Origin of the sequence: Litoribaculum gwangyangense (genome assembly GCF_039543505.1) — a bacterium.
GTDB classification, from domain to species: domain Bacteria; phylum Bacteroidota; class Bacteroidia; order Flavobacteriales; family Flavobacteriaceae; genus Litoribaculum; species Litoribaculum gwangyangense.
On the sequence record NZ_BAABJW010000005.1, the window covers coordinates 115343 to 173013 of the forward strand.

At 33.8% G+C, this 57671-nt stretch carries 46 protein-coding genes and 2 tRNA genes (1 of these 48 cut by a window edge); 36 read left to right on the plus strand and 12 right to left on the minus strand.

Features of this window, described 5'->3' with window-relative positions:
- Positions 1-8: 8 nt before the first annotated feature.
- The 4 genes from cysS to ABD963_RS14220 form a co-directional block, all read right to left on the minus strand.
- Positions 9-1490 (minus strand): cysteine--tRNA ligase, encoded by a 1482-nt coding sequence (gene cysS / locus ABD963_RS14205; protein WP_345277936.1) that lies wholly within the window; start codon positions 1488-1490, stop codon positions 9-11.
- 28 nt (positions 1491-1518) lie between these two features.
- On the minus strand, positions 1519-2196 hold the full coding sequence (folE, locus tag ABD963_RS14210) for a GTP cyclohydrolase I FolE (protein ID WP_345277938.1): 678 nt from the start codon (positions 2194-2196) through the stop codon (positions 1519-1521).
- Positions 2197-2372: 176 nt separating this feature from the next.
- On the minus strand, positions 2373-3899 hold the full coding sequence (locus ABD963_RS14215; RefSeq protein ID WP_345277940.1) for an OmpP1/FadL family transporter: 1527 nt from the start codon (positions 3897-3899) through the stop codon (positions 2373-2375).
- A 28-nt stretch (positions 3900-3927) separates the two neighbouring features.
- Positions 3928-5040: a hypothetical protein gene (locus tag ABD963_RS14220; RefSeq protein WP_345277942.1), complete on the minus strand. Its 1113-nt coding sequence runs from the start codon at positions 5038-5040 to the stop codon at positions 3928-3930.
- A gap of 99 nt (positions 5041-5139) precedes the next feature.
- On the opposite strand from ABD963_RS14220, the gene proS reads away from it, so the two are divergent.
- The 6 genes from proS (at position 5140) to ABD963_RS14250 (ending at position 10004) form a co-directional block, all read left to right on the plus strand.
- Positions 5140-6618: a proline--tRNA ligase gene (gene proS, locus ABD963_RS14225; RefSeq protein WP_345277944.1), complete on the plus strand. Its 1479-nt coding sequence runs from the start codon at positions 5140-5142 to the stop codon at positions 6616-6618.
- Positions 6619-6761: 143 nt separating this feature from the next.
- Positions 6762-6833: transfer RNA gene (locus ABD963_RS14230), tRNA-Glu, on the plus strand.
- Between the two features lie 26 nt (positions 6834-6859).
- Positions 6860-7111, plus strand: coding sequence for a 30S ribosomal protein S20 (gene rpsT / locus ABD963_RS14235; protein WP_345277946.1), 252 nt, complete (start codon positions 6860-6862; stop codon positions 7109-7111).
- 355 nt (positions 7112-7466) lie between these two features.
- On the plus strand, positions 7467-8009 hold the full coding sequence (locus tag ABD963_RS14240; RefSeq protein ID WP_345277948.1) for a YceI family protein: 543 nt from the start codon (positions 7467-7469) through the stop codon (positions 8007-8009).
- Between the two features lie 29 nt (positions 8010-8038).
- Complete coding sequence (locus ABD963_RS14245; protein ID WP_345277950.1) at positions 8039-9304, plus strand: hypothetical protein; 1266 nt, start codon at positions 8039-8041, stop codon at positions 9302-9304.
- A 112-nt stretch (positions 9305-9416) separates the two neighbouring features.
- On the plus strand, positions 9417-10004 hold the full coding sequence (locus ABD963_RS14250) for a YceI family protein (protein WP_345277952.1): 588 nt from the start codon (positions 9417-9419) through the stop codon (positions 10002-10004).
- A gap of 81 nt (positions 10005-10085) precedes the next feature.
- On the opposite strand, the gene rho is transcribed toward ABD963_RS14250, so the two are convergent.
- Positions 10086-11681 (minus strand): transcription termination factor Rho, encoded by a 1596-nt coding sequence (gene rho, locus ABD963_RS14255; RefSeq protein ID WP_345277954.1) that lies wholly within the window; start codon positions 11679-11681, stop codon positions 10086-10088.
- Between the two features lie 186 nt (positions 11682-11867).
- Here rho and ABD963_RS14260 point away from each other — a divergent pair, with 186 nt between their 5' ends.
- On the plus strand, positions 11868-12278 hold the full coding sequence (locus tag ABD963_RS14260) for a DUF4293 domain-containing protein (protein WP_345277956.1): 411 nt from the start codon (positions 11868-11870) through the stop codon (positions 12276-12278).
- Between the two features lie 57 nt (positions 12279-12335).
- On the opposite strand, the gene ABD963_RS14265 is transcribed toward ABD963_RS14260, so the two are convergent.
- Positions 12336-12833, minus strand: coding sequence for a metallophosphoesterase family protein (locus ABD963_RS14265; RefSeq protein WP_345277958.1), 498 nt, complete (start codon positions 12831-12833; stop codon positions 12336-12338).
- Positions 12834-12923: 90 nt separating this feature from the next.
- Between ABD963_RS14265 and truA the strand changes: the two genes are divergently transcribed.
- Complete coding sequence (gene truA / locus ABD963_RS14270) at positions 12924-13673, plus strand: tRNA pseudouridine(38-40) synthase TruA (protein ID WP_345277960.1); 750 nt, start codon at positions 12924-12926, stop codon at positions 13671-13673.
- Positions 13666-15435, plus strand: a complete 1770-nt coding sequence (locus tag ABD963_RS14275) for an ABC transporter ATP-binding protein (protein ID WP_345277962.1) — start codon at positions 13666-13668, stop codon at positions 15433-15435. Before truA ends, ABD963_RS14275 begins: the two co-directional genes overlap by 8 nt.
- A gap of 4 nt (positions 15436-15439) precedes the next feature.
- Here ABD963_RS14275 and ABD963_RS14280 read toward each other — a convergent pair whose 3' ends face one another.
- The 4 genes from ABD963_RS14280 to folP are packed head-to-tail and all read right to left on the minus strand — an operon-like array spanning position 15440 to position 18568.
- Entirely contained in the window at positions 15440-16240 is an 801-nt protein-coding gene (locus ABD963_RS14280; protein ID WP_345277964.1) for a DUF3667 domain-containing protein, read from the minus strand.
- Positions 16240-17025, minus strand: coding sequence for a diadenylate cyclase (locus ABD963_RS14285; RefSeq protein ID WP_345277966.1), 786 nt, complete (start codon positions 17023-17025; stop codon positions 16240-16242). The genes ABD963_RS14280 and ABD963_RS14285 overlap by 1 nt, the downstream gene beginning before the upstream one ends.
- Before the next feature lie 35 nt (positions 17026-17060).
- Positions 17061-17747, minus strand: a complete 687-nt coding sequence (locus tag ABD963_RS14290) for a hypothetical protein (protein ID WP_345277968.1) — start codon at positions 17745-17747, stop codon at positions 17061-17063.
- Positions 17744-18568, minus strand: a complete 825-nt coding sequence (gene folP, locus ABD963_RS14295) for a dihydropteroate synthase (RefSeq protein WP_345277970.1) — start codon at positions 18566-18568, stop codon at positions 17744-17746. Before folP ends, ABD963_RS14290 begins: the two co-directional genes overlap by 4 nt.
- A gap of 104 nt (positions 18569-18672) precedes the next feature.
- On the opposite strand from folP, the gene ABD963_RS14300 reads away from it, so the two are divergent.
- The 7 genes from ABD963_RS14300 to ABD963_RS14330 are packed head-to-tail and all read left to right on the plus strand — an operon-like array spanning position 18673 to position 24040.
- On the plus strand, positions 18673-19209 hold the full coding sequence (locus ABD963_RS14300) for a DUF1599 domain-containing protein (protein ID WP_345277972.1): 537 nt from the start codon (positions 18673-18675) through the stop codon (positions 19207-19209).
- A 1-nt stretch (position 19210) separates the two neighbouring features.
- Entirely contained in the window at positions 19211-20527 is a 1317-nt protein-coding gene (locus ABD963_RS14305; protein WP_345277974.1) for a BT_3928 family protein, read from the plus strand.
- The gene (locus ABD963_RS14310) at positions 20524-21600 is read left to right on the plus strand and encodes an ABC transporter permease (protein ID WP_345278260.1); all 1077 of its coding nucleotides are present in this window, start codon (positions 20524-20526) and stop codon (positions 21598-21600) included. Before ABD963_RS14305 ends, ABD963_RS14310 begins: the two co-directional genes overlap by 4 nt.
- A 15-nt stretch (positions 21601-21615) precedes the next feature.
- Positions 21616-22107 (plus strand): TlpA family protein disulfide reductase, encoded by a 492-nt coding sequence (locus tag ABD963_RS14315; protein WP_345277976.1) that lies wholly within the window; start codon positions 21616-21618, stop codon positions 22105-22107.
- Between the two features lie 35 nt (positions 22108-22142).
- The gene (tpiA, locus tag ABD963_RS14320) at positions 22143-22892 is read left to right on the plus strand and encodes a triose-phosphate isomerase (protein WP_345277978.1); all 750 of its coding nucleotides are present in this window, start codon (positions 22143-22145) and stop codon (positions 22890-22892) included.
- A gap of 6 nt (positions 22893-22898) precedes the next feature.
- On the plus strand, positions 22899-23735 hold the full coding sequence (gene prmA / locus ABD963_RS14325) for a 50S ribosomal protein L11 methyltransferase (protein WP_345277980.1): 837 nt from the start codon (positions 22899-22901) through the stop codon (positions 23733-23735).
- Between the two features lie 29 nt (positions 23736-23764).
- The gene (locus ABD963_RS14330; protein WP_345278262.1) at positions 23765-24040 is read left to right on the plus strand and encodes an ATP-dependent Clp protease adaptor ClpS; all 276 of its coding nucleotides are present in this window, start codon (positions 23765-23767) and stop codon (positions 24038-24040) included.
- A 4-nt stretch (positions 24041-24044) separates the two neighbouring features.
- Here the strand turns inward: ABD963_RS14330 and ABD963_RS14335 are convergent, their stop codons facing one another.
- Positions 24045-24836: a sulfite exporter TauE/SafE family protein gene (locus ABD963_RS14335; RefSeq protein ID WP_345277982.1), complete on the minus strand. Its 792-nt coding sequence runs from the start codon at positions 24834-24836 to the stop codon at positions 24045-24047.
- A gap of 131 nt (positions 24837-24967) precedes the next feature.
- Here ABD963_RS14335 and ABD963_RS14340 point away from each other — a divergent pair.
- The 13 genes from ABD963_RS14340 (at position 24968) to ABD963_RS14400 (ending at position 42771) form a co-directional block, all read left to right on the plus strand.
- Positions 24968-25041 (plus strand) — tRNA-Arg (locus ABD963_RS14340).
- 274 nt (positions 25042-25315) lie between these two features.
- Positions 25316-25855 carry an RNA polymerase sigma-70 factor gene (locus ABD963_RS14345; RefSeq protein ID WP_345277984.1) on the plus strand — a complete coding sequence of 180 codons (540 nt, stop codon included), beginning with the start codon at positions 25316-25318 and terminating at the stop codon, positions 25853-25855.
- A gap of 197 nt (positions 25856-26052) precedes the next feature.
- Complete coding sequence (locus ABD963_RS14350) at positions 26053-27228, plus strand: FecR family protein (RefSeq protein ID WP_345277986.1); 1176 nt, start codon at positions 26053-26055, stop codon at positions 27226-27228.
- Between the two features lie 165 nt (positions 27229-27393).
- Positions 27394-30747 (plus strand): SusC/RagA family TonB-linked outer membrane protein, encoded by a 3354-nt coding sequence (locus ABD963_RS14355; RefSeq protein WP_345277988.1) that lies wholly within the window; start codon positions 27394-27396, stop codon positions 30745-30747.
- 18 nt (positions 30748-30765) lie between these two features.
- Positions 30766-32559, plus strand: coding sequence for a RagB/SusD family nutrient uptake outer membrane protein (locus ABD963_RS14360; protein WP_345277990.1), 1794 nt, complete (start codon positions 30766-30768; stop codon positions 32557-32559).
- Positions 32560-32666: 107 nt separating this feature from the next.
- Positions 32667-33404 carry a DUF6250 domain-containing protein gene (locus ABD963_RS14365; protein ID WP_345277992.1) on the plus strand — a complete coding sequence of 246 codons (738 nt, stop codon included), beginning with the start codon at positions 32667-32669 and terminating at the stop codon, positions 33402-33404.
- Positions 33405-33406: 2 nt separating this feature from the next.
- Entirely contained in the window at positions 33407-34795 is a 1389-nt protein-coding gene (locus ABD963_RS14370; protein ID WP_345277994.1) for a 3-keto-disaccharide hydrolase, read from the plus strand.
- Positions 34795-36135, plus strand: coding sequence for a Gfo/Idh/MocA family protein (locus tag ABD963_RS14375; protein WP_345277996.1), 1341 nt, complete (start codon positions 34795-34797; stop codon positions 36133-36135). The genes ABD963_RS14370 and ABD963_RS14375 overlap by 1 nt, the downstream gene beginning before the upstream one ends.
- A gap of 3 nt (positions 36136-36138) precedes the next feature.
- Positions 36139-37332, plus strand: a complete 1194-nt coding sequence (locus ABD963_RS14380; RefSeq protein WP_345277998.1) for a Gfo/Idh/MocA family protein — start codon at positions 36139-36141, stop codon at positions 37330-37332.
- A gap of 15 nt (positions 37333-37347) precedes the next feature.
- Positions 37348-38193 (plus strand): alpha/beta hydrolase, encoded by an 846-nt coding sequence (locus ABD963_RS14385; RefSeq protein WP_345278000.1) that lies wholly within the window; start codon positions 37348-37350, stop codon positions 38191-38193.
- Between the two features lie 24 nt (positions 38194-38217).
- Positions 38218-39675, plus strand: coding sequence for a sulfatase (locus ABD963_RS14390; RefSeq protein WP_345278002.1), 1458 nt, complete (start codon positions 38218-38220; stop codon positions 39673-39675).
- A gap of 43 nt (positions 39676-39718) precedes the next feature.
- On the plus strand, positions 39719-41626 hold the full coding sequence (locus ABD963_RS14395) for a glycoside hydrolase family 88 protein (RefSeq protein ID WP_345278004.1): 1908 nt from the start codon (positions 39719-39721) through the stop codon (positions 41624-41626).
- A 128-nt stretch (positions 41627-41754) separates the two neighbouring features.
- Positions 41755-42771 (plus strand): peptidyl-alpha-hydroxyglycine alpha-amidating lyase family protein, encoded by a 1017-nt coding sequence (locus ABD963_RS14400; RefSeq protein ID WP_345278006.1) that lies wholly within the window; start codon positions 41755-41757, stop codon positions 42769-42771.
- A gap of 176 nt (positions 42772-42947) precedes the next feature.
- On the opposite strand, the gene ABD963_RS14405 is transcribed toward ABD963_RS14400, so the two are convergent.
- Positions 42948-44510, minus strand: coding sequence for a sulfatase family protein (locus tag ABD963_RS14405; RefSeq protein WP_345278008.1), 1563 nt, complete (start codon positions 44508-44510; stop codon positions 42948-42950).
- 294 nt (positions 44511-44804) lie between these two features.
- Here ABD963_RS14405 and ABD963_RS14410 point away from each other — a divergent pair, with 294 nt between their 5' ends.
- The 7 genes from ABD963_RS14410 to ABD963_RS14440 all read left to right on the plus strand — a co-directional run.
- Positions 44805-45830 carry a glycoside hydrolase family 130 protein gene (locus ABD963_RS14410; RefSeq protein WP_345278010.1) on the plus strand — a complete coding sequence of 342 codons (1026 nt, stop codon included), beginning with the start codon at positions 44805-44807 and terminating at the stop codon, positions 45828-45830.
- Positions 45831-45841: 11 nt separating this feature from the next.
- The gene (locus tag ABD963_RS14415) at positions 45842-47470 is read left to right on the plus strand and encodes a sodium:solute symporter (RefSeq protein ID WP_345278012.1); all 1629 of its coding nucleotides are present in this window, start codon (positions 45842-45844) and stop codon (positions 47468-47470) included.
- Positions 47471-47480: 10 nt separating this feature from the next.
- The gene (locus ABD963_RS14420; protein WP_345278014.1) at positions 47481-48965 is read left to right on the plus strand and encodes a sulfatase family protein; all 1485 of its coding nucleotides are present in this window, start codon (positions 47481-47483) and stop codon (positions 48963-48965) included.
- A 70-nt stretch (positions 48966-49035) separates the two neighbouring features.
- Complete coding sequence (locus ABD963_RS14425) at positions 49036-52854, plus strand: hybrid sensor histidine kinase/response regulator transcription factor (RefSeq protein ID WP_345278016.1); 3819 nt, start codon at positions 49036-49038, stop codon at positions 52852-52854.
- A gap of 146 nt (positions 52855-53000) precedes the next feature.
- The gene (locus ABD963_RS14430) at positions 53001-54290 is read left to right on the plus strand and encodes a hypothetical protein (protein ID WP_345278018.1); all 1290 of its coding nucleotides are present in this window, start codon (positions 53001-53003) and stop codon (positions 54288-54290) included.
- Between the two features lie 6 nt (positions 54291-54296).
- The gene (locus ABD963_RS14435; protein WP_345278020.1) at positions 54297-55535 is read left to right on the plus strand and encodes a hypothetical protein; all 1239 of its coding nucleotides are present in this window, start codon (positions 54297-54299) and stop codon (positions 55533-55535) included.
- 3 nt (positions 55536-55538) lie between these two features.
- Positions 55539-57671, plus strand: the 5' portion of a protein-coding gene (locus ABD963_RS14440; protein WP_345278022.1) for a T9SS type A sorting domain-containing protein. It continues 333 nt past the right edge of the window; the window shows 2133 of its 2466 coding nt (coding positions 1-2133); it begins with the start codon at positions 55539-55541; the stop codon falls past the right edge of the window.

Genomic DNA, 57671 nt, shown 5'->3' on the forward strand with positions numbered 1-57671 from the left:
ACTTCTTATTAATTCAAAGAAAATGTGGTGCCTTCCTTTCCATCTTTAAGTTGGATTCCAACTTCCGACAGTTCATCACGAATTTTATCTGATAACTCAAAATCTTTATTAGCTCTAGCTTCTTGACGTAATTTAATCAATAAATCTACGGCACCAGATAGTTTATCGGCTCCTGTTTCTTTTTTAGTAGAATTTTCTAAACCTAAAATATCAAAAACAAAGGCGTTGATAGTACTTTTTAAAGTTGCTAAATCTTGAGTATTTAATGTTTCGGTACCTTCTTTTAACTGGTTAATATATTTAACGGCTTCAAATAAGTGCGCTATGAGTATAGGCGTATTAAAATCATCATTCATCGCATCATAGCACTTTTGTTTCCAAATGCTGATGTCTATCGAAGATGTTTCAGAAGCGCGGATACCCTCCAAACTGTTAATGGCATCCATTAATCTGTAAAAGCCTTTTTCACTGGATAATAAGCCTTCATTGGTAAAATCTAAAACACTCCTGTAATGTGCTTGCAACATAAAAAAACGTGCAACACTGGGCTCAAACGATTTACTAATATTGGTATTGTTTCCTGTAAAAATTTCACCGGGTAAAATATAGTTACCTGTTGATTTAGCCATTTTCTTACCGTTCATAATTAACATATTGGCATGCATCCAATAGTTTACAGGTGTTTGCCCTTTGGCAGCTTCGTTCTGTGCAATTTCACATTCGTGGTGCGGAAATTTTAAATCCATTCCTCCACCATGAATATCAAAATGTTCACCTAAATATTTCGTGCTCATAGCGGTACATTCTAAGTGCCAACCAGGGAAACCATCACTCCATGGCGATGGCCAACGCATAATGTGTTGCGGTTCGGCGCGTTTCCAAAGTGCAAAATCTTGTGGATTTTTTTTATCACTTTGTCCGTCTAACTCACGAGTATTGTGTATTAAATCTTCTAGTTTACGTTTACTTAGTTTTCCGTAATCATGTGTTTCGTTAAACTTGTGAACATCAAAATATACCGAGCCATTTATTTCGTAGGCAAACCCATTATCAATAATGGTTTTTATGAGTTCAATTTGCTCTATGATATGACCTGTAGCTGTAGGCTCTATACTTGGTGGTAAAAAATTGAACGTGTTTAAAATATTATGAAAATCAACGGTGTAACGTTGTACCACCTCCATAGGTTCAATTTCTTCTAAACGGGCCTTTTTAGCAATGCGATCTTCACCTACATCAGCATCATTTTCGAGATGACCTGCATCGGTAATATTACGCACATAACGTACTTTATAGCCCAAATGCTTTAGATATCTAAAAATGACATCAAAGGACATGAAAGTTCTTACGTTACCCAAATGCACGTTGCTGTAAACCGTTGGTCCGCAAACATACATACCTACATAGCCATCATTTATAGGTTTGAAAGTTTCTTTATTACCACTAAGAGAATTGTATATTTGAATATGTTGATTTTGGTAAAGTTGCATTCGATTGGTTGATTATGGAATGATTGACTTAAAATTTGGTGTCTAATTTAATATAATCTAAAAACTCCCTTCTTACTGTTTTATCCTTAAATTTTCCTCCAAATTCTGAAGTGACTGTACTGCTTTCTATATCTCTAATACCTCTGGAATTCACACATAAATGTTTGGCGTCAATCACACACGCTACATCTTGAGTGTTCAACACATCTTGAAGTTCTTTTACTATCTGAATGGTTAAACGCTCTTGTACTTGCGGACGTTTAGCGTAATAATCAACAATACGATTCATTTTGGATAGACCTACCACGGTTCCATTTGAAATATAAGCAACATGCGCTTTACCCACTATTGGTAATAAATGATGTTCGCAAGTTGAGTACACTGTAATGTTTTTTTCAACTAACATTTCACCATACTTATATTTGTTTTCAAAAGTGGATGCACTTGGTTTTTTATTTGGGTCTAAACCACCAAAAATTTCTTTTACAAACATTTTTGCAACGCGATTTGGAGTCCCATTTAAACTATCATCAGTCAAATCAAGACCTAGGGTCTCCATAATATGGCGCACATCATCTTTAATAATTTCAATTTTTTCTTCATTTGAAAGTTTAAAGGCATCCAAACGAAGCGGTGTATTTGATGAAGTTCCAATATGGTCTTCTCCTAATGAGTCATATCCTTCTATATTATTGTCAATTTTCATCTGGTAAAAAGTGGTGTTATAGGTTTGCAAAGATAAACAATTCCGTTTTGTTATGTTTTATCTTAACAAACAATTATATGACAGTTTAGTCTTAATATCCAATGAATTATTACATAAAAAGCAAAAAAGCTTGAACTTTAAAAGTTCAAGCTTTTGTTGTAATGATTATGAATATTTTAAATATTGAAACTTAATGAAAGCGTGATATTTGAGTTTTTTCTATCTATTGTTGCTGAGTCAATTAATCCAACATTATAAAGTGGTGTGGCAAAAGAACGTTCAGAAGCATCATAAGTAACATCTAATTTGGTGTTTCCAAAACTGTAACCAAGACCCAATGAATACCCATTTAGATCACCAATTGTTACGCCATCGGCATAGGGGCTTTCTTCAAAACGGTAACCGCCTCTAAAACTCCACTGTTTTACTTTGTACTCACCACCAATTCTATAGGTTGAAGCATCTGTGAAAATATTGCTCATCACCTCATTTTGATCTGAAAAAAAGGCATCAGATGTTGGTCTAAACTCTGTTTTACTATAATCCTTTTTTGAGTAATCAAAACTGATTAAACCTTGTTTTGCAAAAACATAGGCTAAACTACCTGATATTTTTGATGGTGTTTTAAGCCTATATCTGGGGTAAATGTTAACGACATCGGGAAAAATCTCAATGAAGCCATTATCACCATCAGTAGCCAAATATTGGGTCGTTTCCTCATCAATAGAATACCAAGTAGGCGAATCGTAAGTCAACCCAACTCTAAATTCTGGACTCAATTTCATAATGCCGCCTAGTTGAAATGAAAAACCATTACCTCTAGTGGATAAACTATTTTCAAACTCAATAAAATTAACTGTTGAACCAGCATTAATATTATCTTCAAATAATAGATTGGTGCGCTGGTAATCAATAAAATGAGAGTTTAAGTTTAATCCTAAATATAAATTATCTTCATATTGAGCAGCAAAATTAAAGGTAACTTTACCATTATATCCCGTTGCGAAATAGGAGTAATCGTGCACAAAGTTTCCTGGTGAAACATTCGATGAATAGAAGGTATTGGCATCATCATTAATATCATCGGGTTCAAGAATAAAAGATTCAAAACCTAAAAAGGCTTGTTGATGCGCAAATCCGAAAACGGAGCCTATATCTCGATAAGCTTCAGATACAGATTCTCCTGGTAAAGTTGATATTTCATCTAGTCTTTTGCCGTCTGCAAAATCATAAAAATAACTTGCAATGGAATTACTAAATTGTCCGTCATCATTGGTATTGGTGCCTCTCGCCAACCAGTTATCCTCATGGTCCGCCGTTTTTTCATAGGCGATGGCAAGGGTGAATTTTTTCCAAGGCGAATTATTTTTACTTGCAAACACAAAAGCGGCACCACCTTGGTTGATATCAAAATTGGATTCATTAGAATTTACTAAACCGTTAAAATATCTGGTAGTATTATCCGTATCGATATTTGAAACAGTAAAAGATGCGTGACTTTGACTAAAAATGGCAGATCCTGCTGGATTTAGACTTACGGCACTCATATCGCCACCTAAAGCTCCAAAAGCACCGCTTAAGGCTCTGAAACGAGCGGTTCCTTGGATTTCACTTTGTGAATATCGTAACGCATCACTTATCTCCTGCGCTTGAATGGTATAACTAGATAGCATAACTATAAATAATAGATGTAGCTTTTTCATATCGATTTTTTATTTCTTAATAATTATGTTAACGTCTTCTTCCTCCACCTGATGAACCTGAACTACTTCTACCACCACCACCAGATGATCTAACGGAACTGCCACTAGAAGAACTTGAGCTTCTGCTTGGTGTGTAGGATGAATTATTAGATGAAGAAGATCTTCTGTAAGTACTTCCAGAATTATAACTTCTGTTTGTAGTTGATGGTTTGTTATACGTACCTGAACTTCTTCTCATAGTTGACGAAGATCTTGATGTTGAGTTACTTGAAGGCGTTCTCACAGCTGAAGTTGCTCTTCTTGCTGTATTAGAATACACGCGGGTTCCGTTAGAATTATAACTTCTTCTATCGGCTGAAACACCATTAGAGTTTACACTGCTTCTCCTTGAAGTATTATATTTTGATGTAATGGTATTTCTTGATGTTACAGAGCTACGTCTACTCGTATTTAAATTACTTCTGTTACTTGCATAATAACTACCCCTTCTACTGGCACTGTAGGAAGTTCTAGCACCATAGTATCTATTATTTATCCATCGGTTGTTCCAACCCCAATTATTCCATCCCCAGCCACCATAAAATCCAGGTCCCCAGAAAGGATCATTCCAGCCCCAACCAGCATTCCAACCCCAATTGTTCCATCCCCATCTGTTCCATCTCCAGTTGTTCCAACCCCAGCCCCAGCCTGCATTCCAGAAAGGATCATTCCATCCCCAGCCCCAACCAGCGTTCCAACCAGCGTTCCATCCCCAGTTGTTCCATCCATTGTCTATATAATTTATAACAACGCTATTGCTGTTTTGTCCCCAACCAGCATAACCTTGATAATCATTGGATGAGCCGTCGTTTTCAGCATAGTTACCACTTTCGTAAGCATCTATATCGGTAAAAATAGCATCATTAGCATATAAATTTTCAGACTCTATCGATTTGGTTTTAAAATAATTTTCGTAATAATTACTGTTCGATTGATTGGGTACTTCAACAACCGCTTCTTCATATGGTATTTGAGTGTCACCATAAATACCATCATTGTCCACACCAACGTATTGATAAGAACCACAGGAAACGAACCCAAATAATAGACCAAAGAGGGCTACCATTGGTATTTTCTTTTTTAAGTAGTTGTTAAATTGCATATCTCTAGATTTTAATTGTTGAACATAACAAAAATAGTTAGTTTTGTCGAACTATTTTTTTATTTAACATAGGTACAATATTTGTGCCAAAACTTATATATGAGTAAAAAACTTATTAGTAGAGCTGAAGATTATTCAAAATGGTATAACGAACTGGTCGTTAAAGCAGACCTTGCAGAAAACTCTGCCGTTCGAGGGTGTATGGTAATAAAACCTTACGGATATGCAATTTGGGAGAAAATGCAGGCAGAATTAGATAAGATGTTTAAGGAAACAGGGCATCAAAATGCCTATTTCCCATTGTTTGTGCCTAAAAGTTTATTTGAGGCTGAAGAAAAAAATGCTGAAGGTTTTGCAAAAGAATGTGCTATTGTTACCCATTATAGACTCCAGAATGACCCAGATAAACCAGGAAAACTTCGAGTAGATCCAGAGGCTAAATTAGAAGAAGAATTAATTGTAAGACCAACTAGTGAAGCTATTATTTGGAATACTTACAGAAACTGGATTCAATCTTATAGAGATTTACCCTTGTTAATTAACCAATGGGCGAATGTGGTACGATGGGAAATGCGTACCCGTTTGTTCCTACGTACCGCTGAGTTTTTGTGGCAAGAAGGACACACAGCACATGAAACCAAAGAAGAGGCTATAACTGAAGCCAAATTGATGAATAATGTATACGCTACCTTTGTACAGAATTTCATGGCCATACCTGTTATTCAAGGATTAAAAACAGAAAGCGAACGTTTTGCAGGTGCTGAAGAAACCTTTTGTATTGAAGCTCTCATGCAAGATGGCAAAGCTTTACAAGCTGGAACTTCGCATTTTTTGGGTCAGAATTTTGCTAAAGCGTTTGATGTGAAATTTGCAAACAAAGAGGGGAAACAAGATTATGTTTGGGCTACTTCGTGGGGTGTTTCAACACGATTGATGGGTGCGTTGATTATGACTCATAGTGATGATAATGGTTTGGTTTTACCTCCAACTTTGGCACCAAACCAAGTCGTTATTATTCCAATTTATAAAAGTGAAGAAGAGCTGGATGCTGTGACTGATGTTGTTAACGGCATTATGAAAGACTTAAGAAGTAAAAATATTTCAGTCAAATTTGATAATAGAGATACGTTAAGGCCAGGGGCAAAATTTGCTCAACATGAATTGCAAGGTGTCCCATTAAGAATTGCCATTGGTGCAAGAGATTTAGAAAACAAAACCGTTGAATTAGCTAGACGTGATACATTAACTAAGGAAGTTGTTCCTATAGATGGATTAGTTGAAAAAGTGGAAACTTTAATGACTGAAATCCAAGATTCACTTTTCAAAAAAGCACTTGATTTCAGAAATAGTCATATTACTGAAGTAGATACTTTTGATGAATTTAAACGGGTTTTAGAAACTAAAACTGGATTTATTTCTGCCCATTGGGATGGTACTGCGGAAACCGAGAACAAAATAAAGGAGTTAACAAAAGCTACTATTAGGTGTATTCCCTTGGAAGGAAAGCCTGATAAAGGAGTTTGTGTATTCACTGGAAAGCCCTCTGAATGCAGAGTATTGTTTGCGAAAGCGTACTAAAATATTTTTTTTTAAAAAAAGATTATACAGCACTTGCAACATTTAAAAATAGTTGTATTTTTGCATCCGCAATGGAAACATTGTAAGTTATTTGAAAAGGTATTGTAATTATAATTAATTATAAATAGCAAAACAGTACAAATGGCCCGTTCGTCTATCGGCTAGGACGCCAGGTTTTCATCCTGGTAAGAGGGGTTCGATTCCCCTACGGGCTACAATTTTTAAAAAAATAAAAAAACAAATGGCAAATCACAAGTCAGCATTAAAAAGAATTAGAAGTAATGAAGCAAAACGTGTTGTAAATAAATATCAACACAAAACAACCCGTAGTGCTATTAAAAAACTACGTGAGTTAACCGATAAGAAAGAAGCTGAGGCTTTATTACCTTCTGTTGTTTCTATGTTAGATAAATTAGCAAAGAAAAATATTATTCATAATAACAAAGCTGCTAACCTTAAATCTGGTTTAGCAAAGCATGTAGCTGCTTTGTAAAAACATACAATTTAAATATAAAAAAAGCCTTTCAGAAATGAGAGGCTTTTTTTGTGGGTTTAAGTTTTATAATACAACGATAATAACGGTTAACTTTTGGTGACTTATAGCATCCAGCCAAAATAACAGCTTCTATCGTGATCCGATACTTGGTTAACACCAAAAATAAATTATTTATAAAGAACTTATAAATTATATAGTCAACGCTTATTAATGTGGTGTTTTTATTGGCATTTATACATGACAAAAATCATATTTTTTTAGTTTGTTTCAATAGAACTTTGCATAGTAATATTAATCTAATCATAATATGTGGACTATTAAAATAAATAAGAGTACAATTTTTGCCAGCTTGATGGTAATACTTCTTATCGTACCAAATTTGTTTCAAGCACAAGAGTTCAATTTAAATAACAAGGAATCTTCATTAACAGTTTACGGGACCTCCAGTTTACATGACTGGCATATAACAGCCGAAACTAAAAGTGGTAAAATTTTCTTTGAAAATTTAGAAACTGGTCAACTGAGTAAATGTGATTTTACAGTTTTTGCAGAGAGCCTTAAAAGTGGCAAAAAATCTATGGATAAGAACACGTATAAAGCTTTAAATACAGATACCCATAAAAATATATCATTTCAACTTGTTGATGTCAAAGACATTGTAAAAAAAGGGACAGGTAAGTTTTTGCTAAAATGTACTGGTAATTTGACTATTACAGGTGTTAAAAAGTTAATTCCTCTAGAATTTAATACAGAAATTTCAGATGGCAAAGTAGTATTAACAGGAGAGAAAACCATAAAGATGACCGATTTCAATGTTGAACCACCTAAGGCTCTTTTGGGCACCATAACAACAGGAAACGAAATAACCATAAAATTTAATACAATTTATAAATAACAAAACAATCAAATTAAAAATTAGAAATCATGAAAAAATTATTAAAGAGTAGTATACTATTAGTAGCATTATTAATTGGATCTGGGTTTTATGCCCAAAACAGGAACCTGGACAATTTTAGGCAACCTGATAAGAATGGGGTAAATGTTTTTGAAGCCCCAAAGGATAGCGTATTAACATTCGATGGTGTAAAAGTTCGTGTTGGAGGCTCTTCAACCCTACAATATCAAGATTTAAGTCATGAAAATTCTGGTGCCGTTGCATTAAAGGAAATTGGTGGTAACTTCAATTTAGCAACCGCAAACTTAGACTTGGATGTAGCACTAGCTAAAGGAGTTCGCATGCATTTAAGAACTTATTTGTCTTCTCGTCACCATCCTGAGCCTTATGTAAAAGGGGGGTATTTTCAAATAGATAATCTAGACTTTATAAGCGAAGGATTACTTGAGGGCTTAATGCAAAAGGTTACCCTTAAAATTGGACATATGGAAAACAACTATGGTGATGCCCACTTTAGAAGAAGTGATAACTCACAAGCCATTTATAATCCATTTGTAGGTAACTTGATAATGGACGCCTTTACAACAGAAGTGGGTGCAGAACTTTATTATAGATGTAATAGTGGATTTTTAGGTATGGTAGGTTTTACAAACGGTAAACTAAACCAGGCTGTTGATAACCCAGATACAGGAGGGGCTTCTTTCTTAGCGAAGTTGGGTTATGACAAACAAATCAATGATGATTTTAGATTTAGATTAACAGGGTCACTTTATAATACAGGAGCTGTAAGAACTTCTTATTTATATAGTGCTGATCGTGCAGGCTCAAGATATTACTTAGTGTTAGAAGATGTAGATGCAAGTGCCGTTAGTAATTTTAGATCTGGACGTTACAATCCGAACTTTGGTAATGAAATCACTGCCATCATGATTAACCCATTTGTGAAATACGGTGGATTAGAGTTTTTTGGAACGATTGAGACCTCTAAAGGTAAACGAAATTCAGAAGCTGATGAAAGAACCGCAAAACAATTTGCTGGTGAACTTATATACAGATTTGGAAGTACTGAAAATTTCTACTTAGGTACTCGATACAATAAAGTAGATGCTGAGGACAGAAGTGGAGATGATATTGAAATATCTAGATTTCAACTGGGAGCTGGCTGGTTCATGACCAACAATATTTTACTTAAATTAGAGTATGTAACTCAAAAACATGATGGTTATAATACCTCAAGTATTTTTAATGATGGTAAATTTAATGGTCTAATGGCTGAAGCTGTGATAAGTTTCTAGGACATTTAAATAAGAAAAGTAAGTCTAAAAGTATGATCAAAATGACAAATAAAATATTGTACTTTAAGGCTTACTTTTTTAAATTAGAGGTACAGAAAACAAAATCAAACAAATGAACTTCATAAAAAAAATATTGTTTTTTGTTTCAATATTAGGAACACTAGCTTTTACTGCTGTAATAACAGGGAGTACTTCAGTTTTGATTACTCCTAGTAGCAAATTGCTTATTAAAGGAAAAACCAATGTTAACAGTTTTAAGTGTGAATTTGATATTTTAAAGTTGAAAAATCCTATCCCTGTTGTTTTTCAAAAGATAGGCGATAAAATGGTATTTGATAATACTGTATTAGTTCTGGAAAATGATTGTTTTGATTGCGGAGGAAAAGGAATCAACAACGATTTTCAAGAACTTTTAAAATCTGATGTGTATCCTCAAACCCAAATTAAATTAAAAGAAATTTGTAGAGATACTAAAGACGATAATAGTATTCTTGCATTCCTAGATATCAGTATAGCTGGAGTTACAAAATCTTGCACAACACCAGTAAAATTTGAAGATGGAGATAGTTTATTTGTTAAAGGTGTTTTGAACTTGAATATTTGTGATTTTAATTTAGAACCGCCAAAAAAAGCTTTGGGACTTATAGTTGTAAAAGATATTATTGAAATAAATTTTCATTTAGTGGTAAAAGAATATTAATAATTTGAGCCCAACGTTTAAATTGAAAAAGCCTTAACAAATTTTGTTAAGGCTTTTCAGTTTAATGTTTAGTTAGTCATATTATCCATTCATGGATATTAAAAATTCTTCATTATTTCTGGTTTGTTTAAAACGATCGTTAATGAATTCCATAGCTTCCACAGGATTCATATCTGCAAGGTATTTTCTCATCACCCACATACGTTGTATGGTGTTTTCATCTAACAATAAATCGTCACGACGCGTACTTGAAGACGTTAAATCGATAGCAGGGAAAATTCTACGGTTAGATATTTTTCTGTCCAATTGTAACTCCATATTACCAGTTCCTTTGAATTCTTCAAAAATAACCTCGTCCATTTTAGAGCCAGTTTCCGTTAAGGCCGTAGCAATAATAGTTAGTGAGCCTCCATTTTCAATATTACGTGCCGCACCAAAGAAACGTTTTGGCTTGTGTAACGCGTTGGCGTCCACACCACCAGAAAGTATTTTACCAGAAGCTGGTTGTACAGTATTGTAGGCTCTAGCTAAACGTGTGATGGAATCTAAAAGAATCACTACATCGTGTCCGCATTCTACCAAACGTTTTGCTTTTTCTAAAACAATATCAGCAATCTTAACGTGCTCATGGGCTTCTTTGTCAAAGGTTGATGAAATCACTTCACCACGCACATTACGTTGCATATCGGTTACCTCTTCAGGACGTTCATCAATCAATAAAATCATTAAATATACCTCAGGATGATTAGCAGCAATGGCATTAGCTACATCTTTCAATAACATCGTTTTACCAGTTTTAGGCTGCGATACAATCATGCCACGCTGTCCTTTACCTATTGGAGAAAACAAATCCATGATTCTCGTAGAAATGGTACTTTGCTTTTCGGCAATATTGAATTTTTCTTTTGGAAATAAAGGGGTTAGATGCTCAAAAGACACTCGGTCTCTTACAACCTCTGGTTTCTGACCATTAATTTTCACCACTTTTATTAAAGGAAAATATTTTTCCCCTTCCTTCGGAGGTCTTACATGACCTAAAACGGTATCCCCCTTTTTTAAACCGAATAAGCGTATTTGAGATTGAGATACATAAATATCATCAGGCGAGGATAAGTAATTATAATCAGATGATCTTAAAAAACCATAGCCATCTTGCATGATATCTAAAACACCTTCACTTTCAATAATGGCATCAAATTCAAAATCTGGATCCCGATAGCGGTTTCTGTTGTCTTTATTACCTGCATCAACATTCCCATTTTTTTGGTTTTTATGCTGATTTTTATGCTGATTCTGTTGATGTGGTTTTTGTTGATTATCGTTTTGAGGTCTTGGGTTAGGTTTATTAGCTGGTTTATTTTGCTTTTGTGGGATTTCCACTTTTTCTTGAGTTTCAACTTTATTTTCAGTGGAAACTTTTTCCTCGTTTTTAACTTGAGGTTTTCTAGAAGGTTTCTGAATGCGCTGTCGAGGTTTTTTGTTTTCAGATTTTGTTTCTGGTGCTTCTGTAGGAGCTACCACGGCTTTTACTGCTGTTGGGTCGGCAGCTTGTTGATCTAGTATTTGATAAACTAAATCTAATTTTTTTAATGAACGGTATTTGGAAACGTTCAATTTTTTCGCAATCTCCTGTAAATCAGAGAGCTTCTTTTCTTTTAATTGTGAAATTTCAAACATTGATGTTTAATTGGATATTTTTATTTGAATACAAACTTGGGTTATTCTGAAAAAAATTGAATTTTTATTCTGAAGATTAACCGCGTTTAGGTGCGATTGTTGAGAATTATTACTGCAATTATACAACTTTATTTTAATAATTAGCATTAATTCTATTATTTTTGCGGTCTAGTTTTTAAAAATTATATGTTACAACGCATACAAACCATTTATCTCTTGTGTGCTGCAGGGATTTCAGCAGGGCTAATATTTGTATTCCGTTTATGGATCACAAACGAGGGTATAGAGGTGTTTGCTAAACATGACATACTATATTTAGGATTATTTCTAGGTTCAGCAGTATTGTCTTTAATAGGCATATTTATGTATAAAAATAGGAAGTCGCAATTTGTTTTGGGACGACTTAACATCATATTAAACTTTATTTTACTAGGATTTTTCGTGTATCAATCACTAAATGTATCTGGAGAAACGGCGGTTTCTGAGAAAGGTATTGGGATGCTTCTCCCTATTGTTTCTATCGTGTTTTTGGCATTAGCCAATAAGGCCATCAAGAAGGATGAAGATCTTGTAAAATCTGTGGATAGATTACGATAAACCTAACATCTTAGTAGTATTAGTGCGTTAAAACCCAAAGTGAAAACTTTGGGTTTTTTAATATCTTTTATTAAACTCAATAACTTCTAAATTATCAATTTTACTGCCATCAATCGTAAAACGGAGCATAGTTCGTGTTTTATGAAATCCATGTTTACCTACAGCGCCTGGATTCATATGCAGTAAGTTTAGTTTTTTATCGGGTATTACTTTTAAAATATGTGAATGCCCACATATAAAAAGCCTTGGCGGGTTTTGCTCAATTTCTTGATAAACTCTGGCATTGTATTTAGGAGGATAGCCGCCTATATGAGTGATCCAAACATCTACCTCCTCACACATAAAACGTTTGTTTTCAGGGAATTCTAAACGCAATTTAGCATCGTCAATATTTCCATATACACCATGCAAAGGTTTTAGGGCTTTAATAGCGTCAGTCACCTTTAAATCGCCTATATCTCCTGCATGCCAAACTTCATCAACCTGTTTCACATATTTTAAAATATCATCATCTATGTATCCGTGAGTGTCAGATAGTAATAGGATTTTTTTCATTTTATAAACTATTCTTAAAACTTCCAACTTCTGCCTTCCAGCTTCGGTCTTTATATTATCTTTGTTGTTTCACAAAAGTATTAAAACAAATTGCGATATTTTTTAGAACTTTCCTATAATGGAACTGGGTACCATGGTTGGCAAAATCAACCCAATGCATTGTCAATTCAAGAGGTTTTAGAAAAAGCAGTGTCCACGTTATTAAATGAGGAGATTTCGATTACTGGAGCAGGACGAACAGATGCTGGTGTACATGCCAAACAAATGTTTGCCCATTTTGATACGAATATAGCTTTTTACCCAGAAGATTTAAAGTATAAACTTAATTCATTTTTACCACAGGATATTGCCATTCATTATATTTTTAAAGTAAAACCTGAGGCCCATGCGCGTTTTGATGCCGTAAGTAGAACCTATTTATACAGAGTAACTTTAAAAAAGAATGTGTTTAATTATAATGAGGCTTATTACGTAAAGCAAGCCTTGAATGTGGATAAGATGAATGAAGCCTCGAAAATTTTGTTTGAGTATAAAGATTTTCAATGCTTTTCAAAAAGTAATACCGATGTAAAAACGTATTATTGTGATATTATGAAAGCGGAATGGTTTTTTAAACAGGATGAACTTCATTTTGTAATTCAAGCCAATAGGTTTTTGCGAAATATGGTTAGAGCTATCGTTGGTACCATGATAAATATAGGTTTGGGAAAACTCAATTTAGAAGATTTCCATGCTACCATTCAATCTAAAAGTAGAAGTGAAGCTGGTTTTTCGGTGCCAGCACATGGATTGTATTTAACTAACATTGAATATCCAAAGGATATTAAAATAGATGAGTAAAACAAAAGAAAATAGTTTCGATTTTAAGCTTTTTAAGCGTCTTTTTCAGTATATAAAACCATACAAAGGCATCTTTTTTGGTCTGTTAATATTGGTCATTCTCCTAGCTTTGTTTAGTGCGGCTACTCCTTATATTACAAAAGATGCCATAGACGATAGTATAGCCAACAAGCAAGAAAAAGGATTTATGTTTTACATTATGCTCATGTTCGCTGTATTAGTATTACAAACCGTGTTTCAGTTACTGTTTATTTATTACGCAGCTTGGTTAGGGCAAAATATCGTAATGGATGTTCGGGTTAAACTTTTTGACCATTTACTAAGTTTTAAAATGAAGTATTATGACAATTCCTCTGTGGGTGTATTGATAACCAGGGCAGTAACCGATATGGAGCGAATAGCTGATATTTTTGGTGAAGGGTTGTTTATGATATTTAGGGATTTACTCACCATGGGAGTTGTTTTTGGTGTGATGCTGTATATTAATGTAAAACTCAGTCTTATCGTTCTTCTAATGCTTCCATTACTACTGTATGCCACGCGGTTATTTCAAAAGTATATGAAAAAAGCTTTTGAGGAAGTAAGAAATGAAGTGTCTAATCTCAACTCTTTTGTCCAAGAACGATTAACGGGTATGAAAATTTTGCAATTGTTTACCCGTGAGGATACTGAGTATAAAAAATTCAAAATAATTAATGAACGACATAAAAAAGGTTGGTTAAAAACGGTTTGGTATAACTCTATTTTCTTTCCAATAGCCGATTTGGTATCGTCTGTTAGTATTGGTTTGGTGGCTTGGTATGGCGGTTTAAATATGGTTTTGCAGAATAGTTCGGTATCACAAGGTGACTTGGTCGCTTTCGTCATGTTTATTCCCATGTTGTTTAGGCCTTTACGACAAATAGCCGATAAGTTTAACACGCTTCAAATGGGAATGGTGGCTGCAACCAGAGTCTTTAAAGTGTTGGATACCACGTCACACATCGATGATACGGGCACTCATGTTGCAGAATCTTTCAAAGGGCACATCCAATTTGATAAGGTTTATTTTAATTATGTTGAAGATGAAACTGTTTTGAAAGGTGTTTCGTTTGAAGTTAATGTTGGTGAAACGGTTGCCATTGTTGGGGCTACGGGAGCAGGAAAATCAACCATTATAAACTTATTGAATCGTTTTTACGAAATTAAAGACGGTGTTATTTCTGTAGATGGCATCAATATCAAGGATGTTACCTTATCCTCTCTGAGGACTCAAATAGCTATCGTGTTGCAAGATGTATTTTTATTTGCAGATACCATTTTGAATAACATCACTTTAAATAATCCTAACATTACAGAAGAAGACGTTAAACAGGCTGCAAGGGATATTGGAATACATGATTTTATAATGACTTTGCCCAACGGTTATCACTATAATGTTAAAGAACGAGGCGTTATGTTATCTTCTGGTCAGCGTCAACTTATTTCATTTTTAAGAGCCTATGTAACCAACCCAAGTATTTTGGTGTTGGATGAAGCCACTTCGTCTGTAGACTCTTACTCGGAGCAACTCATACAAAATGCCACCGATAAAATCACGAAAGGAAGAACCTCAATTGTTATAGCCCATCGATTAGCAACTATTAAAAAAGCCGATAAAATTTTGGTTATGGATGCTGGCGAAATTGTAGAACAAGGAACCCATGAAGAATTGCTTAAAAAGGAAAATGGCTATTACAAAAACCTTTACGAAGTTCAGTTTTTAAAGGATGAAGTTGCTTAGTTAACTAACTGGCTTCAGGTTTAAAATTTTCAAAATTAATGGCTCCTGTTAGTATCATAAAAATTGCCATTAAAATAGAAAATACAATATACATAGCTAAAAAAACGACTAAAAAAAACAGAATTTTTAGAATGAGTTGAGCTGGGCTAAGTTTGAAAATGCGCTTTAAAATATAAGCATGATAAAAAAACATGATAAAATAGAATGTAATTGTAAAAAGCATATATTTTTCTGGAATTAAAAACAATACAATTTGCCCAAGAATTACTGAAACTATTGATAATGCAGACATACTATATAGATATATTATAACATGCTCTGTTAAATTATATCGTTTATTATAAAACACTATGATAGATATCATAGCCATAAATGGCACCATTGCAGAATAAATTAATGAACTATATTCAAAAGCAGAATTTGTTGAGTTCTCCATCAATTGTTTAGAAATATCATTATTATAAATTTGTGAGCTAAACATTGAAGAGAAGTCAAAGTATTTTACGTAGAATTTTTTTATAACAAAGACAGCCAATCCACTTAAAGTTAACGAAACTCCAAAAAAGCTTAAAGGGTTTACATAACGTTTCCTAACACCAGATATATAACTATTTATAACCAATTCTGGTTTTATAAACAAATCAATAAATGTTCTAAGTAGTTTATTATCGTAATTGAAAAAAGTTTCACTAATGTGTTCAAACAAATTTTTTATAGTTAATCTTTTTCTAATAATCTTACCGCCGCAAGTATGACAATACTCGCTTTCTGGGATTAAATTTGTGTCACAGTTTTTACAATGCATTAACTTAAATCTTTTTTGATCATTGAACTTAGCTGATTGGTGTCTTCAAACACTACAAATTCACCATCCTTAAAATATGAAATATGCCCTGTTTCCTCACTAACTACCAGTGCTAAAGCATCCGTTTTTTCTGTGACGCCAATAGCTGCTCTGTGCCTCAAACCAAAGCGTTGCGGAATAGTTTTTTCATTGTTTACAGGTAGAATAACGCGCGTAGCTTTTACCACATTATTGTTAACTATGATAGCTCCATCATGCAACGGACTATTTTTAAAAAATATACTTTCTATAATGGGCTGAGTAACTTTTATATTCATCTCGTCCCCAGAAGATGATAAGAAATCTAAGTTATTATTGCGTTCAAAAACAATAAGCGCACCCGTTTTAGACATGCTCATTTTATTACAGGCCGAAATTATGGCGTCTACATTAGTGTCGTTTTGGATTTCTGTTTTAAGAAAACTAAAAGGTTTTAAAAACTTTCGTCGCCTATTAAAATTAGTGGAACCGACCATCAGTAAAAATTTCCTAATTTCAGGTTGAAAAACCACTATTAAAGCGATGATACCCACTTTCATAAAACCGCCAAAAATACCAGTTAGTAATTCCATGTTTAAAAACTCAGTAAGTTTCCAAACCAGGTAAATAATAATGATACCTATAAAAATATTAATCGCAACGGTACCTTTAACCAGTTTGTAAATGTAGTAGAGTAGCAGTGCAACAAGTATGACATCGATAACATCTACAACACTCAACTTCAATAGGTCTTTAAAGATTTCCAAAGGCTAGTGGTTTTGGTAAATTTAGTAAAAAAGGGTTAATTATAAATGAATTCGTGATTTGATAACAATACATTTTCTAAATCTATTTTTGAAATCGCTGATTTAATAGAAATATATTCTTGGAAAGTTATTTTTTCATTGAAATTTAAAATGATTTCAAAACTCTTAGTTTTCATCATTAAACTTTTAATTTGATTAGTCACATTATGATAATTTGCTTTTTTTGTAATCAAACTATCTATAAAACCCATAATTTCAATATTTTCCATTGAGTGACATATGACACTTAATCTTGTGATTTCTGGAATAGTTGAAATTTTAGAAAAATATTCACCTGCTGATTCTTCATGGTATACCAGATTCTTAAACTCCAAAAATCCTAAATTGTTTCTACTAAGATCATTACAGGTAAAATAGTTTTTAGCATTTATATTTTTATGCCCTGCCTTTTCCTTTTTCTCTTGTAAAAATGTTATATGGGGAATCACTTGTTTTAAGCTTAAGCGTTTGTCTACATTTACCAACCAATTGGTGGTACTTATTAGGTTTTTTCTATTAAGGAATACATTATCTTTTTGGGTTTCATCATAAAATAAATAAGCAGCCGAAACATCTTGTATTTCGGTAATATCTGAATGGGTTATTTCAGGCAATTGAATCACTTTTTCATTTCCGCAAGAAAAAACAATGCAAACTATTATGAATAAAATTATTTGTTTCATGAGCTTAAAGATTCAACCAATTTAACACATTCCACAGCTTCTTTAACATCATGAACCCTCAAAATATTAGCGCCTTTTTGCAATGCAACGGTATTTAAAACGGATGTGCCATTTAAGGCATCTTTAGCTGAGGTTTCCAAAGTTTTATAAATCATCGATTTTCTTGAAACACCTACCAACAACGGTTTTTCAATTATTTTAAATAGCTCTAGGTTATTTAGTAACTCAAAATTTTGCTCCAGGGTTTTTGCAAAACCAAAACCGGGGTCAACAATTATATCAATAATTCCTAAGGCTTTTGCAGCACCTATTCTCTCAGAAAAATAAAACAAAATATCTTTTACTAAATCATCATAATCCGTAAGCTTTTGCATGGTTTTTGGATTTCCACGCATGTGCATCATGATATAGGGAACATGCAAATTAGCTATGGTTTGCAACATCTTATCATCTAACCTACCTGCAGAAATATCATTAATCATAGTGGCCCCTGATTCAATACACGCTTTAGCTACATTACTTCTAAAGGTGTCTATAGAAAGCAAGATTTCAGGAAATTCTACTAAAATTGAATTTACAATGGGTAGTATGCGTTTTAACTCTTCATCTTCACTAACATGGTCGGCATTTGGCCGCGAACTGTAAGCGCCAATATCAATAAAAGTAGCACCTTCTGTAAGCATTTTTTCGACCTGATTGAAAATTTTGGTTTGGTCTTTATAAAATCCACCATCATAAAATGAGTCTGGAGTAATATTTAAAATTCCCATGACTTTAGGCGATGATAAATCTATCAGTTTTCCTTTGCAATTAATAGTCATTTATTAAGTTTTGTAAGGTGTTGGTACATAGTTTAAAACTTTAAACCATAAACCTTGAAGGTTTTAATAATTTATGCGAAATTTACGCAAAATTGAATTTATTTATGCAAGATACTTCAAAACAATACGATGCCGTAATTGATGCCTGTAAAAGTTTGTTTATCAAAAAAATGAGTGACTATGGTAGCGCCTGGAGAATATTACGATTACCTTCACTAACTGACCAAATTTTCATAAAAGCGCAACGTATTAGAGGACTTCAGCAGAATGAAGTTAGAAAAGTTGATGAAGACGAAGTAAGTGAATTTATAGGGATTATAAATTATTGTATTATGGCTTTAATTCAATTGGAAAAAGGTGTGGTTGAGCAACCCGATTTATCTACTGATGAGGCCTTAGAATTATATGAAAAGCATGTTGCCATTACCAAAAAGTTAATGGAAGACAAAAACCACGATTATGGTGAAGCTTGGCGGGATATGAGAGTGAGCAGTTTAACCGATTTAATTTTACAGAAACTTTTACGTGTTAAACAAATTGAGGATAATGCAGGAAAAACTTTGGTAAGCGAAGGTATTGATGCCAATTACCAGGATATGATAAATTATGCGGTTTTTGCGTTAATTCATTTAAATAATTAGGATGAAAATATTAGTAGCAATAAGTAGGATATTGGTGGGTACATTATTCATCATTTCAGGGATGATTAAATTGAACGACCCATTAGGGTTTTCATATAAATTACAAGAATATTTTAGTCAGGATGTTTTAAATATACCATTTTTAGAGCCTTATGCTTTAATGATTTCAGTATTAGTTGTTGTTTTCGAGGTCGTCTTGGGTGTATTTTTAATTATTGGATATAAGCCAAAATTTACCGTTTGGAGCTTATTGTTAATGATTATATTCTTTACATTCTTAACCTTTTATTCAGCTTATTTTGATAAGGTTAAGGATTGCGGTTGTTTTGGTGACGCATTAAAATTAACGCCATGGGAAAGCTTTACAAAGGACGTTTTGCTGTTGTTTTTAATTCTGATTTTATTCTTTGGTTTAAAATATATCAAACCTGTTTTTACAAAATTGCCTACTACTATTTTGGCCTTATTGAGTTTTATTTTCTGTTTATGGTTTGGGTATTATGTGCTCATGCATTTACCAGTTGTTGACTTTAGGGCATACAAAATCGGGAATAATATAAGTGAAGAGATGTCGATTCCTGAAGATGCTCCAAAACCAGTTATCGAATATGCCTGGAAATTCAGTGTAAATGGTGAGGAACAAATTATTTCTACTAATGGTTCCTATCCATCGGTTGAAGGTGATTTTGTAAGTGTGGATACCAAAGTGATCGAAGAAGGTTATGTTCCCTCAATTCAGGATTTTTCAATAGAATCTGAAGATGAAAATTTAACTGAATATTTTTTAGGAGAAGAGAACTTAATAGTGGTGGTATCCTACAGTTTAGAAAATATTGAAAAAGGAGGTGCTTCTAAATTAAAGACTTTGCAAGATAAAGCAAAAGCTAATAATTATAAAATTATAGGACTCACAGCATCAGGTGAAGAAGCTAAGGCCAACATTAACAAAATTTATAATTTAGATTTTGATTGGTATTTGTGCGATGAAAAAGCCCTTAAAACCGTTGTACGTTCCAACCCGGGTGTTTTAGAATTAGATAAGGGTACGGTTAAACAAAAAGTGCATTGGAACGATATTGAGGATTTAAAATTGCCAAAAGTTGAAAGACAAGTTGAAGAAAAAAAAGGAGATCTTGCCGTTATTGCCTATTATATTAACGGAAATTTATCAACAAAAGAGGAAGTGGAAGTTTTAGACCCCTTGAAAATTGAGAGTGTTAATGTCATTAAAGATTCCATTCAATTACAAGAATTAAATTCTCAAAATAATACATTTTACACTGGAATAGTTAAAGTTACCCTAAAACCAGAAAACTGATTAGTTATCTTTTAAATAAAATTTCTTACGCAATTCTCACCTTATTTGGGGTAGTAACCGTTATATTCTTTTTATTTAATGTGTTACCTGGAGACCCTGCAAGAATGATGTTGGGACAAAACGAAGATAGTGAACAGTTGGCTTTAGTAAAACAAAAATATGGTTTTGATAAGCCCATTAGTACTCAATATTTTTATTACATTAATGATTTGTCACCAATTTCATTCCATTCAAAACAGGCGGAGGATTATACCTTTTTACAAGATGGGAAATACAAGGCGGCCAAACTATTTTCTATTGGTAATACTTCGTTTGTTTTAAAATTACCCTATTTAAGGGAATCGTTCACTAAACAAGGTAAAAATGTATCCGAAGTATTAAAAGAAACTCTTCCCAATACATTTGTTTTGGCAGTTTCGGCTATTACCATTGCCATCATTTTAGGGGTTCTCTTGGGTATCGTTTCAGCCTTGTTTAAAGATAAGTGGCTCGATAAAACCATTCAAATATTTAGCACCTTGGGCATGAGTATCCCTTCTTTTTTTAGTGCCATTTTGTTTGCTTGGTTTTTTGGTTATGTTTTGCATAAATATACCCATTTAGAAATGACAGGTAGTCTTTATGAGTTGGATGATTTTGGTGAGGCCATGCATATTAAATGGAAAAATTTGATATTGCCAGCGGTAGTTTTGGGTATACGTCCGTTAGCAGTGGTTATACAGCTCATGCGGAATTCGTTGTTGGAAGTTTTCAATCAAGATTACATTCGCACGGCTCGGGCAAAAGGCCTAAGTGAATTCCAAATTATAAAACGGCATGCTGTAAAAAACGCTTTAAATCCTGTTGTTACCGCTATTTCGGGTTGGTTCGCATCCATGTTGGCAGGAGCCGTTTTTGTGGAATACATTTTTGGTTGGAATGGACTTGGAAAAGAAATAGTGAACGCTCTAAATACCTTGGATTTACCAGTAATTATGGGTTCAGTCTTAATAATTGCACTATTATTCATAATAATCAATATTTTTGTTGATGTTGTTTATGTTTGGCTAGATCCAAAAGTGAAACTTGAATAATTTTATATGAAAAAAATGAATTACTTAATTATTTTACTGATAAGTATTTTAAGTTGTAATACAGAAACGCCTGCAAAATTTTCTGAGGAAGCATTAAATGATACCTTTGTTACTTTAGAGGGCAACCATATTCCTTTTAAAGAGGCTTTAGAAACTTACAAAGGGCAAACCTTGTTAATCGATATTTGGGCATCATGGTGTGGTGATTGTATTAAGGGGATGCCAAAAGTAAAAACCTTACAAAAAGAATATAAGGATGTAACCTACATCTTTCTATCTTTAGATAGAAATCAGGAAGCTTGGAAAAGAGGAATTAAAAAATATGATGTTGTTGGGGAACATTTCTTTATGCAATCGGGGTGGGATGGTGCTTTTGGAGAATTTGTAAATTTAAATTGGATACCTCGTTACATGGTTGTTGATAAGCAAGGAAACATAAAACTATTTAAAGCGGTAAACGCTGATGATGAAAAAATAAAAGAAATTTTAAACGAATATAAACTTTAATAAATTCCTTCCTTTTTGGCAGGTAAACATAAGAAATGAGAAAAAATATCGTAGCAGGAAATTGGAAAATGAACAACGATTTATCACAAACGGAATTGTTGTTAACGGACTTAAAAAAGCAAACTCAAACATCAAATGCGGAGGTGATGGTAGCACCAACATTTACCAATTTGCATCATGCTTTTATTTCTTTAAAAGATACTAAAATCGAGGTTATTGCCCAAAACATGCACTTTGCGGAGAATGGTGCTTACACAGGCGAAATAAGTGCCAGTATGTTGAAAAGCGTGGGTGTAGAAACCGTTATTTTAGGACATAGCGAACGTCGTGAATATTTTAACGAAACCGATGAATTACTCGCTAAAAAAGTGGATGCGGCTTTAGCAAAAGACATGCGCATTATTTTTTGTTTTGGTGAGGAATTAGCCGATAGAAAATCAGGCAAAGAAGAAGATGTTGTTGGCAGCCAAATTAAAAACGCCTTATTTCATTTAAAAGCATGGGATTATAAAAACATCATTCTAGCTTACGAACCTGTTTGGGCCATTGGTACAGGCGAGACTGCTAGCCCTGAGCAAGCTCAAGATATGCATGCCTTTATCAGGAAAACGATTGCTGACCAGTATGGTTATGAAATAGCAAACGATGTATCCATTTTGTATGGCGGAAGCGTAAAGCCAAACAATGCTCAAGAAATCTTTTCAAAACCAGATGTAGATGGTGGTTTAATAGGAGGAGCGTCTTTAAACGCAGAAGATTTTTTCGCTATTGTCAATGCGTTTTAATTTAAAATGTCTTATATCATTTATTTAGGTTATTATTTTAAGGTAAATCCTTTGCAACCGGGCGTTGAAATTTTAATCGCAGAACTTGGTTATGCTGGTTTTGAAAGCTTTGTTGAAACCGATGAAGGTGTTACGGCCTACATTCAAAAAGATGAATGGCATGAAAATATTTTAGATCATATTCAAATTATGGCTTCCAATGAGTTTGAAATCACTTTCACTTTTGAAGAAATTGAACAAACCAACTGGAATGCTGAATGGGAGAAGAATTTCAACCCCATCATTGTTGATCATATTTGTTCGGTTCGTGCACCATTTCATCCAAAGCCCAATACAGAATTTGATATCATTATCGAGCCTAAAATGAGTTTTGGGACTGGACATCACGAAACAACCCACATGATGATTCAGCATATTTTAAAAAATGATTTTCAAGGCAAATCGGTTTTGGATATGGGCTGTGGTACAGGCGTTTTGGCCATTTTAGCAGAAATGAAAGGTGGCAAATCTATCGAAGCGATTGATTTTGATAACTGGTGTTATTTAAACAGTTTAGAAAATGTAGAAAGAAATAATTGTAAACACATAACGGTTATTGAAGGTGATGCCTCAGTTCTAAAAAATAAAAAGTACGATATCATTATCGCAAATATTAACCGGAACATTTTATTGCAAGACATGGCTATTTATGCGTCTTGTTTAAACAAAAATGGTTTGCTTTTTTTAAGTGGATTTTATAATGATGATATCCCTTTAATTCAAACAGAATGTGAAAAGCATATGTTAAAATTTAAAGAAAAATTGGAAAGAAACCATTGGGTTTCATTAAAATTTTTAAATTAGAGGTAATGAAATACCCAAAATTGCTAGATATGAGTTCTAAGGAAAAAGCATCAGAAGAATTATTACTTGAAGAAGAAATTTCAACTCAAAATGAAATTGTATTATTCAATGACGATGTTAATACTTTTGATCATGTCATCGAAACTTTAATTTACGCTTGCGATCATACGCCAGAACAAGCAGAACAATGCTCTTTAATTGTACATTACAAAGGCAAATGCACTGTAAAAACAGGTTTGTATGACGATTTAAAGCCGCGTTGCTCCATGTTGCTAGAAGCTGGTTTAAGTGCCGAAATAGTTTAACTTACTATTTCAACTCTTTGTAAATAATATATACTGCCATTAGCAGTACAAAATATCCAAAGCTTTTTTTAAGTTTATTTCCGCTTATAAATTTTGATAGGAAAACCCCTATAACAATTCCTAAAATAGATATGGCCGTGAAAAGTAATAGAAAAAGCCAGTCTATTTCTAATGTTTGCAAATCACCCATAAATCCAATTAAGGAGTTAATGGTTACTATTATTAAAGAAGTACCAACTGCTTTTTTCATGGGTATATGAGCCCAAATTACCAATGCAGGAACATATAAAAAACCTCCGCCAGCACCAATAATGCCCGTGATGCTTCCAATAATTAATGCTTGAATGAAGGTCTTGTAGTATGGTTGTTTTATTTTATTCAATACTTCTTCCTTTCCTTTTTTTATCATTGAAATAGAAGCCAGAAGCATTATAATGGCAAAAAATATCATGATTCCCATTTCCTTAGTCAAACGATATTCACCAAATGAAAAAAGAGTATCGGGAATACCAGGAACAAGATATCTCCTTGAAAAATAAACAGCCATGAAAGATGGAAATGAAAACGCTAATCCTGTTTTAAAATCTACTAATCCTTTTTTATACTTTTGATACGTACCTACTAAGGATGAAGTACCAACAACAAACAAGGAATAAGCTGTGGCAACTACAGGATTATATCCCAAAAGGTAAACCAACAAGGGAACCGTTAAAATGGAACCACCGCCTCCAATAAGTCCTAAAACTAAGCCAACAACTAATGCGCCAATATATCCTAAAATTTCTATGGTATTCATCTAAGCCAACAAAATTTAATTGAGTTTAAAGAATTAAAAACTTATTTAAATCCAAAAGTAATGAAATAGAAATTTGAACTAAATATTTGGTAGAGTTTTAATAAAAATACTATATTTGCACCCACAAAAATGGCCTCGTGGCGCAACTGAATAGCGCACTTGATTACGGCTCAAGAGGTTACAGGTTTGAATCCTGTCGAGGTCACAATGAAAAACCTAATATGTTAAAAATTAACATGTTAGGTTTTTTAGTATAAAACAGTCATTCCTTTGCCTTTTCGGTAAATTCAAAACATTATTTAATTATTCTTTCTTGTGATAGTTTAAAAAATATTATTTTATATCTAAATAATTTTACATGATTAATGGTCATTGTTTTTAGTTTTACAATAAAATCTTCATTGTTAATTATCTTGTAATTCAATAATTGTTTATTTTGCAAATCATAAAACTAAACTAACCAAAAACTAAACTAAACATTGATTTCTCAGGAAAATCTCATAAACAAAAACACCTTAAAACAAATATTTGATACATATTACGAAGCACTCGTTCAATATGCGAATAAATTTTTGTTTCTTCAAGATGAGTGTGAAGATTTAGTGCAAGATGTTTTTGTTGGTTTATGGGAAAGTGAAAAAATATTCCTTGATGAAACTTCATTAAAAGTTTACCTATATAAAGCAGTTCGAAACAAATCTTATAATGTTTTGAAGCATAATAAAGTTAAAAATAAGTATGCAGAGGGCGCTATTCAAAATTTGGAAGACGATAATTTATTTTTAAAACAAATTCTTGAAGAAGAAATCGTTCGACAATTATATCAGGCTATTGAAATATTGCCATCAAGAAAAAAGGAAATAATCAAAATGAGTCTTAAAGGGATAAAAAATTCAGAAATTGCAGAGAATTTGGGAATAAAATTGCAAACGGTTAAAACTTTAAAATCTCAATCTTACAAAATTTTAAAAGAACAGTTTAAAGAATTGGATACAATTATTTATTTTTTGATTATTTGAAATTTTCAATAAACTTTTAAGTCAATTTTAGCTCAAAATTTAATGAAATTCACCTCTTTATTTTGAAAATTTTAAATAAATAGATTTATTATTTATGCAATAATAATCCCCATAATAAAAAATTTCGTAAAAAAATAGCATTTTTAATAGTACCTTTTTAAAACTTAGTTGTTCTATTAATAAATATGCTAATTAGAATGAACGAAATTTTTCCCATATCAAGATTATTAATCAAAAAAAAATTAAATGTTTTAAATGAGCACGATAGGATGCAGTTTAAAAAATTTAATGAGAAATACCCTTTTTTAAAAGAAGTCAATGTAGAAGATTTATTAGAGGAAATAGAGGCCTATTCTGACATAGATAAAGAACAAGCGTGGAAGTCTATTCAAAATAAGTATCAAAATAGAAAAAATAAATCCAGATTTGTAATTACAAGAAGGTCATGGTTTAAATATGCCTCGGCAGCTATAGTCGTTGGTATAGTGACTACTTTTTTATTTAAAAAAGAAATTTTCCAATCAAAGGAAGAAATTACCCCAATAATAGTTAACACCAATCAGGATATTATTTATCCTGGAACCGATAAAGCTACCTTGACTTTAGGAGATGGTTCTGTGGTTGCTTTAGAAAAAGGAAATGATTTTGAAACAAAAAGTGCTCATAGTGATGGTCAAAAAATTATATATAACCATGAAAATAAGAACACCTCTAAAATCACTTATAATTATCTTACTATTCCAAGAGGAGGACAGTTCTATTTAAGATTATCTGATGGAACACAAGTTTGGCTAAATTCTGAATCTCAATTGAAGTACCCAGTAAGTTTCAATGAAGGAGAAACGCGCGTTGTGGAATTGATTTATGGTGAAGCGTATTTTGATGTTTCTCCAAGTAACGAAAATAAAGGTTCAAGATTTAAAGTACTTAATAAGTTGCAAGAAGTTGAGGTACTAGGTACAGAGTTCAACATAAAGGCCTATAATGACGATTTTAACATTTACACCACTTTAGTTGAGGGTGAAGTAGCTGTTACTTCTGGCGAGCAAAGCAAAAAACTAAGCCCTAATCATCAGACAAAGCTCCATTTGGAGAGTCATAAAATTACTGTTCACGATGTAGATGCTAAGTCTGAGACATCATGGAGAAATGGCGTTTTTAGTTTTAGGGAAAAACCTCTAAAGGATATAATGAAGGTCATTTCGAGATGGTATGATGTAAATGTGGTTTTTGAAAATAAAGATCTTGAAAGTATTACATTTAAAGGGGTGCTTGGTAAAAATCAAGATTTAGAAACCATTTTAGAAACTATTAAAAACTTAAGTATAATTAAAAACTATGAAATACATGGAAAACAAATAATATTAAAATAAAAACAAAGGGAACAAAGTTCATACCGTGGAAAGTAGATGACTTAATCCCCTTTTTTTAAGTTACCAATTAATTAAAAGTTTAACCAACTAATAACTGACAAATTTATGAAAATTAAACTAAACTATGTCCTTCTTTTAGTGAGAAGGAAGTCATTAATTTACATTATGAGAACCTTTATTTTCTTATGCTTTACTGTGGCTTTCAGTATTACACCAAATAATGTATTATCTCAAAATGCTAAAATCAGTATTCAAAATGATCAATACTTGTCCGTGGATGAAGTTTTTGATTTGATTATGCAGCAAACAGATTACAAATTTATTTACCAAGAAGGTATTTTTAATGATTACCCGAAAATAGAAGTTAAAAAGGGAATTATTCGAGCAAATGATCTATTGGCAAAAAGTTTATCTAATGGGAATTTTACCGTAAGTGTGGGAACAGATAACACAGTGATTGTTAAGAGGAAAAAAGAGATTTTAGAACTACAACCATTTATTGTTAATGGAATCGTTTCAGACCAAACAGGACAACCCTTACCAGGAGCCAATATTTTAGAAAAGGGAACTAGTAATGGTTCACAAACTGACTTCGATGGTAAATTTTCACTTGAAGTAAGCAGTGAAAATGCCATATTAGTGGTTTCATATCTTGGATTTTTAACTCAAGAGATTCCGGTGAATGGGCAAAATGCCATGTCTATAAATTTAGTTGAAGACGCGGCCGACTTGGACGAAATTATTGTTATAGGTTATGGTACTGCTAAAAAGAGTGACTTAACTGGAGCGGTAACACGATTAGACGCTACCAAGTATGAAAATCAATCTGCCACCAATATAGTGGAACTCCTTAATGGTACGGTAGCAGGTTTTAATTCAACACAAGGTGCAACCGCTGCTGGTGGGGGTTCCTTAGAAATAAGGGGTGCTAACTCGCTAACGGCCAGTACTGAGCCTTTGATTGTTTTGGATGGAGTGATTTACAGAGGATCGCTTTTAGATATAAATCCTAACGATGTTGCATCCGTAGATGTATTAAAAGATGCGAGTTCTGTTGCCGTTTATGGAGCGCAAGGTGCTAATGGTGTTGTAATTATAACCACAAAAAAAGGAACCGATAAAATTAAAGTCAACTTAGCTTTTGAAACTGGGATATCTGATATAGCAAATCATGTGAGACCATTCAATGCCCAAGAATACTTAAATTTTAGGAGAGATCACTCCATTCAGGTGGATCCTGGAGCACCTGAGGCTTTTTATCAAAATCCGAATAATTTACCTTCAGGGTTAACTCTAGACCAATGGAGAAATTACAACAATAATCCAAATGCAGATGACACTCTGGAATGGTTAAACAGGTTGAATTTCTTTGATGAGGAAATTGATAACTACATCAATGGCAGAACTACCAACTGGTATGATAAAGTAACCCAAACGGGTATTCGCCAATCAGCAGATGTCAATGTTTCTGGTAAAACGGATAACACTTCTTTTTTCTTGTCCTTTGGATATACTGATAACGAAGGGGTTATAGTAGGTGATGAATTTAAAGCATATCGTACTCGTGTAAATCTGGAAACAGAAATTAATGACTGGTTTAGCTTTGGTGTAAATGCACAATTTTCTAGCCGTGACTTTAGTGCGGTACCTGCTGAGTTTGATTTTACGAACGGTAATAGGAGTGTTTTTAGAGTTAGTCCGTATGGAACTGATATTGATCAAAATGGAGATTTTGTGCTTATACCGCATGGTTATGCGTTATCTCAAAACCCATTGGCAGACCATTATGCCAAACAAGAAGAAGACATTAGAAATGGACTCTTTGGTGTTCTTTATGCAAATATTAAGCTCCCATATGGGTTTAATTTTAAAATATCTTACCAAAACCGTTTCGACTTTGATAAAAACTATGAGTTTTTCCCATCCAGTACTAGAATTCAAGGTTTGGGCCTTGGTAGTAGAACAGATTTCTATCAGCACGAATGGATGGTAGATAATATTTTAAGTTGGAATAAAGAATTTGGTGATCATGCCTTCGATGCCACGTTCCTATGGAATGTTGAAGAATTATCAAGTACTAGGTCATTTCAAGAAGCTTCTGATTTTGCTCCTAACGAAAATTTAGGATTTAATGGGCTTCAGTTAGGAAATCCTGAATTTCTTGTGGTCGATAATAATGATCTTACAAGACGTGGAGATGCTCTTATGGCAAGGGTAAACTACAGATATATGGATAAGTATTTGCTAACTGCATCGGTAAGAAGAGATGGTTTTTCTGCTTTTGGAGAAAGAAATCCAAGAGCTACATTTCCAGCGGCAGCATTGGGTTGGGTTATCTCTAAAGAATCCTTTTTTCCTAAGGGAGATTTTGTAAACAACCTTAAGCTAAGGTTTTCATGGGGTGAAAACGGAAATAGATCTATAGGTACTTATGCTGCTTTAGCACGTCTTAATAGCAACCAATATTTAACCTTAAATGGAGTTGCACAAGGTGTTATTTTTGGAGGCACTTTAGCCAATCCTAATTTGCGATGGGAGCAGACCGAAGCCTTTAATCTTGGTCTTGATTTTGGCTTATTAAAAAATAGGATTAATGGAACAGTGGAAGTTTATAAAGCCAATACCACAGACCTCTTGGTAAACAGAGGATTACCTGCAATTTCTGGATTCACAGATGTAAACACAAATATCGGTGAAGTGGAGAACAAAGGGATAGAAATATCCATTAATTCTATCAATGTCAACAAACCTAATTTCAGGTGGAATTCTGGTGTGGTATTTTCTTTAAACCGTAACAAAATTATTGATCTTTTTGGAGATACTGAAACTGTTACAATAAATGGTCAAGAAGTTACCCGACCTGTAAGTGATATTCAAAACGGTTGGTTTGTTGGACAAGATATTGATGTCATTTGGGGTTATAAGATAACAGGGGTGTGGCAGCAAGGTCAAGAAGCAGATGCAGCTTTATTTGGTCAGGTGCCAGGAGATTATAAGGCAGAAGATGTTAATGGAGATGAACAATTTACACAACTTGAGGATAAACAGTTTATTGGGTATACCACTCCACGCTGGCGATTGGGTATTAGAAACGATTTTACATTTCTTAAAAACTTCACCCTATCCACATTTTTAAGAGGTGAGTTTGGCCATAAGGGTAGGTTAAACCAATTAACCCATGCAAGAACAGCTATTTACGATCGTATTAACACCTATAACCTACCGTATTGGTCTGCTGAAAACCCATCCAATGAGTATGGTAGTTTATTACAAAACGATCAGGCTTTTGAAACGGGTCTTGATGTCTATAGAAACCGCTCTTACTTGAGAGTACAGGATGTTAGCTTGTCTTATACTTTCCCGAAAAAACTATTGGATAAAACCAAATTTGATAGTGCAAGTATTTATGCTTCTGTAAGGAATTTGTACACATTTACGGACTGGGAAGGCTTAGACCCGGAGTCTGATAGCACGCCTTTACCACGTATTTTTTCCTTTGGATTTAGATTTAGTCTTTAATAAAAAACATATGAAATTATGAAAAGTAAGTTTAAATATTTTACAATATTAATTTTGGCCTTAATAGTAATCGTCTCATGTGATGACGAATATTTAGAACCCCAGCCTTTATCGTTCTTGTCGCCAGAAAATACCCTGGTAGACGCGGCAGGTTTTGATGCTTTATTAATTACTTTGAGAAAAGAACTTAGATGGGAATACGACGGTGACCGCAGTGGTATTGCATCACAATTAATTACCACCGATTTAGGTTTTGCACCGGCAAGAAACACGATTGTGCCTCGAAATTTGCCCTTGCAGTTTACACCTAATGACGATGGAGGGTATACAATGCTAGATTATTTTGATAGAGCTTATTCAAGGTCTATTAGTACAGCAAATTTACTTATTTTCTATGCTGAAGGAGCCGATTTAGAATCTGAAGATGAGAGAAATAGAATTATTGCAGCGGCCTACTTTCACAGATCTTACTGGTATTACCAACTAGTTCACCTTTATGGTGACGTACCATTTGTGGGACAAGTAATTACTGGACCCAAATTAGATTATTTTACCCATGCCAGAAAAACGGTTTTGGATAAAATTGAAGAAGATATGGAGTTCGCAGTACAGTGGTTGCCAGAAGCTAATGTAGAGGGTGCAGAAACTAAATGGGCAGGGTATCACCTGCTTACTAAAATTCAATTGGCCAATAGTCATTTTTCAGAGGCAATAGCGTCAGCAACCCAAGTTATAGATGGGCCATTTTCGTTAGTAACTGATAGATTTGGTGTTAATAGCGGAGATTCAAGTAGAAATGTGATATGGGATTTAGCAAGACCCGATAATATTTTCGACGGAGCCAACACTGAAACCATACTAGGTTTTTTAGATAGATTTGAAGCACCTGAAAATGCGAATAGTGATGGTACAGGTCGTGCCACGATGCGAGATTATGTACCTGCATGGTGGAACGGTGGTGTTAGGGATGGCAATGGGGCAAGAGGAAGTATTGATAGGATAGGTGGTGTTTGGACAACAATGGCTGATACTATAGGTAGAGGAAATGGATGGTCCAGAGGAACCCCCTATTACATCTATGAAATGTGGGATGATTCCAATGATTTAAGACGTAGCGACGCTAACTGGGTGGATAAGGATGAACTTGTTTATAATAATCCAAGTTCGGCAGATTACCTGCAGCCAGTAAATCCAAATAATTTTGGAAGTCCAGCTCAAGACTCTTTGCAGTTTTATTATGCCTTCCCACAATACAAAACATTCATTCCTCATAATGATTTGGATGATTCAAGACCCGATGGTGGGCAAGGTAATGGTTATATTTACCGTTTAGCAGAAACCTATTTACTGCGTGCAGAGGCCAATTATTGGTTAGGTAATACGGGTGCCGCTGCAGATGATATTAATGAAGTTAGAAATAGGGCACAAGCGTCCCTTATAACTGCGGGTGATGTAACTATAGAGAAGATTTTGGAGGAACGTGCCAAAGAACTGTACACCGAGGAACCTAGAAAAGTAGAATTAACTCGTGTTGCCTTGATTATGGCCGATAATAATCTTAATGGCTATTCTATAAATAACATTTCACAAAATAATTTTTATTACGACCATGTTATAGATAAAAACATTTTCTATCAGATTGGTAGTACAATTAGAGGTGTTAAGGCAACCATTGAACCACACTTTATTTTCTGGCCAATTCCATCTGTAACAATAACCAATAATTCTCAGGGTATTATTAACCAAAATGAAGGATTCCCTGGTGCAGAGCAAAATATACCACCGTTAACAGTTATAGACGATAGACAGTAATAGTTTGAGTTAGTTTTTGGGTAGTTTCAGATATTTCTTACTGATAATATTTGAAACTACCATTTTTAAAATTGATAAATAATAAAGAATATTAGTAAATATAGATAATGCTTTTTCGAAAAAGTTTTAAGTTTCTAATTCTTAGTGTCATTATCTTTTTGTCAATTTTTTCATGCATTAAAGTTAACAAGAACCATCAAGAACTGGATGGTATACTCTATGATATAGACTTTAATGAATTAGAGGATTTGAACTATTTTAAATCTGAAACCGAAATCAGTGATGATGAGGTCTCCGTAAAAAATAGTTGTCTAGATATTGATGCCATTAAAGGTGCAACCGTTTGGTTCAAGAATAAATTGGTGGCCCCTGTAAAAATTGAATATACAGCTGTAGTTATAGACCAAGGGGGGGCTAATGATAGGGTAAGTGATCTAAATTGCTTTTTTATGGCTATAGATCCAAATTGTCCTTCAAATATTTTGGAATGTGCTGATAGTATTCGTTCTGGTCGTTTTGGAGATTATCATAGACTTAGAACGTATTATGTAGGTTATGGTGGGCACGACAATACTACAACTAGGATGCGCAGATACACAGGATATAATGGTGAAAGACCTCTGTTGAAAAATCACGATTTGAGATTTCCTCATATTATTGAACCGAACAAGCCTATTAAAGTTGAAATCATGGTACAAAAAGAAATTATAACTTATTCTCACAATGATAATATCATTTTCAAAATGAATGATACATTAGCCTATAATGAAGGTTGGTTCGGATTCAGAACTGTCAGAAACCACATGCAAATATTGGATTTAAAAATAACAAACTTAAACCCTTAAAAATGAAATTTAAAAAAAAGCACATGTATTTCAAAGGATTAATAGCGATAGCTTTTATAACCTTCTGTAGTAAAGTTTACAGTCAAAATTGGGAAATCCTATTTAACGGAAAAGATCTCAAAGGTTGGAAAGTTGTTGGAGGAACTGCTCCCTACATAGTAAAAGATGGCATTATTACGGGCACTTCAAAAAACGAAAAACTTAATACATTTTTATGTACAGAAAAATTATATTCAGATTTTATTTTGGAGTTAGAAATATTTCTTCCCAATGTGTTAAATTCTGGTGTGCAATTTAGAAGCAATACGAGACAAGAAGATAACGGAACAAGGGTATTTGGATACCAATGCGAAGTAGACCCAACACCTCGAAAATGGACGGGAGGTATCTATGATGAAGGTAGAAGAAAATGGTTATATCCTTTATCAAGAAATCCAAAAGCTCAAAATGCATTTCTAATGGCTACATGGAACACGATACGAATTGAAGCCTATGGGAATGAAATCAATACGTTTATAAATGGGCAACATTCTAGTAGAATGGTAGATGATATGACGTCTGCTGGATTTATAGGTTTGCAAGTACATCGTGTAAAAGAAGAGGAGGTTGGAAGAAAAGTAATGTGGAAGAACATACGTATTATAACCGATAACGTTCAAGAGCATCTTACAACGGCAAATCCTGAAGTGCCCGAAGTAAGTTACCTTAAAAATGAGTTGACCCCATGGGAAAAAGATCATGGTTTTAGATTACTTTGGGATGGTGAAACTACCAATGGTTGGAGAGGCGCTAAATTAGATGGTTTTCCTGATAATGGTTGGACTATAAATAATGGTGAGCTAACTATTGAAGCTACAGATGGTGGCGAATCAACTGGTCCTGGTGATATTGTTACAACCAAAATGTATAGTGACTTTGAGTTAGAACTTGAATTCAAAATTACTGAAGGTGCAAATAGTGGAATCAAATATTTTGTAGACCCTGAATTGAACAAGGGTTCAGGCTCAGCTATTGGTTGTGAGTTTCAAATTTTGGATGATAAAAACCATCCAGATGCAAAAATGGGTACTTTGGGGAATAGAACCATTGGGTCGCTATATGATTTGATTACGGCAACAAATCTTTCTACCAAAGGCAGAAACAAAGATTTCAAGGGTATTGGCGAATGGAACAAAGCAAGAATTGTTTCTAAAGATGGAAAAGTTGAGCATTGGTTAAACAATGAAAAAGTAATAGAGTACGATCGTTTTTCACAAATGTTTGAAGCGTTGGTAAATTATAGTAAATACCAACAATGGCCAAATTTTGGAAGATGGCCAGAAGGCACCATTTTATTACAAGACCACGGTAACGAAGTAAGTTTTAGAAGTATTAAAATAAAAGAATTATAATGGCATCTAGAAGAGAATTTATAAAGAAAACATCAATGGCAAGTGCTGCTTTAGCAATAGGAAGTTCAGCTATGGGTATGACCGCCAAGAGTTATAACGGTATTATAGGCTCAAATGAGAGGCTAAACGTTGCCATTGCAGGTTTGGGCAGACGTTTAAACGCCTTTAAGGCACCCATAGCTATAAAAGAAAGTAATGTTAAATTACTCTATTTGTGTGATGTAATGGAAAGTCAGCGTTTAAAGGGTCTTAAGGCTTTCAGGGAACACATAAATTACAACCCAGCTTTGGAGAACGATATTAGAAAAGTTTTAGAAGATAAAGATGTTGACATTCTCATTAATGCTACTCCAGACCATTGGCACGCACCAGGATCTATTATGGCTATGAAAGCAGGTAAACATGTTTATGTAGAAAAGCCATGCAGCCACAATATGTATGAAAATGAACAATTGGTAAAAGCGTCCAACTACTTTAACAAAGTGGTTCAAATGGGAAATCAGCAACGTTCATCTGGTCATACCATTGCAATTATAAACGAAATACATAAGGGCGTTATCGGAAAACCATATAAGGCTGTTGCTTTTTATAACAATGGACGAGGAGAGGTTCCATTACAAAAAAGCGCTCCAATTCCGGAAGGTTTAGATTGGGACTTATGGCAAGGACCTGCACCAAGACGCTCTTATACTTCCGAAACATGGGATTATAATTGGCATTGGTATGGCTGGGAATATGGTACAGCCGAGGCCGGAAACAACGGAACTCATGAACTGGATGTGGCACGTTGGGCTTTACAGGTAGATTTTCCTCAACATGTAAAAGTAGAGGCAGAAAAGCGACACTTTATAAATGATGGTTGGGAAATGTATGATGATATGGAAGCTACCTTTAAATTTGCAGAAGATAAAGTCATTAAATGGGATGGAAAATCAAGAAACAGTTACAATACTTATGGAACCGGACGTGGCACCATAATTTATGGTACAGAAGGGTCTGTTTATGTTGATAGGAACAAATACATGTTATATGACCGCCAAGGAAAATTGGTTAAAGAGTTTAATTCGGCATCAAAAGAGTCAGGTACAGCTTTAGGTGGTGGTGGCGATACATCAACTCAACATGTTCAAAACCTTTTTGAAACCATTCGTGGCAAGTCAAAATTAACGGCCCCTATTGATGATGCTAGTAAGAGTATGGCTATGGTGCATTACGCCAATATTGCTTATAGAATTAATGATGGCATAGATATCGATGATAAAACGGGCGTGATGTACAATAGAGAGGCCATGAAACTATGGTCAAGAACTTACGAGCCAGGTTGGGATCCTAAATTATAAAGTTTGAAAAGACGCTCATTTATAAAGAAAACAGCTACAGTTACTGCAGGTATTGCAAGTTCATCCTATTTATATGGCCAGGTAATGTCTAATATAAATGCGAATAGCACTATAAACATTGGAGTTATAGGCACAGGAGATCGTGGAGGAGGCCTTACAACACTATTAAATTCTATAAATGATTTAAAAGTGGTGGCATCTTGCGATATATTGCCATTCAGATTAAAGGCAGGGGTTTCTAAAGCCAATTCAAATCCAATAGGGTATTTAGATTATAGAAAATTATTAGACAATAAGGATGTTGATGCGGTTATTATAGCAACACCGTTCAATACGCATTCTAAAATGGCTATAGATGCGCTTGAGGCTGGCAAGCATATATATTGCGAAAAGACTTTAGCAAAAGGTTATGATGGTATTATGGATTTAGTTAGTAAAACAAAAGATTCAAATTTGATATTTCAAACGGGCCATCAATACCATAGCTCAAGACTTTATATCCATGTTGTCGATTTAATTCAACAGGGAAAAGTTGGTAATATTACTGCCTTTGAGTGCCAATGGAACAGACATGGAAACTGGAGAAGACCAGTTCCCGAACCTAAACTTGAAAAGGCTATAAATTGGAGGATGTATCGAGAATTCTCTGGAGGGTTGACTGCTGAATTATGTTCACACCAAATCGATTTTGTAAACTGGGTACTCAATGCCACACCAAACCAGGTTATGGGTGTTGGTGGAGTAGATTATTGGCAAGACGGAAGGGAAACCTATGATAATGTGCATTTAATGTATACCTATCCCAACGGGATCAAGGCAAAATTCACTTGCTTAACAAGTAATGCTAAAGATGGCTACCAAATTAAGGTGATAGGTGATCTAGGTACTATTATTATTGATACCAAGAACGCTTGGTTCTATCCAGAAGGTAAAAAGAAGTATAAGGTTATAGAGGATGTTGATGGTGTTAGTGGCGCTACTGCCCAATGGGATAAGGATAAAGGTTCTAAAATAGATGTAGAGCACTTAGACCCCAGTAAGCAAGCCCTTTTAGATTTTAAGGCCTCCATTTTAAATAATAAAATTCCCCAATCTAATGTCATCACTGGCGCTAAAGCAGCTATTTGCGTTCAAATGGGATTGGATGCTATGTATAATAACAAAATCGTGAAATGTAATAATATGTTTCAGATATAGAAAAAACTTTAATATATGTTTAGACTAAACACATGCATCCTTTTAGTATTTCTAGTATTTCAATCTGTGGGTTTTTCCCAAGAACGACTTTTATACAAACAAATCGATTCAGTAAATCTATTTATGGATGTTTATCGTCCAGAAAATTTTAATTATTCAAAAAAATACCCTGCCATGATTTTCTTTTTTGGTGGTGGGTGGAGCAAAGGAAGTATTGGACAATTTGAACCCCATGCTAAGTTTTTTTCGAGAAGAGGTTTAGTTTGTTTTCTAGTAGATTATAGGGTTTCTAAAAAATATAATACAACGCCCATAGAATCTTTGAAAGATGCGAAATCGGCTATTAGGTTTATTAGGGAACGGGCAAATATATTTCAAATAGATAGTTCAAAAATAATTGCTGTTGGAGGTTCGGCAGGTGGGCATTTGGCTGCGGCTTCAGCTCTGATAAGTGGGTTTAATGAGTCCTCAGATAATTTAACCATTAGTCCAGCTCCAAATGCATTGGTTCTTATGAACCCGGTAATTGATAATGGTCCAGGGGGTTATGGTTTTGATAGAATTGGAAATTTATATAAAAACTTTTCACCTCTTCACAATATTGTTTCGGGTGCTCCGCCTACTATTATCTTTTTAGGTACCGAAGATAATTTAGTGCCAGTCGAAACCGCAAAATACTATCAAAAAGTAATGGAAAAAGTTGGAAGTAGATGTGAACTTATTTTATATGAAGGGCAAAAACACGGGTTTTTTAACTACGATAGAAGTTTTGAGCATTATAAAAAAACCGTCCTAGCTACTGATAATTTTTTACGGTCTCTTGGTTATTTGGAGATTGAACCTATTATTAAAATTGAATAATATGACTATTAAAAGATTTTTTCTATGAATATTAAAATTTCCATTATCCATATTAAATTAGCTTTATTCATTTTTTCTATCTGTTCATTTAGTTGTAAACAAGTTAAAGACTTCGAAAAACAGGAAGATTTCAATCAAAAACCTAATGTTTTACTCATTTGTATTGACGATTTGCGTCCAGAATTAAAGTCTTTTGGTGCAGATTATATCATATCACCCAACATGGATGATCTGGCTCAAAAAGGTATTTCCTTCAAAAAGCATTTTGTTAATGCCCCAAGCTGCGGGCCTTCCAGATATACATTGTTAGCCGGTAAATATGGACTTGCTAATAATGATGCTTTGTTCCTAAGAGCTCAAAAAATAGCGGATTCAAGCACCCATGTAGACCCTACTATGCCCGAATGGTTTAAATCTCATGGCTATAAAACAGTATCCGTAGGTAAAGTATCCCATCACCCAGGAGGCCGAGGCGGAAAAGATTGGAATGATAGCACAGTTATTGAAATTCCTAATGCTTGGGATAGGCACCTTATGCCAGTAGGTCCGTGGAAGCATCCACGCGGTACTATGCATGGACTCGCAAATGGAGAAATAAGAAAGATAACCAATGAAATGGATGTTTTTCAATCCGCAGTAGGAAACAATGTTAAATATCCAGATGACCTTATAACTGATGAAGCAATCAATCAATTAAAGGAATTAACAACTAATAAAAACCAACCCTTTTTTCTAGCCGTTGGTATCATTAAACCTCATTTACCTTTTGGAGCCCCAAAGTCTTATTATGATTTGTATCATAATGTAACCTTACCTCCTGTTGCACATCCAGAAAAACCAAAGGAAAAAACAACTTGGCATAACTCGTTTGAATTTATGAAATACAATCGTTGGGGAAAAGACCCAAATACAGATCCAGAATTCGCGGAAGACGTGCGTCGCCATTATGCGGCCTGTGTAACTTATGCCGATGCACAAGTAGGTAAAATAATGAATGAACTAAAACAAAGCGGCGCTGATAAAAATACTATTGTTGTGCTCTGGGGGGACCATGGCTGGCATTTGGGGGAACATGCTATTTGGGGTAAGCATAGCTTGTTTGAGGAATCTTTGCATTCACCACTCATTATTTACGATCCAATAAGCAAACACGGTAAGCAGGAGGTAAAACAGGTTGTTGAAACTTTAGATATTTTTCCTACTTTATGTGAATTAACAGGAGTGGATATTCCAGAATTTGCGGAAGGCATATCCTTAATGGCAACATTAAAAGCTAACAATACTTTTTCAAAAGGTGCCATAGCCTACACGCCAAAAGCGCGAACTATTAGAAACAAAACCCATAGATTAATTCTTCATAACGATGGGTTTGTAGAATTGTACGACCATTCTAAAGATGATAATGAGATTTTAAATGTTGCGAACCTGCATCCAGATATTGTTAATGAGATGACAAAACTCTTGATACGGAAAAGACCTTAATTATACAATTATGTTTTTATGAACTAACTCATTATAGTTAATTATGAATCAAGATTTAAGAAATACCTTCTACACTAATAAAAACAATAAACTTTATGTGTTTTTTTTATCTATTTTCTTTTTAAGTTATTTCTCCTACTCGCAAAATATTGAAACCTATATTTCAGACAATAAAGCTAGTATCTCACTAATAAAAAAAGGAAAGGAAATTAGGGTTGAAGCCTATATTCCTCAAGGTATTACTGAATTTGAGCTCCGCATTGATTCCGATAGAAATTATCCAGTTTCAAGCGCGCGAGATATCGCCTCCTCTGACCCAGATCCCATATTTAGGGATTCAATGTATCAAAGTTCTCCTTTAGATGTTAGATACCCAATAGTTGATATAGAATTGGAGACAGGGATGGACGGAATTTGTATTTTTGAGAATGAACCTAAAGGCGAATACATTTTTGGAGGTCCTTTTTTTAGAGAAAGTCTGCCTTTGTCAAAAGTAATTTGCTTGCCTTCCCATAAACTTGAGTATTGGGAAAATTCACTGATGCTAGACCATGAGACGCCTAATATTGAAAGGATTTACCTTCGAAAGGTGTTTCCAGTCATATTAAGAAATTTTAGACATACTATTAACCTGCTTTCTGAAGAGTGGTCTGGAAAAGTAAGCATTGCCGTTAATAAAAATGAGAAGTCTATAGAAATTGCTTCAGCTTACATTGATAAGCAACAAGGTTTATTAGAGAAGGCAAAAGTTCTTGAAGACATGAAAGGCAGTGAACTATCCAGAAAGCGTTTAATAAATGCACTAGATTTATTAATACAAGATGGACTACGACGACAAAACAACAACCCACACAGCCCAACCTATGGAAACCTCTATGCTTTTTATGATTTGGAAGCAAAAACACACCGTACCAATTACTGGAACTGGGCGGGTACTCAATATGTAAAGATGGTTGTTGACGCCATTAAAATACCTGAAATACAAAAAGTATATGATACCAAAGAATTACTACACGCCGTTGACAAGATAGGCCGCAATGCACTCAGATATCAGTTGAAGGAAGAAAACCACCCAGCCGATGGTTCTTTTATGGTGATATGGTCACGTAGGTTTAATAGATATACCAAATGGATAGGCACTTCCGATTCTGGGGTAATAGTGCGTTGGGCTTTGATTCCTCTTTTTGAGGCTACTGGCGATAGTACCTATTTAGAAGCTTCAAAATATTGGTGTCTTAAAAAAGGTGAAATGTTAAAGGAATTTGAAGTACTTCCACATTATTATAGATATGACGAAAATCGATTTAATGACCGTATTCTAGATGAAACAGGATGGGATCCTGAAGGACATGCCGCTTTATATGAATTAACAGGGGACAATCGCTTTAGAGAAATAGGCAAGGAATTTATGGATAAGCATATGAAAGTGTTTCAAAGAGAAGATGGCCTTTGGCACAGAGCTTATGATTGGACAAAACAAGAACATATTGAAACCATTAAAATGACACGTGGTTTAGGTTGGGCCATGGAAGGTTTACTAGCAATGAACCGTATGTATCCAGATACTATCTACCTTGATTATGCGAAAAAACTTGCCGAAAATTTGAAAAATGCTCAAAATCAAGATGGTTCTTGGTCTTTTATATTTGATGAAAATCCGAAAGAGGTTGGTGTTTCCGAAAAAGGCACAGCACTTTGGAGTTTGCTATTTTATCAGTTATATGAAGCTACTGGGAAATCAGAATATTTAAACACAGCAAGAGGTGCATTGAAATGGTGCTTGGAAAACCAATATACAGGACCAGATGTTGAGGCCGTGGGAGGCTTAGTTGGCAGTACACCCGCATCAATGGTTGGAATTAGACAGTATTTTCCAGCCAGTTGCGCTTATACAACTGGATTTTTTGGAATGGCAATTTTGGAAGAACTTAAGTATTTGGGTGTAAAATAATCGCATAAGCCCAATACATCAAATATTATAAAAAACGCCTTTAAATAGGATAATTTCAGTATTAATTACTAAAAATAAATAAAATGAATGTTAATTTTAAAACAATTGAAAAAAATGCGACACACGTGATGTTGTGTTTTATTTTATTATTTTCTGGTTTAGTAGGTTTTTGCCAAAGCTACCCTAATCCATATCAACTAGTTGAGAACTGGGCTAAATTACCAGAAGGTAGAACTATGGGGGCTGTTGGTAAGGTAACTATTGATCCTGATGGTGAACATATTTGGGCAGTTATTAGATGTGATGCAATAGAACCTGATCGGTTTGGTGATGAGTGCCTTGATTCAGATTTGGATCCAATACTCAAATTTGACCAAAATGGAAATGTGGTCCAAAGCTTTGGTGCTGGAATGTTTATTTGGCCCCATGGTATTGATGTTGATAAAGAAGGTAATGTTTGGGTTACAGAAGCCGTTTCAGATAAGCGAAGACCTGAAGGGGATAAAAGAGGTCATCAGGTCATAAAATTTAGTCCTGATGGAAAAGTATTAATGGTATTAGGAAAACCTGGAATAGCAGGAAATGGAGAATATGAATTCAATTCTCCGGCAGATATTATTGTTGCCGACAATGGTAATATTTTTGTTGCTGATGGACATAGTCAAGAGGGCAATAATCGGGTCATGAAGTTTTCACCTGACGGAACTTTTATTAAGTCTTGGGGAAAGACTGGATATGGACCAGGCGAATTTAAAAGTCTTCACGCACTTGATATAGATTCTCGCGGCAGGATTTTTGTCGCCGACAGAGGAAACAACAGGTTACAGATTTTTGACCAAGAAGGAAATTTTATTTCTCAGTGGACTCAATTTGGAAAACCTAGTGGTCTGGCTTTCGATGAACATGATAAAATTTATGTAGCTGATTCTGAATCAGACAATTTACAAAATCCTGGCTGGGAAATGGGAATCCGTATCGGTGATGCAAATTTAGGTTGGGTAGATTACTTCATACGTTTGCCAACATTCGATCCACAAAACACAAAAACAAACGGTGCAGAATTTATTGCAGTTGATAAATATGGAAACATTTTTGGAGGAGAACCAGGGCCTCGGAAATTGCAAAAGTATGTGAGAGTCCGTTGATAAATCTTTTAATCATTCCCTATTTTCCAATTTTATTAAATTTAAAAACCTTAGATTTTCGAAAGATCTAAGGTTTTGTGTTTCTTTTATGTACTCTTTTTAGCACTTCAGTTTTATTCTACAAAAACTTCTGTATCTCTATTAAGTTTAAATTTCAAAGGCTATCTATGATTATTTTATTTATCAGATTCAAGACCTCCAAAATTAGTATCCGAAATGGCTCTTAACTCTTCGATGGTAAGTGTATTACCATAATTACTTTTTAATGCATACAATTCTTCTTTTAATTTTTTTATTAAATTGGTATGTTTTTTTGAATTTATTAAGTTGTTCAATTCTGAAGGGTCCTTTTTTAAATCATACAATTCCCAAAGATCCACATCATAATAAAAATGAATGAGTTTATATCTTTCCGTTCTTATACCGTAGTGCGGCTGTACATGATGCCAAAAGGGATATTCGTAATAATGATAATACATAGATTGGCGCCAGTTTTTTGGAGTTTTGCCTTTTAGGTTTTGATAAAAACTTTTACCTTGTATCTCATTGGGAACAGGAATTCCCGCCATATCTAATAAAGTTGGTGCCATATCAATATTAGAAACGATATCTTTAACAACTGTTTTAGGTTTAATCAGTTTAGGATAACGAATTAAAAATGGCATTCTCAAAGATTCCTCGTACATAAAGCGTTTATCAAACCAACCGTGTTCTCCCAGAAAAAAACCTTGGTCTGATGCATAAATAACAATCGTATTTTCCTCTAGTCCGTTTTCTTTTAAATAGTTTAATACACGACCTATATTTTCATCTACAGATTTAATGGTGGCTAAGTAGTCTTTAATATAAGTTTGATATTTCCATCTTTTAAGAGCTTCTCCAGAAAGTGAATCGTTGGGAGTTACAATTTCTCCGGGATTATTACCATAATCAAGCCATTTTCTAACCTCTTTTGGGGTTAATGTATCTGGTGGATTCATTTTCATATCTCTTCTGTTAAAGAAATCCATGGTCATATGGGTGTCTCCGGCAGTTTGTTCTCTACCAATATAATTGTCATTAAATGTGTCAGGATATGGTAAATCCTGATTTTCCCATAAATCTTCATATTTTTTATCTGGAGCCCATTCTCTGTGGGGTGCTTTGTATTGAAGAAGTAAACAAAAAGGGGTTTCTTTGTTTGTTTGCTCCAACCAGTTTAAAGCAAAATCGGTTGTTAAGTTAGTAGCATAGCCCTCTTCTTTAACAGCTATACCGTTTTCGCTATAAGTTGGATTCCAATAAACACCTTGTTCACCATGGTCAATATGATATTTGTAATAATCAAAACCTTGAGGTTCGGAAGCGAGATGCCATTTTCCGACCAACGCTGTTTGATAGCCCCTTTTTTGTAATGCCTTTGGGTAAGTCCACTGAGAACCATTAAAGTTTCCACCCTGGAAGTTTTTGTAATATTTATTGATATGGCTGTATTTTCCTGTTAAAATGGACGCTCTACTTGGTCCACATATGGCGTTCGTGCAAAGCGCATTGGTGAGTATGGCACCTTCATTAGCAATTCTATCAATATTAGGAGTTGGTGCTATATCCTTAAAAAAATCATTATACGCTGAAATAGCATTAGTAGCATGATCGTCAGAAAGTATAAAAACTATATTTGGTCGTTTAGAGTCAAAACTTTTGCTTTGCGAGAATACAGAACAAGAAAAAACAAACAATAGAACAAAAACATTTTTCATAAAACTTTTTAAATAAATAAAGATTATAAACAAATTTAAGGCACCAAACTTTTAATGCAGTTTGTTTTTCAAGCAAAGTACTCTTTTTATTGACCATTATGTAGTGAAGTTAAGATATTAAACTTTTTAAAATACTTATTAAATCAATATAAGATCTAATGATTCCTCAGTAAATTTTCCCTTCATTTTACATGTTCTGAACATATTTTCTAACACATTGAACTATTTTAAAACCTTTAATTACATTCATAAAAGTATTATTGTACTTATATAATAACTAACTTTTTTAATAAAATGAAACTTAAAAAATTTGAAGGTAACCCTATATTATCTCCTAATCCTGAAAACGATTGGGAAAACCTGGTTGTTTGTAATCCAGGAGTTTATTATGATAACGGAAAATTCTACATGCTCTATAGAGCAGCAGGTGATGATGAAGAGCATGTGATCCGCTTTGGTTTAGCAATAAGTGATGATGGGTACCATTTCGAGCGTGTTTCAGATGAGCCAGTACTGGGGCCAAGCGATGAAGGCCCAGACATGGGTTGTATAGAAGACGCTCGTATCATTAAATTGGACGATTATTATTATGTAACATATGCTTTTAGACCATTTCCCCCTGGTCAATACTGGAAATTCAGACATGATGAAGTATTAACATCAGATCATGGCCCTCATGCACCTCATTTTATTAAGAAGAATATGGCAAATTCTGCTTTGGCTATGACCAAAGATTTTAAAAACTGGATTAAACTGGGAAGAATTACCGATTCTAATTTAGATGACAGAGATGTTATTTTATTTCCAGAAAAAATAAACGGAAAATATGCCATGTTGCATCGTCCAAAAGAATGGGTTGGTGAATCATATAGTCTTGATAAACCTGCCGTTTGGATAAGGTTTAGTGACGATATGTTATTATGGAAAGAACCAAGTACCATGCTAATTGCTGGTATTAATGGTGGATGGGAAGAAAAAGTGGGGGGCAGCACGCCACCTTTAAAAACAGACAGGGGCTGGTTAGTTTTATATCATGGCGTGGAAAATGGAGGCTTAGGTTATTATAGAGTAGGAGCTGTCATGTTAGATTTAGAAGATCCCACAAAAATTATAGGCAGAACTAAAGATTATATCATGGAGCCTGAATTTGATTACGAGATTGAAGGTTATTATAAGGGGTGTGTTTTTCCTACAGGAAATATGATTATAGATGATACACTTTACGTTTATTATGGAGGTGCAGATAAATATATTGGTTTGGCGACCTGCAATGTAAACGAATTAATAGAATTCACATTAAGCAAAGAACAGAATTCATAAATACCAACCAAATGGAATCAACTAACTTCATTACAGATGGCCCTTCTTGGGTAAACGGGCTTTCTTGGGCAGATATTATAATAATTATATTTTATTTTTTGTTCATAGTCTACCTTGGTGTTAAGTACAGCAAAAGCAAAGACGAAAACTCTTATTTTTTAGCAGGAAGAGGTATGGGTTGGGGCGTTATTGGGTTTTCTCTATTCGCAGCAAGTATTTCCAGCTCCACCCTAATTGGGCAAGCTGGTGATGCTTACAGCACGGGTATTGCGGTTTTTAATTACAATTTGATTTCGGTTATAGTCATGATATTTTTTGCATGGTTTATTTTACCATTCTATATCAAATCGAAAATATTTACAATACCTGAGTTTCTCGAAAAAAGATTTAATGTAGCATCTCGGTATTATTTTTCAGCAATAACAATTGTTGTTAATATATTTTTAGATGCCGCTGGGTCTTTGTATGCAGCAGCCATGGTCATGAAGTTAGTATTTCCAGAAGCTTCCATATTAACCTTGTCGATTGTATTTGCTATTGTCGTAGCAGCTTATACCATTCCTGGTGGACTTTCAGCAGCTATTAGAGTAGATTTAATGCAAGGAATTTTTCTTTTAGTTGGTTCTATGGTTTTAACGGTTTACGCTACCTACAATGGAGGCGCCGAATATGTTAGGGAATTACTTGCCGATGGTGATGTTTTAATGAAATTAGTGAGACCAAATGATGATACCTCGGTGCCTTGGTTAGGAATGATTGTTGGCATACCTATTATTGGACTGTTTTTTTGGGGAAATAATCAGCAATTGGTGCAACGTGTTCTGACTGCGAAATCTATTGATGAAGGAAGGAAAGGGGTTTTGCTTGTTGGATTCCTAACCATGTTAACATTGTTTTTAATAATAATTCCTGGGGTTATGGCTATCAAGTTATTTCCAGGGTTGCCCAAACCAGACATGGTTTACCCTAATTTAATCATGGAACTTCTTCCCAATGTCTTAATAGGCTTTATGATAGCGGCTATGGTAGCTGCTCTAACATCTTCTTTAAGTGGATTGTTAAATTCCGTTGCGACACTCTTTACCATGGATTTCTATGACAAGATAGCTCCTAACAGTACTTCCAAGAAGAAAGTAAGAGTTGGTAAAATGGCTTCCTTAACGGTGTTAATAATAGCCGTTATGTGGGCTCCACAAATTGGTAAACAATTTGGTACGCTATTAAAATATTATCAGGAAATGCTGTCTATGATGGCACCTCCCATTGTTGCTGCATTTATTTTAGGTATATTTTGGAAAAGAACCAACGCAACGGGCGCTTTTACTGGACTGATAGCTGGAATATTGTTAGGGATAGCTAATATTTTTTCTACAATAAACTATGGGCATTCCATTTTTGGAGATATGCACTTTCTCCTAACCATTCCATTCTATTTTGTTTGGAGTATGTTAGTAATGATTATTGTAAGTTTATTAACAGCAAAACCGCCTCTTGAAAAAACTGAAAACTTAACGTTTTCAATGGCAGAATTTAAGTCGGAAACACTTAGTCTGAAAGGTCAACCTTATTATAAGAGCTATCGATTTTGGTCATATTTGCTATTGGCCTTTTCAGTATTGATTTTAATTTTATTTTGGTAAAAAACACATAATGAAAAGAAATAATTTTTATAAAATATTATTAACAACCTTAACACTTACATTTGTTATTTCATCTTGTAAAAAAGAATATCCAGAAAAAAGACCAAATTTTTTGTTCATTCTTGTAGATGACCAACCTTATGATGCTTTGGAATCCAGTGGGAGGTATCCTTTTTTGAAAACCCCTAATATGGAACGGTTGGAAAATGAAGGAGCAAAATTTAATAACTTCTTTGTAACCCAATCCATTTGTTCGCCTTCTAGAGCAAGTTTTTTAACGGGAACATATCCTCATATTCACGGGGTTAATCAAAATAATCCTCATGTAGATCCTGATTGGAAGAACTACCAACCCTATAATCAGTTGTTACAACAAGAAGGTTACCAAACGGCTCATATAGGAAAAATTCATATGGCTCATTATGAAGGAAAAAAGCATATTAGGCCGGGCTTTGATTATTGGTATAGTTTTATAGGACAAGGGGAATATTTTGATCCAATGGTTAATAATAATGGAAAAGAATATCAGGAAAAGGGCTATATGACCGATATTTTAACCGAGAAAGCACTGGCTTGGTTGAAAGAAAAGAGAGATCCTGATAAACCTTTTAGTCTAAATTTATGGCACAAAGCAGTGCATGAAAATCATTCTCCTGCTCCAAGACACGAAAATATGTATGCAGAGGATTCTCTACCTGTTCCACCTTTCAATACGCATCTTGAGAACTTTAAGGGCAAACCTGAATGGCAAAGGATTAAAGCTTGGGACTCCAAATGGAAAGAATATGTTCAAAGCGATACATTAGCACCAAAACCATGGCCCATTAAAGGCGATAAATTTAAAAAACTTTTGGAATGCTTAGGTGCTGTTGATGAATCATTGGGTCAGGTTTTAAAAACATTGGAAGAGATGGGGGAGCTTGATAATACCGTTATTATTTATAGTAGCGACAATGGTTATTTTATGGGTGAGCACGGTTATTGGGATAAACGAATTGCTTATGACAATTCGATGCGAATCCCAATGCTAATAAGATATCCTAAAAAGATAAGGACAGGAATTGAGATAAATAAATTAGGCTTAAACATCGATTTAGCGCCCACCATACTTGAATTAGCAGGTATTGAAACACCAAATTATATGCAGGGAACATCAATGGTAAATCTATTTGACGATAATTCAGAAAATAGTAATTGGAGAACATCATTTATGTTTGAATATTATGTTGATGATGCTTATCCCTATGCGGGTCCAAATATGTTAGCGATTCGAACTGATAAATTCAAACTGGTGGACGCCTTTTTACCTAATGATATTGATGAATTGTATGATTTGGAAAAAGATCCCGGGGAAATGATTAACCTAATTAATGATCCCGAATATGACCTTGTGGAGCAAGAACTTCGAGCAGAACTTGAAAATCAGAAAATTAAATATAAATATAATCCTGATCGCGATTGGTGGTTAAGAACTCAAGTCACTCAAAGCAAATAATGCAAATACCCAATAAGTTCATATTGGGTATTTATTTTTTTACTATGTTTAATAAAACATTTTCACATTTATGAACTGCCTTAAAAACTACTTTTTATTATTTATCGTTTTTGTAGTCTTTCATTTTTCTGCCTATTCTCAACTAGTTAAAAGGTTGGACACTAAAGAGGGTCTAATTAACGGCACAATAAATATTTTTGAAAAAGATAGCCTAGGATATTTCTGGATTGGTTCAGATAAAGGTCTTAATAGATACTCTGGTGTAGAGTTCAAGAATTACGATCTAAATGAAATTACAAATGTTGAGGGTAGCGGTATCATAGATATATTAAATAGTAATGGGGTTTTATACATGATAAGTCTTAATGGCTATCTAATTAAATATGATTATGAGTACGATCGTTTTGACGAGATTTTGCATATAGAAAAAAAGAGATTTTTATCACTTGCAAAATTAGATGATGATAGAATTTTAATTGGTTTGGATTATGGGTTTATTATTTTCAATCTAAAATTGCATCAAGCTTCAGATATTTTACATCCAGAAACCTTTATTAATAGAAAAATTTTAGTCGTTGATAATATAGTGTATTCAGCCACTGGTAAAGGCTGCTATGTATATGAGTTTAAAAAGGAGTCTAGTACATTATTGCTTAAAGAAATAATATTAGAGAATAAAGACATTATTCACGTTGCATTAGATTTTAGAAATAGGCTTTGGATAGGTACTGAAGTTGAAGGATTATTTATAAAAGATGACAAGGAAATTACACAAGTTTACATTAATGAATTACAGAAAAAAACTTACGCGATTCGGAAAATAAAATTCGACAATCAGCAAAATGCTCTTGTTGCTATAGACCGATTAGGACTTTTTGTGATAGATGAAAACCTTAAAATAACCAAAACATTTAGCCATAATTTAAATAATTTTAACAGCATAAGTCAAAATAGTATATACGAGATTTATGTTGATAATTTAAATGCCTACTGGCTGGGATTAAGAGAGGGGGGAATTAACATTATTTATGAAAATGACAATATTTTCAAAGAAATAAGCCATATACTTAATGATGATAATAGTATAAATAACAATACCATAAGATCTATTTTTGAAACTAGTAATGGAGATTTATGGTTTGGTACTGAAAATGGTTTAAGCAAATTTGCAGACCAAGAGTTTATTAATTTTACTAATAATCCAAAACTTTTCAATACTGCAGTACTGGCTATTGCCCAATACAAAGAGCATCTTTTACTAGGTACATATGGTGAAGGCCTATTAACCTTCGATAAAGATAAAAACTTAATGATTAGTTCAGAGTTGGAACCAACGGTGCCTTCAAAATTAATTTTTCATATTTCTGTTTTTGATGACGATTTATGGATTGCGATTGGAAATGATGGACCTTTAATGCATTATTATCAAGGTAGACATGTCAATAATTATGATGTTGGTTTGGTAAGGTATATGGTGAAAGGTTATGACGATATAAATTACGCAGGTTCAAGCAATGGGTTTTATGAGATAAATAAAAGAAATAGAAGCGTTCGTAGGTTAAAAGAAGACATTTTTAGCAACTTAAACGAAATACACAATTTAAATTTTGATCCTTTAAACAACGCCATTTGGATTGGCTCCACAAATGGATTATACAAATTTGACCTAAGCGATGAATCATTAGAAAATATTAGTTTAAACACCAACAAAGAAATAGGCACTGTTTTTTCTGTTAAAAAAGATAATTTACAAAATTTGTATTTAGCATGTATATCGGGATTGTGGAGGTATGACATTAAAAATAAACTATTCAGAAAATATAGCGATCAAGATGGACTATACATAGAAGAATTTGGAACTGGAGCCTCTGCTAAACTTAAGGATGGTCGTTTGGCTTTTGGTGGACCCGATGGAGCAGTTATTTTTCAGCCAATAGATTTTGAAAAAGACCGTACCATAAAAAATATTTATGTATCAAATTTTCAAATAAATGGAAAAAAACCAGATAGTTTAACACTTAGTAAAAACATCAATTTTGTAAAAGATGTTGTCTTAAACTTCGATCAGAATACGATAGCGTTCAATTTTGAAACTATAAAATTTCATGGGTCTAAAAGAAATCATTTTGAGTGGAAATTAAGTGGATATGATGAGAATTTAAGGAACTCATATGGGAACGAAAAAATTACCTACTCAAATTTAAAACCAGGTAATTATAGACTTCTGGCAACAGGTTTTAATGCCGATGGGGAAAAGGCACAGAATGATTTTGTTTTGAACATTAAAATAAAAAAACCTTTTTGGAAAACTACAGTAGCGTTCATTTCCTATTTTTTAATTTCCTGCTTTTTTGTTTTCCTAATATACAAAGTAACCAAAGCTAATATTCGTAAAAGATTTGATGAAAATAGAATTAAATTTTTTGTTGAAGTAGCACATGATATTAGAACACCAGTATCTTTAATTCAACTCCTTGTTAAGCAGCTTTCCAATCAAGAGAATGTAGAAAAATCGATAGAACTTATTCAAAGGAACACTGAAAACCTTAATGAGTATGTGACTCAACTTTTGGATTTCCAAAAAATTGATAAAAAGCAACTTAAACTTTCAGTTAGTAAAGTAGACTTAAAGGACTGCCTTGCTTCAATAATAAATGACTTTACCCCCATTCTGCAGGAGAAATCGATAGATATTAATATGGATGTGAAGCATCTTCCCGTTTGGTTTGATAAACCAAAAATGAGCAGGATATTTTATAATTTAATATCAAATGCCATTAAATATAGTAATGAAGGTGGTGAAATTAATATTAAGGTCAACTTATGCAATGATAATACGATTAAAATTGATTTTGAGGATAATGGTATTGGCATACCTGAAAATCAACAAGAACTTATTTTTAAGAGATTTACAAGAGGCACAAATGTTTCAAACAAGGGAATTCCTGGAACTGGTATAGGATTGATGCTTTCAAAAAAGATTGTAGAGCTACATGGAGGAAAAATACTTTTGGAAAGTAAAGAAAATATAGGATCTAAATTCACTGTTGTTTTACCCAATGGAACGGAACATTACCATAATGACGAACTTATGGATGAAATTCAAATTCCTCAAAAGGAATATAAAGTGAATGATTTAATCAATAAGAGCAAACTAATACTTTTGGTTGAAGATAATGAGGAGCTAAGAAAGGCCATTAAAAATGAACTTACCAAGGATTATATAGTAATTGATGCTAATAATGGAAAAGAAGGATTGCTCATTGCACTTTCCAAAAGCCCTGATATAATCATAACAGACGTAATGATGCCAGAAATGGACGGTAAAGAATTATGTAATTTGCTAAAAACAAATTTTAAAACCAGTCATATTCCTGTTATTATGCTAACTGCTTTGTCGGAGATAGATGATAAAATCCAAGGATTAGAAACAGGAGCAGATGCCTATGTTGAAAAACCTTTTAATGTAGAAGTCTTAAAAGCTACAATCAACAACCTCATAAAATCAAGGAATAATGTTACAAATATTTTAGAGGATAAAGAGGTTAAAAAACAGCTGAGCCCAGATGAATTTTTTCTATCGGATGTTATTGAAATCATTAAGCAAAATATCAAGGAGAAAGATTTTTCTATAGACAATTTATGTGATGTTATGGGATTAAGTAGATCAAATCTATACAGGAAACTAACAGGTTTAATCCAAATGTCTCCCTCTGATTTGATAATAAAAATAAAATTATCTCATGCTGAAGAATTGATGAAAAGCAAAACTCACGCTAGGATTTCCGATATAGCCTACGAATCTGGTTTTAATGATCCAAAATATTTTAGTACACTCTTTAAAAAACACTACGGTAAAACACCTAAGGAGTTCATAGATGAAAATTAGTAACTATCATTGCGGCTAGTAGTTATTTTACCATAAGACTGGCGTGTTTTGGTTTTTGACCGAAATTTAAACCTAGTCGAATTGCTCCTAAACCTTTTTTCTGATGGTTTTTTAGAAATTGCATCTATTAAACCTTTTGCCATACAATGAAAAAAGTTAAATCATTATCTGTTCTATTAAAATTGATTTTTGTTTTTGGAATCAGTTATTTTATAGTGAGCATGATTACTCGTAAAGATTTACTAACAAGTGACAAAATTACTTCAGAAATCGAATCTTATAATTATGTTATTGGAACCCAAACCGTCGGTTCAAAATACAAGTTCACGGATGAAACCATGTTGCTGGAAACAGCTTTGGAGATAAAGAAAATGGGATCGAATCTTTTGAAATTTTCCATGAATCCGAGATACTTCTCTGAAAACTATGGCCTTCCAAAAAATGAAAAAATAAACTCTTTAACAAACCTAGCGACGTTAGAACCATCAGTTAAAGAGGTTTTGGATATGGATTTTAAATATTACCATATTTGGTCCTATTGTTTTTCGCAATATACTCCAGAACCCGTTGGAAAAAAAGATGATACTGCTCAAATAAAATTTATCAATGGTTTTCCTAAAAAATATGAAAAGGCACTTTATAAGGAACTTTATGAATTTACTTCCTACCTCTTAAAAACTTACAGTGGTACTGGTAAAGTGTTTTATTTAGGTAATTGGGAGGGGGATTGGCATTTAAGACCGGATTACGATAGAACTAAACCTGTAAACCCAAATACATTAAATGGCATGATTCGATGGGCAAAAACAAGACAAAAGGCTATCGATGATGCTAAACGAGATATACAGCATAAAAATGTTGAAGTATACCATTACATAGAGGTGAATTTGGTTAGAAAAGCCCTTAATGAAGCAAAGACTAAAGTTGTTGCCAATAGTGTAGTAAATGTGGTAAATCCAGATTTTGTATCGTATTCGTCTTACGATTCAACAAATCCATATAAAACAGAAGACTCGCTTAGAATAAATCTAAAAAAGTCTTTAAATTTTTTAGAGTCCCAATTGTCTCCTAAAGAAGGATTACCATCAGGAAAGCGCGTATGGATTGGAGAATATGGTAACCCTAGTTTACATCATAGTGATGAGATGCAAAATAACCGATCCATTTGGACGATTAAAGCGGCATTAGAATGGGGTTCACCTTTTATTCTTTATTGGGAAATGTATAATAATGAAATTAAACCAGACACTGGCGAGCAAGTAGGTTACTGGCTCATTGACGATAAAGGAAAAAAACAACCCATATGGTACACCCATAATTCATTTTATAATGAATCAAAAGAATTTCTAATTAATTACCAAAAAGCAAACGATGAGCTTCCAAGTTTTGATGTTTTCAGAAAAAATGCACTTCAATTTAAAAGCTTAAATCCATAATATAAAATGAATCGATCTATAATATTTTTATTGCTATTCTCTATTTGTACCGCAATATCTGGACAGAATAGTCAGTATGATGCACCATTTCAATTAGAGAATTACAATTTTGTCCTAGGTATAAATAGTTTCCCTACAAAATATCAGTTTACCAAAGACTCAAAATTAATAGAACAAGCCAAACAAACTAGAGCCTTGGGGTCTAATATTTTTAAGACGACTATATCTGAAAAGACTTTAAAAAATTATGGTCTTAAACCATCCGATGCTTATGAAATTATGGATGTTATAGATCTCATACCAGATTATGACAAGGTTTTTGACATGGACTTTAAATACTATTTTTTCTGGGTGCATACTACTACAGGGATTAAATGGAAAAAAGGAATCAGTAAAAAACAAGAAAAGACACTTTACAACGAAATGTTTGATTTTACTTCCTATCTCCTTAAAAAACATAACAATTCCGGTAAAACCTTCTTTATTGGTAATTGGGAAGGCGATTGGTTGCTTCATGGTGAAGGGGGTAGAAACAAAACCCCTTCAAAAGAAGATGTAGAAAATATGACTAAGTGGTTTCAAATAAGACAACGTGCCATCGCCGATGCAAAAGCTAAAACTAAGTCAAAAAATGTGTCTCTGTATTATTATATAGAAGTGAACCTAGCGGTAAAGGGAATGGAAGGAAAAACCTGTATTGCTCAGGATATTCTACCTAATGTGGATGTAGATTTTGTATCCTATTCAAGCTACGAATCTAGTAAGAAAAAGGATTATGAAGCGAATAGGGAATCTATGACCAAAGTGTTGAATTACATTGAAGGCCAATTAAAACCCAAAGAAGGATTGCCTTTTAAGCGCAGGGTTTTTATTGGTGAATACGGAGGTCATGCCTTTGAAGATAGGCCAGAAACAAACCTTAAACAGTTTGACAATGCTAAAGATATTATGCAAATATCTTTAGAAGAGGATTTACCCTTTACCTTGTATTGGCAATTGTACAACAATGAGTACACTGAAGACGGTAAGTCTAAGAACATGTCGTTAATAAACGAAAAAGGAGAGAAAAGACCTATGTACTATTTGCATCAAAATTACTACAAACAAGTTAATGAGTACCTAAAAAATTATAGGGTGGAACATAAAGAATATCCGGGTTACGAAGATTTTAAGAAGGAAGCCTTGAATATTTTGGAAGGTGTTTACAAGGAAATAAGAACAGAGCTTTTAACATCATTAAATTAAAAAATGAAGCTTCCATTTAAAATAAATAGAACGAGAGTTTCATTTGTATTCTTTCTAATTGCACTCAATAACTTTGCTCAATTATCATTGGTAAGCAATCAAAATATTGATTTTTCAACTGCCATTACTACTGTGTCTAGTGGAAATTGGAGCAACCCTGCCATATGGAGTAATGGGCAAATTCCTAGTGCTTCAACAGATGTGATTATAAATGATGGACATACGGTTTATATAGATATTCAGGGAGCAGTATCACAACAAATTGTAGACTTATGTAAGAACCTTCAAGTAAAAAAGACGGCTACTCTTGATATGGGTCATAATACCCCAAATTTTGCAAAAGACTTGAGAATCAATGGGAGTATATTGTGTAATGGTACTTTTTCCTCTGGACGAAACCAACCATCAGGATCTGGTGATGGGTCTATATATCTATATAATAGTCGAATTTACCTAAATCTTACCCAGGATGAAACCTTTGTTTCTGGTTCTGGCTTTTTCAATCCAAAATCTTTAAGTATCTCCAGTAATTTTGAAAATAAAAATCTAACAATTGATTTATATAACATTATTATCAATGAGAATTTCGCCATAAAATCAGATAATCGGGTAAATGTTACAATAAGCCATTATGCATATCTTAGAATTAAAGGAATTTTAGGATTGACAGGAAGTGATTATCAATTCAGTTCGCCAACAGCTAAATCTGACTTAATTATTCATGGTATCGTAGTTACTAACGATGTAAGTTTATTTACAAAGAATACTTCCATAGGGGAATCATCTTCTTTGACTATATCCAGTCAAGGTAGCCTATATACTCAAAAAATCAATAAAGGAATTCTAGACAAGAAAACCGAAGCAGCTGGCTTTTCATTATTTATAAACCCCGGAGGGCTTTTGCGTTTAGGGCAAGGTGTAGATTTCGATAATTTATCAAGTGCCAATCCTAATTTCTTGCTAATTAATAATGGGGAAGTAAGAAAACATTATTCAGAAACCATGTCAACCAAAGCTCAAATTACTGCTACTCTGGACCAGTTTGATCCCAATAAAGGTGCTAATGTTCCTCAAATTAAAGATGTATTCGGGGCAAGTCATATTTCTGGATGGTATAATTTTACGGATAGACCTTATCTTTTAGAAGGTTTAGATGTGTATAAAGAGTTTGGAGCAACCTCCTTAAAAACTACCCTTACCTCCATTAATGGTAACATGGAATCGGCTTATCATTTTAATCATACTTGGCCAAATTTTAATTCCCTAAAAGAAGTTGCACAACATGAATATGTTGACTCCTTGTTTAAGCGTTCACATATTAAAAAACACACTTTTTGGACCACCACTAAAAATCAATCGTTCTATAAAAACGGTCCCGATTTTAATCACGAAAATTATCTTGACCAAGAACAACAATTTTACGAGTTAACAAAACACCTATTAGAAACCTATGGATCTTTGGACAAAACATTTACCTATCAAAATTGGGAAGGTGATTGGATGTTAAGAGGACAAGGAGTTTTATGGGAAGATAATCCATCTCTTATTCCCGACGATATAGAATGGCTCACAGAAGGTATGGCCCGATTATTTAGAGCCAGACAAAGAGGAACAGAGCGTGCTAGAAATGAATTTATTGGTGCTACTGCAAAAGTATTTTATGCTATTGAATTCAATAAACTTTGGATGCTTAAAAATGGCAGCAGGATTACCATGATGGAAAATAATACCCCTAGTGTTTTAGGTAATGTAATTCCTTCTACTAGAATCGATTTATCATCTTGGTCAGCTTATGATGGAGGTTGGTTTGATACCAATAATCCATTGGGACACGCTATGTGGAAGGGATTGGAAATAGCGCGTTATTTTACTAATGAAACAGGTGATTTGGGTGCAGTTTTTCCTGTGCAGATTGGCGAGTTTGGAATTAATGAAAATCCACCATATTACCAAGGGATATCAAATCCAACGGGCATTACTAATAGGTATGCAAGATATATAGGAGTTGCCCTTGGACTTGGAATCCCAAACTTTTATTTATGGAATTTGTATGGAAACGACAAGGCTGGACCTAACGGTTTTACCTGGGAAAAGGACACGCAATATGATACAAATTTCTTATACCAATATTTAGTT

What these genes read in the sequence shown, in the direction of transcription:
- tpiA (WP_345277978.1), top strand. Translation starts at nt 22,143, where the DNA reads ATGAGAAAAAATATCGTAGCAGGAAATTGGAAAATGAACAACGATTTA.
- ABD963_RS14420 (WP_345278014.1), top strand. Translation starts at nt 47,481, where the DNA reads ATGAAAAGAAATAATTTTTATAAAATATTATTAACAACCTTAACACTT.
- rpsT (WP_345277946.1), top strand. Translation starts at nt 6,860, where the DNA reads ATGGCAAATCACAAGTCAGCATTAAAAAGAATTAGAAGTAATGAAGCA.
- ABD963_RS14350 (WP_345277986.1), top strand. Translation starts at nt 26,053, where the DNA reads ATGAACGAAATTTTTCCCATATCAAGATTATTAATCAAAAAAAAATTA.
- ABD963_RS14290 (WP_345277968.1), bottom strand. Translation starts at nt 17,747, where the DNA reads ATGAAACAAATAATTTTATTCATAATAGTTTGCATTGTTTTTTCTTGC.
- ABD963_RS14265 (WP_345277958.1), bottom strand. Translation starts at nt 12,833, where the DNA reads ATGAAAAAAATCCTATTACTATCTGACACTCACGGATACATAGATGAT.
- ABD963_RS14425 (WP_345278016.1), top strand. Translation starts at nt 49,036, where the DNA reads ATGAACTGCCTTAAAAACTACTTTTTATTATTTATCGTTTTTGTAGTC.
- ABD963_RS14385 (WP_345278000.1), top strand. Translation starts at nt 37,348, where the DNA reads ATGTTTAGACTAAACACATGCATCCTTTTAGTATTTCTAGTATTTCAA.
- ABD963_RS14220 (WP_345277942.1), bottom strand. Translation starts at nt 5,040, where the DNA reads ATGCAATTTAACAACTACTTAAAAAAGAAAATACCAATGGTAGCCCTC.
- ABD963_RS14415 (WP_345278012.1), top strand. Translation starts at nt 45,842, where the DNA reads ATGGAATCAACTAACTTCATTACAGATGGCCCTTCTTGGGTAAACGGG.
- ABD963_RS14335 (WP_345277982.1), bottom strand. Translation starts at nt 24,836, where the DNA reads ATGAATACCATAGAAATTTTAGGATATATTGGCGCATTAGTTGTTGGC.
- folP (WP_345277970.1), bottom strand. Translation starts at nt 18,568, where the DNA reads ATGACTATTAATTGCAAAGGAAAACTGATAGATTTATCATCGCCTAAA.
- ABD963_RS14250 (WP_345277952.1), top strand. Translation starts at nt 9,417, where the DNA reads ATGAACTTCATAAAAAAAATATTGTTTTTTGTTTCAATATTAGGAACA.
- ABD963_RS14215 (WP_345277940.1), bottom strand. Translation starts at nt 3,899, where the DNA reads ATGAAAAAGCTACATCTATTATTTATAGTTATGCTATCTAGTTATACC.
- cysS (WP_345277936.1), bottom strand. Translation starts at nt 1,490, where the DNA reads ATGCAACTTTACCAAAATCAACATATTCAAATATACAATTCTCTTAGT.
- ABD963_RS14365 (WP_345277992.1), top strand. Translation starts at nt 32,667, where the DNA reads ATGCTTTTTCGAAAAAGTTTTAAGTTTCTAATTCTTAGTGTCATTATC.
- rho (WP_345277954.1), bottom strand. Translation starts at nt 11,681, where the DNA reads ATGTTTGAAATTTCACAATTAAAAGAAAAGAAGCTCTCTGATTTACAG.
- ABD963_RS14430 (WP_345278018.1), top strand. Translation starts at nt 53,001, where the DNA reads ATGAAAAAAGTTAAATCATTATCTGTTCTATTAAAATTGATTTTTGTT.
- ABD963_RS14435 (WP_345278020.1), top strand. Translation starts at nt 54,297, where the DNA reads ATGAATCGATCTATAATATTTTTATTGCTATTCTCTATTTGTACCGCA.
- ABD963_RS14330 (WP_345278262.1), top strand. Translation starts at nt 23,765, where the DNA reads ATGAGTTCTAAGGAAAAAGCATCAGAAGAATTATTACTTGAAGAAGAA.
- ABD963_RS14355 (WP_345277988.1), top strand. Translation starts at nt 27,394, where the DNA reads ATGAGAACCTTTATTTTCTTATGCTTTACTGTGGCTTTCAGTATTACA.
- ABD963_RS14390 (WP_345278002.1), top strand. Translation starts at nt 38,218, where the DNA reads ATGAATATTAAAATTTCCATTATCCATATTAAATTAGCTTTATTCATT.
- folE (WP_345277938.1), bottom strand. Translation starts at nt 2,196, where the DNA reads ATGAAAATTGACAATAATATAGAAGGATATGACTCATTAGGAGAAGAC.
- proS (WP_345277944.1), top strand. Translation starts at nt 5,140, where the DNA reads ATGAGTAAAAAACTTATTAGTAGAGCTGAAGATTATTCAAAATGGTAT.
- ABD963_RS14300 (WP_345277972.1), top strand. Translation starts at nt 18,673, where the DNA reads ATGCAAGATACTTCAAAACAATACGATGCCGTAATTGATGCCTGTAAA.
- ABD963_RS14375 (WP_345277996.1), top strand. Translation starts at nt 34,795, where the DNA reads ATGGCATCTAGAAGAGAATTTATAAAGAAAACATCAATGGCAAGTGCT.
- ABD963_RS14315 (WP_345277976.1), top strand. Translation starts at nt 21,616, where the DNA reads ATGAATTACTTAATTATTTTACTGATAAGTATTTTAAGTTGTAATACA.
- ABD963_RS14240 (WP_345277948.1), top strand. Translation starts at nt 7,467, where the DNA reads ATGGTAATACTTCTTATCGTACCAAATTTGTTTCAAGCACAAGAGTTC.
- ABD963_RS14275 (WP_345277962.1), top strand. Translation starts at nt 13,666, where the DNA reads ATGAGTAAAACAAAAGAAAATAGTTTCGATTTTAAGCTTTTTAAGCGT.
- ABD963_RS14305 (WP_345277974.1), top strand. Translation starts at nt 19,211, where the DNA reads ATGAAAATATTAGTAGCAATAAGTAGGATATTGGTGGGTACATTATTC.
- ABD963_RS14370 (WP_345277994.1), top strand. Translation starts at nt 33,407, where the DNA reads ATGAAATTTAAAAAAAAGCACATGTATTTCAAAGGATTAATAGCGATA.
- ABD963_RS14245 (WP_345277950.1), top strand. Translation starts at nt 8,039, where the DNA reads ATGAAAAAATTATTAAAGAGTAGTATACTATTAGTAGCATTATTAATT.
- ABD963_RS14360 (WP_345277990.1), top strand. Translation starts at nt 30,766, where the DNA reads ATGAAAAGTAAGTTTAAATATTTTACAATATTAATTTTGGCCTTAATA.
- ABD963_RS14400 (WP_345278006.1), top strand. Translation starts at nt 41,755, where the DNA reads ATGTTGTGTTTTATTTTATTATTTTCTGGTTTAGTAGGTTTTTGCCAA.
- ABD963_RS14410 (WP_345278010.1), top strand. Translation starts at nt 44,805, where the DNA reads ATGAAACTTAAAAAATTTGAAGGTAACCCTATATTATCTCCTAATCCT.
- prmA (WP_345277980.1), top strand. Translation starts at nt 22,899, where the DNA reads ATGTCTTATATCATTTATTTAGGTTATTATTTTAAGGTAAATCCTTTG.
- ABD963_RS14260 (WP_345277956.1), top strand. Translation starts at nt 11,868, where the DNA reads ATGTTACAACGCATACAAACCATTTATCTCTTGTGTGCTGCAGGGATT.
- ABD963_RS14405 (WP_345278008.1), bottom strand. Translation starts at nt 44,510, where the DNA reads ATGAAAAATGTTTTTGTTCTATTGTTTGTTTTTTCTTGTTCTGTATTC.
- ABD963_RS14280 (WP_345277964.1), bottom strand. Translation starts at nt 16,240, where the DNA reads ATGCATTGTAAAAACTGTGACACAAATTTAATCCCAGAAAGCGAGTAT.
- ABD963_RS14395 (WP_345278004.1), top strand. Translation starts at nt 39,719, where the DNA reads ATGAATCAAGATTTAAGAAATACCTTCTACACTAATAAAAACAATAAA.